At 65.2% G+C, this 55,870-nt stretch carries 55 protein-coding genes (2 of these 55 only partly in view); 17 read left to right on the forward strand and 38 right to left on the reverse strand.

Translation table 11 applies throughout. From position 1 onward, the window contains the following. On the forward strand, positions 1-169 hold the 3' end of the coding sequence (locus E0501_RS01520; protein WP_193555867.1) for a serine hydrolase domain-containing protein. 1,034 nt of this gene lie to the left of the window's left edge; the window shows 169 of its 1,203 coding nt (coding positions 1,035-1,203); its start codon lies off the left edge, out of view; it ends in the stop codon at positions 167-169. Positions 170-452: 283 nt separating this feature from the next. Here E0501_RS01520 and E0501_RS01525 read toward each other — a convergent pair whose 3' ends face one another. Both E0501_RS01525 and metF read right to left on the reverse strand, forming a co-directional pair. Continuing rightward, on the reverse strand, positions 453-944 hold the full coding sequence (locus tag E0501_RS01525; RefSeq protein WP_137699583.1) for a PaaI family thioesterase: 492 nt from the start codon (positions 942-944) through the stop codon (positions 453-455). Between the two features lie 70 nt (positions 945-1,014). Beyond that, a complete protein-coding gene (gene metF, locus E0501_RS01530; RefSeq protein WP_137699584.1) occupies positions 1,015-1,878 on the reverse strand; it encodes a methylenetetrahydrofolate reductase [NAD(P)H] in 864 nt (287 codons plus the stop codon). A gap of 205 nt (positions 1,879-2,083) precedes the next feature. On the opposite strand from metF, the gene E0501_RS01535 reads away from it, so the two are divergent. Beyond that, on the forward strand, positions 2,084-2,989 hold the full coding sequence (locus E0501_RS01535; protein WP_137699585.1) for a LysR family transcriptional regulator: 906 nt from the start codon (positions 2,084-2,086) through the stop codon (positions 2,987-2,989). 63 nt (positions 2,990-3,052) lie between these two features. Then, positions 3,053-3,844 carry an inositol monophosphatase family protein gene (locus E0501_RS01540; protein ID WP_137700810.1) on the forward strand — a complete coding sequence of 264 codons (792 nt, stop codon included), beginning with the start codon at positions 3,053-3,055 and terminating at the stop codon, positions 3,842-3,844. 145 nt (positions 3,845-3,989) lie between these two features. Here the strand turns inward: E0501_RS01540 and E0501_RS01545 are convergent, their stop codons facing one another. The 3 genes from E0501_RS01545 to E0501_RS01555 all read right to left on the reverse strand — a co-directional run bounded on the left by E0501_RS01545 (position 3,990) and on the right by E0501_RS01555 (position 6,345). Then, positions 3,990-4,352 carry a GFA family protein gene (locus E0501_RS01545; protein ID WP_170222767.1) on the reverse strand — a complete coding sequence of 121 codons (363 nt, stop codon included), beginning with the start codon at positions 4,350-4,352 and terminating at the stop codon, positions 3,990-3,992. Positions 4,353-4,357: 5 nt separating this feature from the next. Further along, entirely contained in the window at positions 4,358-5,101 is a 744-nt protein-coding gene (locus E0501_RS01550) for a rhomboid family intramembrane serine protease (RefSeq protein WP_137699587.1), read from the reverse strand. 242 nt (positions 5,102-5,343) lie between these two features. Beyond that, on the reverse strand, positions 5,344-6,345 hold the full coding sequence (locus tag E0501_RS01555) for a DUF2125 domain-containing protein (RefSeq protein ID WP_137699588.1): 1,002 nt from the start codon (positions 6,343-6,345) through the stop codon (positions 5,344-5,346). An 83-nt stretch (positions 6,346-6,428) separates the two neighbouring features. Here E0501_RS01555 and E0501_RS01560 point away from each other — a divergent pair, with 83 nt between their 5' ends. The 8 genes from E0501_RS01560 (at position 6,429) to E0501_RS01595 (ending at position 15,092) form a co-directional block, all read left to right on the forward strand. Further along, positions 6,429-6,953 (forward strand): gamma-glutamylcyclotransferase, encoded by a 525-nt coding sequence (locus tag E0501_RS01560; protein ID WP_137699589.1) that lies wholly within the window; start codon positions 6,429-6,431, stop codon positions 6,951-6,953. Between the two features lie 95 nt (positions 6,954-7,048). Continuing rightward, positions 7,049-8,284, forward strand: a complete 1,236-nt coding sequence (locus E0501_RS01565) for a biopolymer transporter ExbB (protein WP_137699590.1) — start codon at positions 7,049-7,051, stop codon at positions 8,282-8,284. Positions 8,285-8,287: 3 nt separating this feature from the next. Continuing rightward, positions 8,288-10,225: a peptidoglycan -binding protein gene (locus E0501_RS01570; protein ID WP_137699591.1), complete on the forward strand. Its 1,938-nt coding sequence runs from the start codon at positions 8,288-8,290 to the stop codon at positions 10,223-10,225. 211 nt (positions 10,226-10,436) lie between these two features. Continuing rightward, entirely contained in the window at positions 10,437-11,036 is a 600-nt protein-coding gene (locus tag E0501_RS01575; RefSeq protein WP_137699592.1) for an MOSC domain-containing protein, read from the forward strand. A 148-nt stretch (positions 11,037-11,184) separates the two neighbouring features. After that, entirely contained in the window at positions 11,185-12,861 is a 1,677-nt protein-coding gene (locus E0501_RS01580) for a formate--tetrahydrofolate ligase (protein ID WP_137699593.1), read from the forward strand. 28 nt (positions 12,862-12,889) lie between these two features. Next, positions 12,890-13,261 carry a cupin domain-containing protein gene (locus tag E0501_RS01585; protein ID WP_137699594.1) on the forward strand — a complete coding sequence of 124 codons (372 nt, stop codon included), beginning with the start codon at positions 12,890-12,892 and terminating at the stop codon, positions 13,259-13,261. Positions 13,262-13,337: 76 nt separating this feature from the next. Next, positions 13,338-14,240 (forward strand): bifunctional methylenetetrahydrofolate dehydrogenase/methenyltetrahydrofolate cyclohydrolase FolD, encoded by a 903-nt coding sequence (folD, locus tag E0501_RS01590; RefSeq protein WP_137699595.1) that lies wholly within the window; start codon positions 13,338-13,340, stop codon positions 14,238-14,240. Between the two features lie 135 nt (positions 14,241-14,375). Next, the gene (locus E0501_RS01595; protein WP_137699596.1) at positions 14,376-15,092 is read left to right on the forward strand and encodes a LytTR family DNA-binding domain-containing protein; all 717 of its coding nucleotides are present in this window, start codon (positions 14,376-14,378) and stop codon (positions 15,090-15,092) included. Positions 15,093-15,109: 17 nt separating this feature from the next. On the opposite strand, the gene pdeM is transcribed toward E0501_RS01595, so the two are convergent. The 4 genes from pdeM to E0501_RS01615 form a co-directional block, all read right to left on the reverse strand. Then, positions 15,110-15,772, reverse strand: a complete 663-nt coding sequence (pdeM, locus tag E0501_RS01600; protein ID WP_137699597.1) for a ligase-associated DNA damage response endonuclease PdeM — start codon at positions 15,770-15,772, stop codon at positions 15,110-15,112. A 75-nt stretch (positions 15,773-15,847) separates the two neighbouring features. Then, positions 15,848-18,244, reverse strand: coding sequence for a ligase-associated DNA damage response DEXH box helicase (locus tag E0501_RS01605; protein ID WP_137699598.1), 2,397 nt, complete (start codon positions 18,242-18,244; stop codon positions 15,848-15,850). A 174-nt stretch (positions 18,245-18,418) separates the two neighbouring features. Beyond that, entirely contained in the window at positions 18,419-19,852 is a 1,434-nt protein-coding gene (gene cls / locus E0501_RS01610; RefSeq protein ID WP_193555868.1) for a cardiolipin synthase, read from the reverse strand. 124 nt (positions 19,853-19,976) lie between these two features. Beyond that, on the reverse strand, positions 19,977-21,284 hold the full coding sequence (locus E0501_RS01615; RefSeq protein ID WP_137699599.1) for an ATPase: 1,308 nt from the start codon (positions 21,282-21,284) through the stop codon (positions 19,977-19,979). A 145-nt stretch (positions 21,285-21,429) separates the two neighbouring features. On the opposite strand from E0501_RS01615, the gene E0501_RS01620 reads away from it, so the two are divergent. Both E0501_RS01620 and E0501_RS01625 read left to right on the forward strand, forming a co-directional pair. After that, positions 21,430-22,953, forward strand: coding sequence for a hypothetical protein (locus E0501_RS01620; protein ID WP_137699600.1), 1,524 nt, complete (start codon positions 21,430-21,432; stop codon positions 22,951-22,953). 360 nt (positions 22,954-23,313) lie between these two features. Continuing rightward, on the forward strand, positions 23,314-23,574 hold the full coding sequence (locus E0501_RS01625; protein ID WP_137699601.1) for a hypothetical protein: 261 nt from the start codon (positions 23,314-23,316) through the stop codon (positions 23,572-23,574). Positions 23,575-23,633: 59 nt separating this feature from the next. On the opposite strand, the gene E0501_RS01630 is transcribed toward E0501_RS01625, so the two are convergent. The 12 genes from E0501_RS01630 to E0501_RS01680 form a co-directional block, all read right to left on the reverse strand. Further along, positions 23,634-24,128: a prepilin peptidase gene (locus tag E0501_RS01630; RefSeq protein ID WP_137699602.1), complete on the reverse strand. Its 495-nt coding sequence runs from the start codon at positions 24,126-24,128 to the stop codon at positions 23,634-23,636. 5 nt (positions 24,129-24,133) lie between these two features. Continuing rightward, positions 24,134-24,991 carry a tetratricopeptide repeat protein gene (locus tag E0501_RS01635; protein WP_137699603.1) on the reverse strand — a complete coding sequence of 286 codons (858 nt, stop codon included), beginning with the start codon at positions 24,989-24,991 and terminating at the stop codon, positions 24,134-24,136. 41 nt (positions 24,992-25,032) lie between these two features. Beyond that, positions 25,033-25,593 (reverse strand): tetratricopeptide repeat protein, encoded by a 561-nt coding sequence (locus E0501_RS01640; protein WP_137699604.1) that lies wholly within the window; start codon positions 25,591-25,593, stop codon positions 25,033-25,035. Between the two features lie 147 nt (positions 25,594-25,740). After that, positions 25,741-26,715, reverse strand: coding sequence for a type II secretion system F family protein (locus E0501_RS01645; RefSeq protein ID WP_137699605.1), 975 nt, complete (start codon positions 26,713-26,715; stop codon positions 25,741-25,743). Between the two features lie 18 nt (positions 26,716-26,733). Then, entirely contained in the window at positions 26,734-27,702 is a 969-nt protein-coding gene (locus tag E0501_RS01650; RefSeq protein ID WP_137699606.1) for a type II secretion system F family protein, read from the reverse strand. 6 nt (positions 27,703-27,708) lie between these two features. Further along, on the reverse strand, positions 27,709-29,175 hold the full coding sequence (locus tag E0501_RS01655; RefSeq protein WP_137699607.1) for a CpaF family protein: 1,467 nt from the start codon (positions 29,173-29,175) through the stop codon (positions 27,709-27,711). Positions 29,176-29,190: 15 nt separating this feature from the next. Further along, positions 29,191-30,435, reverse strand: coding sequence for an AAA family ATPase (locus E0501_RS01660; protein ID WP_137699608.1), 1,245 nt, complete (start codon positions 30,433-30,435; stop codon positions 29,191-29,193). Positions 30,436-30,745: 310 nt separating this feature from the next. After that, positions 30,746-31,402 (reverse strand): OmpA family protein, encoded by a 657-nt coding sequence (locus tag E0501_RS01665; RefSeq protein ID WP_137699609.1) that lies wholly within the window; start codon positions 31,400-31,402, stop codon positions 30,746-30,748. A 22-nt stretch (positions 31,403-31,424) separates the two neighbouring features. Next, a complete protein-coding gene (locus E0501_RS01670; RefSeq protein WP_137699610.1) occupies positions 31,425-32,852 on the reverse strand; it encodes a type II and III secretion system protein family protein in 1,428 nt (475 codons plus the stop codon). Between the two features lie 222 nt (positions 32,853-33,074). After that, positions 33,075-33,926: a Flp pilus assembly protein CpaB gene (gene cpaB, locus E0501_RS01675; protein ID WP_137699611.1), complete on the reverse strand. Its 852-nt coding sequence runs from the start codon at positions 33,924-33,926 to the stop codon at positions 33,075-33,077. A gap of 285 nt (positions 33,927-34,211) precedes the next feature. After that, positions 34,212-34,388 (reverse strand): Flp family type IVb pilin, encoded by a 177-nt coding sequence (locus tag E0501_RS21250; RefSeq protein ID WP_170222759.1) that lies wholly within the window; start codon positions 34,386-34,388, stop codon positions 34,212-34,214. A gap of 152 nt (positions 34,389-34,540) precedes the next feature. After that, positions 34,541-34,720 carry a hypothetical protein gene (locus E0501_RS01680; RefSeq protein WP_137699612.1) on the reverse strand — a complete coding sequence of 60 codons (180 nt, stop codon included), beginning with the start codon at positions 34,718-34,720 and terminating at the stop codon, positions 34,541-34,543. Between the two features lie 358 nt (positions 34,721-35,078). On the opposite strand from E0501_RS01680, the gene E0501_RS01685 reads away from it, so the two are divergent. Then, on the forward strand, positions 35,079-35,918 hold the full coding sequence (locus E0501_RS01685) for a lytic transglycosylase domain-containing protein (RefSeq protein WP_137699613.1): 840 nt from the start codon (positions 35,079-35,081) through the stop codon (positions 35,916-35,918). Between the two features lie 2 nt (positions 35,919-35,920). Beyond that, positions 35,921-37,087, forward strand: a complete 1,167-nt coding sequence (locus tag E0501_RS01690) for a UbiA family prenyltransferase (RefSeq protein WP_235857724.1) — start codon at positions 35,921-35,923, stop codon at positions 37,085-37,087. A gap of 99 nt (positions 37,088-37,186) precedes the next feature. On the opposite strand, the gene E0501_RS01695 is transcribed toward E0501_RS01690, so the two are convergent. From E0501_RS01695 to E0501_RS01705, 3 genes are read right to left on the reverse strand one after another with little or no spacing between them, the layout of a single operon-like run. Continuing rightward, the gene (locus E0501_RS01695) at positions 37,187-37,924 is read right to left on the reverse strand and encodes an SDR family oxidoreductase (protein WP_137699615.1); all 738 of its coding nucleotides are present in this window, start codon (positions 37,922-37,924) and stop codon (positions 37,187-37,189) included. Between the two features lies 1 nt (position 37,925). After that, complete coding sequence (locus E0501_RS01700; RefSeq protein ID WP_137699616.1) at positions 37,926-39,227, reverse strand: FAD-binding oxidoreductase; 1,302 nt, start codon at positions 39,225-39,227, stop codon at positions 37,926-37,928. Beyond that, positions 39,227-40,204: a lysylphosphatidylglycerol synthase transmembrane domain-containing protein gene (locus tag E0501_RS01705; protein WP_235857725.1), complete on the reverse strand. Its 978-nt coding sequence runs from the start codon at positions 40,202-40,204 to the stop codon at positions 39,227-39,229. The genes E0501_RS01700 and E0501_RS01705 overlap by 1 nt, the downstream gene beginning before the upstream one ends. A gap of 269 nt (positions 40,205-40,473) precedes the next feature. Here E0501_RS01705 and E0501_RS01710 point away from each other — a divergent pair, with 269 nt between their 5' ends. Further along, the gene (locus tag E0501_RS01710; protein WP_137699618.1) at positions 40,474-41,424 is read left to right on the forward strand and encodes a cyclase family protein; all 951 of its coding nucleotides are present in this window, start codon (positions 40,474-40,476) and stop codon (positions 41,422-41,424) included. 68 nt (positions 41,425-41,492) lie between these two features. On the opposite strand, the gene E0501_RS01715 is transcribed toward E0501_RS01710, so the two are convergent. From E0501_RS01715 to topA, 7 genes are all read right to left on the reverse strand, one after another. Beyond that, a complete protein-coding gene (locus E0501_RS01715) occupies positions 41,493-42,119 on the reverse strand; it encodes a CoA transferase subunit B (protein WP_137699619.1) in 627 nt (208 codons plus the stop codon). 4 nt (positions 42,120-42,123) lie between these two features. Next, the gene (locus E0501_RS01720; RefSeq protein WP_137699620.1) at positions 42,124-42,894 is read right to left on the reverse strand and encodes a hypothetical protein; all 771 of its coding nucleotides are present in this window, start codon (positions 42,892-42,894) and stop codon (positions 42,124-42,126) included. After that, entirely contained in the window at positions 42,891-43,964 is a 1,074-nt protein-coding gene (locus E0501_RS01725) for a GSCFA domain-containing protein (protein ID WP_137699621.1), read from the reverse strand. The genes E0501_RS01720 and E0501_RS01725 overlap by 4 nt, the downstream gene beginning before the upstream one ends. A gap of 3 nt (positions 43,965-43,967) precedes the next feature. Beyond that, complete coding sequence (locus tag E0501_RS01730; protein WP_137699622.1) at positions 43,968-44,201, reverse strand: hypothetical protein; 234 nt, start codon at positions 44,199-44,201, stop codon at positions 43,968-43,970. A gap of 9 nt (positions 44,202-44,210) precedes the next feature. Next, positions 44,211-44,909 carry a CoA transferase subunit A gene (locus E0501_RS01735; protein WP_137699623.1) on the reverse strand — a complete coding sequence of 233 codons (699 nt, stop codon included), beginning with the start codon at positions 44,907-44,909 and terminating at the stop codon, positions 44,211-44,213. Positions 44,910-45,029: 120 nt separating this feature from the next. Then, positions 45,030-45,608 carry a L,D-transpeptidase gene (locus E0501_RS01740; RefSeq protein ID WP_137699624.1) on the reverse strand — a complete coding sequence of 193 codons (579 nt, stop codon included), beginning with the start codon at positions 45,606-45,608 and terminating at the stop codon, positions 45,030-45,032. Positions 45,609-45,725: 117 nt separating this feature from the next. Next, entirely contained in the window at positions 45,726-48,242 is a 2,517-nt protein-coding gene (gene topA / locus E0501_RS01745) for a type I DNA topoisomerase (RefSeq protein ID WP_137699625.1), read from the reverse strand. 145 nt (positions 48,243-48,387) lie between these two features. Between topA and E0501_RS01750 the strand changes: the two genes are divergently transcribed. Beyond that, on the forward strand, positions 48,388-48,840 hold the full coding sequence (locus E0501_RS01750) for a hypothetical protein (RefSeq protein WP_137699626.1): 453 nt from the start codon (positions 48,388-48,390) through the stop codon (positions 48,838-48,840). An 11-nt stretch (positions 48,841-48,851) separates the two neighbouring features. On the opposite strand, the gene dprA is transcribed toward E0501_RS01750, so the two are convergent. From dprA to E0501_RS01785, 7 genes are all read right to left on the reverse strand, one after another. Next, positions 48,852-50,018, reverse strand: a complete 1,167-nt coding sequence (gene dprA / locus E0501_RS01755; RefSeq protein WP_137699627.1) for a DNA-processing protein DprA — start codon at positions 50,016-50,018, stop codon at positions 48,852-48,854. A 77-nt stretch (positions 50,019-50,095) separates the two neighbouring features. Next, the gene (locus E0501_RS01760) at positions 50,096-51,511 is read right to left on the reverse strand and encodes an FAD-binding oxidoreductase (protein WP_137699628.1); all 1,416 of its coding nucleotides are present in this window, start codon (positions 51,509-51,511) and stop codon (positions 50,096-50,098) included. Positions 51,512-51,561: 50 nt separating this feature from the next. Continuing rightward, a complete protein-coding gene (locus tag E0501_RS01765; RefSeq protein ID WP_137699629.1) occupies positions 51,562-52,383 on the reverse strand; it encodes an MBL fold metallo-hydrolase in 822 nt (273 codons plus the stop codon). 57 nt (positions 52,384-52,440) lie between these two features. Next, on the reverse strand, positions 52,441-53,028 hold the full coding sequence (locus E0501_RS01770; RefSeq protein ID WP_137699630.1) for a GNAT family N-acetyltransferase: 588 nt from the start codon (positions 53,026-53,028) through the stop codon (positions 52,441-52,443). Further along, entirely contained in the window at positions 53,028-54,293 is a 1,266-nt protein-coding gene (locus E0501_RS01775) for a M16 family metallopeptidase (RefSeq protein ID WP_137699631.1), read from the reverse strand. Before E0501_RS01775 ends, E0501_RS01770 begins: the two co-directional genes overlap by 1 nt. After that, positions 54,290-55,678, reverse strand: a complete 1,389-nt coding sequence (gene thrC / locus E0501_RS01780) for a threonine synthase (protein ID WP_137699632.1) — start codon at positions 55,676-55,678, stop codon at positions 54,290-54,292. Before thrC ends, E0501_RS01775 begins: the two co-directional genes overlap by 4 nt. After that, positions 55,678-55,870, reverse strand: the 3' portion of a protein-coding gene (locus E0501_RS01785; RefSeq protein ID WP_137699633.1) for an SURF1 family protein. The gene runs 479 nt beyond the window's last position; the window shows 193 of its 672 coding nt (coding positions 480-672); the start codon falls outside the window, past its right edge; the stop codon is at positions 55,678-55,680. The genes thrC and E0501_RS01785 overlap by 1 nt, the downstream gene beginning before the upstream one ends.

A 55,870-nucleotide genomic window follows, 5' to 3' on the forward strand; every position in this document is an offset into this window, starting at 1 on the left:
GCCCGGCTCGGAAGGCGATTTCGGATGGGGCGGCATGGCCAGCACCTATTTCTGGACAGACCCGGTGGAGCGGCTGACAGTGGTCTATTTCACCCAGCTCGTGCCATCCTCGTCCTATCCCAGCCGGGTCGAACTCAAGGCGCTGGTCCAGGGCGCGTTGGCGGACTGAACCTCAAAGTGCCCCCTCCGGCGAATGCCCGCCCACCCACCCCGTTCGCCGGAGGGGGCGCGTCGGTTTGCTCATCAGATCGCCGTGCGGACCGACACCGGGGAGTTTGAGTATTTCGACCAAGAAAGAGCTGATCATATGTTCTTTCTTGGCGAAAATACTCATTGGCGCGACCGTGGGGCGGACATGCCGTTAGCAGAAGTGCATTCGAGTGATGGCATGGCCGGGCCGAGGCGTCAGCCGAGGCCCCCCGTGGCGACGCGCGACAGCGCGGCGAAAAACCTCAGCGAAGTTTCATGATGATGCAGGTGGTCGAGCCGGTGGCATAGAGCTTGCCATCCTCGGCGCCGCGGATCTCACCATCTGCGATGCCGGTTGACCGGCCGGCGTGATGCACCGTGCCGATGGCTTCAACCTGCGTGCCGATCGGGATCGGGCGGATGATGTTGATCTTGTATTCCAGCGTCGTGTAGGTGCTGCCTTTCGGCACCTTGGTCTGGATCGCGCAGGCCATGCAGCTGTCGAGGATGGTGCCGTACCAGCCACCATGCACGGTGCCGATCGGGTTCATCACCTTGAATTCGGGCGTGCCGGTGAAGATCACCTTGCCTTCTTCGATATGCGTCGGCCAGAATCCCATGGTCTGGCCGATGGGCGGGCCGGGGAGGCGGCCTTCGGCTATGGCCGTCATGAACTCGAGCCCGGACATCGACAGGATGTCGTCAAGCGTGGCGAGATCGTCGGGATTTTCGGCGTATTTGCGCGGGTCGGCCATGGCATTTCCTCCTGTCGTGGGGAAATGCTAGGGCTGCGTGGCAGGGGCGTCCAGCCGCGCAGGCCCTTGGTTACGCGACGTTTTCCAGCTGAACCCGGGGGGTGACGCCAAGCGCGTGGCAGACATCACGGGTGAGTTCCGGCCGGTTGAGCGTGTAGAAATGCAGGCTGTCGACGCCTTCGTCGATCAGGTCCGAACAGAGCTCGGTGCAGAGCGCGGTGGCCAGCAAGTCTTCGCGCCCGTCCCGTTCGGCCTTCGAGAAGGCGTCGTCAAGCCACGCGGGCACCGAGGCGCCGCAGCGGAAGGCGAAATTACGCGCGCCCTTCCAGTTCTCGATCGGCAGGATGCCGGGTATGATCGGTTTGTCGATCCCCGCTTTCGCGCAGCGATCGCGGAAACGCAGGAAGGTTTCGGCCTCGAAGAAGAACTGGGTGATCGCCTCGGCCGCGCCCGCGTCGAGCTTGGCCTTGAGCCAGTCGATATCGGCCTGGGCGCCCCTGGCCTCGGGGTGGATGTCGGGATAGGCGCCGACACGCAGTGTGAACTTGCCGGTTGCCGACAGGGCTTCGATCAGTTCGACCGAGTTGGCAAAACCCTGCGGGTGCGGTTCGAACCGGCCAGAGCCCTTGGGCGGATCGCCGCGCAGGGCGACGATCTCGGTGACGCCAGCCGCGGCATATTCATTCGCGATTTCAAGGGTTTCCTCGCGCGTGGCATCGACACAGGTCAGGTGCGCGGCCACAGTCAGGCCGGTGGCCTTGTTGATGGTGCGCACGGCATCGCGCGTCAGGTCACGCGTGGTGCCGCCGGCACCATAGGTGACCGAGACGAAACGCGGATCGAGCGGGGCGAGGGCGTGGATCGTATCCCAGAGCCGGAAGGAGCCTTCGAGGTTCTGGGGCGGGAAGAATTCGAGAGAAATTTTCGGGGTCATGGGGAGACTCGCAGATTTTCAGTTGACCCTTTGTGACGAAATGCGAGATATGAAGCAAATTCATAATATTCAAGGTGAACATGAGTTGTGCTCACATTGGATTGTGAAGCGGGTGGATTTTCCTTTCCGACGCGGCAAATGCGTGAGCGCGGGGACTCTGCCCGAAAAAGGTTAACCGACGGAAAGACAGGCGAACGGAAGGCCCATGCATATCGAATTCAGGCATCTGCGCACGATCCGCGCGATCCACCAGGCGGGCGGCCTGGCGCGGGCGGCAGAGCAGCTCAACATCACGCAATCGGCGCTAAGCCACCAGATCAAGGGGATCGAGGACCAGGCGGGGGTGGAGCTGTTCGTGCGCCGCTCGAAACCGCTGCGCCTGTCGGCGGCAGGCCTGCGGCTCTTGCGCACAGCGGAAAAGGTGCTGCCCGAGATCGAGGCGCTGGAGGCCGAGTTCGAAGGGTTGCGTGCGGGCAGCGCAGGGCGGCTGCATATCGCCATCGAGTGCCATGCCTGTTTCGAGTGGTTGTTTCCCGTGCTCGAGCAGTTCCGCAAGGCCTGGGGCGAGGTCGATGTCGATATCCGCCCCGGCCTGGCCTTTGACGCGCTGCCGGCGCTGAGACGCGAGGACGTCGACGTCGTGATCTCTTCGGACCCCGAGGATATTCCGGGCGTCGAGTTTCGCCCGCTTTTCGACTATGAGCCGGTTTTCGTGGCGGCGAAGGGCCATCCGCTGGCGCAGAAGGATTTCATCGAGGCCGAGGATTTCCGCGACGAGACGCTGATCACCTATCCGGTGGAACGCGCGCGCCTGGATGTGTTCTCGGAGTTGTTGACGCCGGCGAAAGTGGAGCCGCGCGGCGTGCGCCAGGTGGAACTGACGGCGGTGATCCTGATGCTGGTGGCCTCTGGCCGTGGCGTGGCGGTCCTGCCCGACTGGGTGGTGCGCGAAGTGCGCTATTCGTCCGATTACGTCACCCGGCCGATCACCGAAAAGGGTTTGACCAAAAGGCTTTATGCCGCCATCCGCAGCGAAGATGGCGATCTGCCCTACATGGCGCATTTCCTGAAACTGGGGCGCGAGATTCCGGTGCGTCTGCAGCGCGGATGAGCCTTGCCCTGCCGGCGCTTGGCGCGTATAGGCGTGGGCCTTGAACAGACCGGAGCGAGCGCCATGCAGGGCAGTGCAAATCTCAACATCATGATAAAGGCCGCGCACAAGGCGGGGCGCAGCCTGCTGAAGGATTTCCGCGAGGTGGAAAACCTGCAGGTGAGCATGAAGGGCCCCGGCGATTTCGTGAGCCGCGCCGACATGCGCGCCGAGGAAATCCTCAAGGAAGAGCTGCGCGGCGCGCGGCCGACCTATGGCTGGCTGGCCGAGGAAAACGGCGGCGAGGATGGCGAGGACCCCACCCGCCGCTGGATCGTCGATCCGCTGGATGGCACCACGAACTTCCTGCACGGGATGCCGCATTGGGCGGTGTCGGTGGCGCTGGAACACAAGGGCCAGGTCGTGGCGGGCGTGATCTATGACCCGGTCAAGAACGAGCTGTTCTTTGCCGAGAAGGGCGAGGGCGCGTGGCTGGGCGACAATCAGCGCCTGCGCGTGTCGGGCCGCCGCCGGATGATCGAATGCGTCTTCGCCACTGGCCTTCCCTTTGGCGGGCGCAGCGATTTGCCCGAAACATTACAAGACCTTGCGCGCCTTCTGCCGACTTGCGCGGGCGTGCGGCGCTGGGGCTCGGCGGCGCTGGATCTCGCCTATGTCGCGGCCGGCCGTTACGATGGATTCTGGGAGCGGCGCCTGAACCCCTGGGACCTGGCGGCAGGCATCCTGATCGTCAAGGAAGCAGGCGGGCTGGTCGAGCCGCTGAACCCCGAGGGCCTTATCCTCGACGACGGCGAAGTGGTCTGCGCCAACGAGCCGGTCTTCGAGGAATTCTCCAAGATCGTTCGCGGCCGCTGAGCCCCACCGCACGGCGGGGTTAACGGCGATTTTTCTGCGAAAATCCGGGGGGTGACATGCGTGCACTGACCGGCTGACATCCGGCTGCCGGGGAAACCGGCAGCCGTTAATCGCAAATTTACTTAACGCTGCGCGCGGTCGCGGCTTATCCCTTGCGGTCGCAGGGATGGTTCACCCCGTCACTCCACGGGACCGGCTCGTGATCGCGGGGATTGCCCCCCTCGATCGTGCCCAGGTTCACGCCGTATTCGTTCGGGTCCGAGCGGCGGCGATGGTGGGTGTAGATGCCGCAGGTCTTGCAGAAGTAATGCCGCGCGGTTTTCGTGCCCCATTGATAGAGCGTGAGGTTGTCGGCGCCGCGGATCACGCGCAGCCGCCCCACCGGCACGGTGATCGCCGCCGCGCCGCGCCGGCGGCAGAACGAGCAATCGCAGCGCCGCGCGCTGGCCAGCCCCTCTGGCGGGTCGATTTCCAGCACGACCGCCCCGCAGTGGCAGCTGGCGCGCATCGCGCTCATCGCCGGCGCCTGCGGATGGTGGGCACGCGCGAGGGATCGTAGCGCGCTTCGGGATGCGGCGGGTGGCCCTCGTTGTGCTGCCAGAACATCGCCCCGCCCCGGGCCAGGAACACCGGCAGGGTCAGCGCGGCGCCGATGACAAAGCCGCCGGCATGCGCCCAGTAAGCCACGCCGCCGGTGGCCGGGTCGGCGGCGATGCCACCGAAAAACTGCATCGCGAACCACACGGCGAGCATCACCCAAGCGGGAATGGTGAAGATGCGGAAGAAGATGATGATTATCAGCAGGATGTCGATCCGCGCCTTGGGAAAGAGCAGCAGATACCCGCCCATCACCCCCGCGATCGCACCCGAGGCTCCCACGGTGGGCACCATCGAATAGGGCGCCATCAGCACATGCGCCAGCCCCGCGCCCACCCCGCAGGTCAGGTAGAAGGCGGCAAAGCCCAGGTGCCCCATCTGGTCTTCGAGATTGTCGCCGAAAATCCACAGGAACAGCATGTTGCCCAGGATATGCATGAACCCGCCATGCAGGAACATCGAGGTCACGAGCGTTTCATAGCCCTGGCCGCTCATTACCCTTGCGGGCAGGATCGCCCATTCGAAGAAGAACATGTTGAGCGCGCGCGGATCGCTGAAGAGCCCGATATAGGAAAGAAACACCGCCACGTTCACCACGATCAGCGCGTAGGTGACATAAGGCGTGCGCCCCGAAGGGTTATGATCGCGGATCGGAAACATGGCTGCACGCTAGCGGCTTTCGACGGGCGGGGAAAGACGCGACAAGGCCCGCGCGGGCAATCCGGGCCTGCCCGCCAAAACAGGAATGCGGATGCGACTCTTTCTTGGCGAAAATACTCAATGTCCCGTCCTTTCGGCTGGCGCGGGGACAAGGGGAATCGCCCGGGCGCCGATGGCTGCGCGGGGCCGAGGCGCCAGCCGAGGCCCCGCCCCGCCGCGACGCGCCTGCGCGGCGCAATGCCTTATCGCAGGCGTAGCCGCGGGGCCGCGCCCAGCGGGATCGGGCCGAGCGCCACCGAGCCATCCGCGAAATCCAGCGGGATATCGAGCGTGTTGGGATTGCCCGAGAGCGCCGAGGCCAGGTCGAGCCCCTGTTCCAGCCGCCCGGCCCAGGTGGCGTTGATCCAGCCCATGCCCTGGGCCAGCGCCAGGATATCGCGCCAGTTCTCGGCCTTGACCGTCAGCCGCCCGCTGGGCCGGCCCGCGGCATCCACGTCCAGCGTCCCGGCCAGTTTCAGTTCCAGCTGGCCCCATTTCGCCTCGGTCAGTTTCAGCTTGATGCGCCGGGGCTGGGGCCGGCCGGTCTCAAGCGCGGACAGGTCCCAGGACCGGTCGAAGGCCACGGTCATGTCGGCGCGCAGGGTTTCCAGCCGGTCGGGCAGCGCCCCGCCGGTACGCAGGCGCAGGCCGCGCGGGCTGGGCGGTGTCACCCCATCGGCATTGATCGCGAAGCGGTATTCCGCCTCGGCACCCGCCACGCGCGAAATGGCGGCCTGAAGCCCATCAAGCGTGGTGATCGCCTCGTCGGGCGGGGTGATGGCCATGGCCTCGGCCGTCAGGTTGGCGCGTTCCAGCGGCAGTTTCGCCTCGGGCGCCATGACCACGCTTGCGCGCATGTCTTCGCTGGCGATCACGTATTTCGCCAGCGGCGTCGAGATCTGCTGCGATTTCGGCCAGACCGCGATGATGTGGTTGGGCTTGTAGCTGAGCGCGAAGATCTGGAAGAACGGCGCCTGCCACGCGAGGCCGGTTTCCGGATCGGCCAGCACGGGCGCGTCGAAGGTGGTATCGACGCGGTTGGGAAAGCCGCGCACGGTGAGCGCCGAGTACTCGGCCTGCCAGCCCTCGGCGCGGCGCGCTTCGAACCAGGTTTCGAACCCGCGGCGCGCGCCGCTGGCGGCGACATACCAGTAGCCGGACCACAAGAGCCCCGCGATGACGACGAAAATCAGAAGGCGTTTCACGGGCCTTCCCCCTTGTTCCCGGACCTGTGCCGTGGTGTTTACAGGGCAGTGGGCACAAGGACCAGATCAACAGGGGCCAGATCATGTGGGTTTTCGGATACGGATCTTTGATGTGGAACCCCGGTTTCGAGCTGGCCGAGCGGCGGCTGGCGCGGCTGATGGGGTACGCGCGCACCTTCTGCATGCGTTCGATCCATCATCGCGGCACGCCCGAGCAGCCGGGGCTGGTGCTGGCGCTGGACCGGGTCGAGAACACCTGGTGCGACGGTATCGCGATGAAGGTGAAGCCCGGGCAGGAGGACGAGGTGCTGGCCTACCTGCGCGAGCGCGAGCTGGTGTCTTCCGCCTATCTGGAGCGCCGGGTGCCGATCATCCTGGGCGGCGGTGGCGAGGTCGAGGCGCTGGCCTATGTCGTCGATCCCGATCATGTCCAGTATTGCGGGGGCCTCGACCTCGAAGAGCAGGCCCGGATCATCGCCCATGCCAGCGGCGGCATGGGCCCCAATGACGAATACCTGCTGAACACGGTCGCGCATCTCGACGAGATCGGCGTGCACGATCCCGATCTGCGCTGGCTGGCGCATCGGGTGCGTATGTATTTCGACTAGGGCCGCCCGGGCGGGAAGCCGCGATATTCCTTGGCTTCACCGGCGCTTGCCCCTATCATCGCGGCCAAAGAAACAACGTGTCAGGAGCTGTCCTCATGGACCAGCCGGACCGCGAGGCCGAGCCGCAGTTTTCCCATCCCGTGCGCCAGATCATGCTGATGCTGATCGTGCTGGGCCTGTCGGGGGTGGGCATCGTCTTTGCCCTCCCGCGGGTGATGCCCGTTTTCGCGGCGAACCCGTATCTCAACGGCTTCATCCTCTTTGTTTTCATCATCGGCCTGCTGGCCTGTTTCTGGCAGGTCTTCCAGCTGAGCCGCTCGGTGCGCTGGATCGTGGCCTTTGCCGGCGGGCGCGCCGAGGCCGAGGGCGTGCGCGCGCCGCAGCTTCTGGCGCCGCTGGCCACGTTGTTGCGCGGGCGCGGGCAGCGGATGCAGATCAATGCCTCCTCGGCGCGGTCGATCCTCGATTCCGTTGCGCAGCGCATCGACGAAGAGCGCGAGATTACCCGCTATATCGTCAACATGCTGATCTTCCTGGGGCTGCTGGGCACGTTCTATGGCCTGGCCACGACCGTGCCGGCGGTGGTCGACACCATCCGCAGCCTGGCCCCGCAGGAGGGCGAAGAGGGCGTTGAGGTCTTCAACCGCCTGATGACCGGGCTGGAAAGCCAGCTGGGCGGCATGGGCGTGGCCTTTGCCAGTTCGCTTCTGGGCCTTGCCGGATCTCTGATCGTTGGCCTGCTGGAGCTGTTTGCGGGACACGGTCAGAACCGGTTCTACCGCGAGCTTGAGGAATGGCTGTCCTCGATCACCCGACTGGGCTTTGCCAGCGGCGATCAGGAGGGCGAGACCGGGGGCGAACACGCGGTTATTGCGGGCCTCGTCGATCACATGGCCGAGCAGATGGAAAGCCTGCAGCAGACGTTCACCCAGTCCGACGTGAGCCGGGCGATGGTGGACGAGAAGCTGGGCCACCTGGCCGACGCGATCGAGCGGATGACCTATCGCATGGGCGACCAGAGCCCGGTGAACAGCGCGCTGATGCGCATTGCCGAGGGCCAGGAGGCGATCCTGCACGAGCTGCGCAATCGCGAACTGCACGAGGGTGGCGGCATCGATGCCGAAAGCCGGATGCGGCTGCGCTCGATCGACGTGCAGATGCTGCGTATCCTCGAAGAGATCAGCGCCGGGCGACAGGAAACCATGACCGAGCTGCGCAACGACATCAACGCGCTGGTCCGGGTCCTGGGAGAGCGCCAGGCGCGACCGGCCAAGGCGCTGAAGCTGGCGCCCGGCCACGCCGTCGACACGACGCCGGACGGGGAGGGCTGAGCCATGGCGCTGTCGCGGCGCACGGGCACGCGGTTCCAGGCCTCGATCTGGCCCGGTTTCGTGGATGCGATGACGGGCCTGTTGCTGGTGCTGATGTTCGTGCTGACCATTTTCATGGTGGTACAGTTCGTGCTGCGCGAAACCATCAGCGGCCAGGAAAGCGAGCTGGATGCACTGAGCTCGGAAGTCGCGGCGCTGGCGCAGGCGCTGGGGCTGGAGCAGCGCCGGTCCGCCGGGTTGCAGGAACGGGTGGGCGAGCTGTCGAGCACGATCGAGACGGCCCGCGAGGAGGCCCAGCGGCAGGCGGCGCTGATCGCGTCGCTTACCGCCGAGCGCGCGTCGCTGAGCGAAGACCTGAGTGCGGCGCAGGGCCGGATCGCCAGTTTCGAGGAGCAGGTGGCGGGCCTTCTGGCCGCGCAGACGGCCGACCGCGAGACGATAGCCGGGCTGGAGGCGCGTCAGAGCGAGCTGATGAGCGAGCAGGAGGCGTTGAACCTGGCGCTGGCGCAGGCGCGGAGCGAGATCGATGCGGGCGCGGAGGCCGCACGGCTGGCGGCGGCGCGGCGCGAGGCGCTGGAGGCGTTGATCGCCGACCTGGAGGCGGACAAGGCCGGGCTGATCGCGGACAAGAGCGCGCTGGAGGCGGCGCGGGCGGAGCTGGAGCAGAAGCTGTCGGAGGAGGAGATCGCCCGGCTGACCGAGGCTGAGGCGGCCAAAGCGCTGCGCGAGCGGTTGAAGAACGCCGATGCCGAACTGACGGCAATGACCATGGCGCTGGAAGAGCAGCGCAAGCGCGCCGAGGAGACGCTGACCCTGCTGGCAGCGGCGGAGACGGCGGGCGAGGACCTCGAGGCGCGGCTGGCCGCGGCCCTGCTGCAAGGCGAAGAAACGCAGGCCGCGCTGGACGCGGCGCAGGCGCGGGCCGAGGCGCTGGGCGCCGAAAGCGGCACGCTGGAGGAGCGGCTGGCGGCAACCGAGGCCGCGTTGAGCGAAGCCGAGGCCGGGCGCGCGGCGCTGGAGGAGCGGTTGGCGGCGGTTCTGGAGGGGCGCGGCGCCCTGGAGCAGACGCAGGCGGAGTTGCGCCGGCAGCTGGCCGCCGCGCTGGCGGCGAAACTGGCCGCCGAACAGAGCGCGGAAGAGCGCCTGACCGATGCCGAGACGCGCGCCGCCCTTCTGGCCGCGGCGCGCGAGCAGTTGAGTGCGCAGGAGGAAATATCGGCCGAGGCGCAGCGCCAGCAGGCGCTGCTGAACCGGCAGGTGGCGGCGCTGCGCACGCAGCTGGGCCAGTTGCAGGCGCTCCTTGACGACTACAAGGACCGCGAGGCGGCCGCCAATGTGCAGCTGCAGTCGCTGGGCCAGGACCTGAACGCCGCGCTGGCGCGTGCGGCCGCCGAAGAACGCAGGCGCAGGCAGCTGGAAGAGGCCGAGGCGCAGCGGCTGGCCGAGGAAAAGGCGCGCCTGGAGGCCGAGAAGCAGGACCTGGAGAGATACCGGTCCGAGTTCTTTGGACGGATGCGCGAGGTGCTGGGCGGGCGCGAGGGCGTGAAGATCGTGGGCGACCGGTTCGTGTTCTCCTCGGAAGTGTTGTTCGCGCCGGGCAGCGCCGACCTGTCGGAACAGGGGCGCGCGCAGATCGCGCGGATCGCCGGACTGCTCACGGAGGTGGCGGCGGACATTCCCGACGGCATCGACTGGGTGATTCAGGTGGACGGGCATACCGATGACACGCCCCTGATCCCGGGCGCGCGTTTTGCCGACAACTGGGAACTGAGCCAGGCGCGGGCTCTGTCGGTGGTGCGCTACATGTCCGAGGGCCTGGGCATCTCGCCCATGCGGCTGTCGGCCAACGGGTTTGGGGAGTTCCAGCCGGTGGCCGAGGGCGACAGCCCGGAAGCGCGGGCGCAGAACCGGCGGATCGAGCTGAAGCTGACGGAACGGTGACACGGTGGCGCATGGCGGCCCGGCGCGCGCCGGATGAGCCGCTTGCGCGATGCCCGGCGTTGGAAGCGAGGGGCGCTGCCCCTCGCGCTCCCCGGGATATTTGCAGCAAGATGAAGGGGCCGGCGGATTTCGTGACCGCGTGACATGAAAGGTGACTTGCGGCGTCCTGCCGGGCCGGGGTAGCCCCAATCCATGACAGGGAGGGTGCGTGATGCCGGCAGTGAAACCGACTGAGCTCTTTGCGGAGGTGACGTGGCTGGGCCGGGTGGCCGATCGCGATGCGGCGCTGGCCGCCGAGCCGCTGGAGGCGGTGGAGCTGGACTGGGGCGGGATTGCCGGCGAGGCGCATGGCGGGGTGACGCGGCCAAGCTGTTCGCGGGTTCTGGACCAGCATCCGCGGGGCACGGAGATCGCCAATGTGCGGCAGGTATCGATCCTGTCGGAGGAAGAGCTGGCCGAGATCGCGCGGGAGATGGGCATCGCGCGGCTGGCGCCGGCGCTTCTGGGGGCGTCGATGGCGCTGCGCGGCCTGCCCGACTTCACCCATTTGCCGCCATCCTCGCGCCTGCAGGCCGCGAGCGGCGCGACACTGGTGATCGACATGGAGAACCGTCCCTGCCAGTTACCGGCGAAAGAGATCGAGGCGGTGCATCCGGGAAAGGGCCGGGCCTTCAAGGCGGCGGCAAAGGACCGGCGCGGGGTGACGGCCTGGGTCGAGCGGCCGGGCGCGGTGAGGTTGGGCGAGCAACTGCGGCTGCACATTCCCGATCAGCCGGTCTGGGCGGGCCTGGAGGCCGCCCGGCGGGGTTGAGAAACTTTCCGATCTGAAACCCGGCTGCGGCAACCCGCCGCAAGCGGGAGCGAAAATGTCGGATTCGCCACGCCATCGCCCGCGGCGCGGGCGTTATACGCGATCTGAACGCAAATCGCCACAGCGCCAGAAGAAGGGTCGCGCCGCCATGAGTTACAAGTCAGATATCGAGATCGCCCGGGAAGCGAAGAAACGCCCGATCCAGGAGATCGGGGCGAAACTGGGCATCGAGGACGAGCACCTGCTGCCCTATGGCCATGACAAGGCCAAGGTCAGCCAGGACTTCATCGACGGCGTCCAGAAGAACAAGAACGGCAAGCTGATCCTTGTCACCGCGATCAACCCGACGCCGGCGGGCGAGGGCAAGACCACCACTACGGTGGGCCTGGGCGACGGGCTGAACCGGATCGGCAAGAAGGCGGCGATCTGCATCCGCGAGGCGAGCCTTGGCCCCTGTTTCGGCATGAAGGGCGGGGCCGCGGGCGGCGGTTATGCCCAGGTGGTGCCGATGGAAGAGATGAACCTTCATTTCACCGGCGATTTTCACGCGATCACCAGTGCGCACAACCTGCTGAGCGCGATGATCGACAACCATATCTACTGGGGCAACGAGCTGGAGATTGACGAGCGCCGGATCACCTGGCGCCGGGTGATGGACATGAACGACCGTGCGCTGCGCGACATGGTGGTGGGCCTGGGCGGTGTTCCGAACGGGTTTGCCCGGCAGACCGGGTTCGACATCACGGTGGCGAGCGAGGTGATGGCGATCCTGTGCCTGGCCAGGAACCTGGCGGACCTGGAGAAGCGGCTGGGCGATATCATCGTGGCCTATACCCGCGACCGCAAACCGATCTATTGCCGGGACATCGGTGCCGAAGGCGCGATGACGGTTCTGTTGAAGGACGCGATGCAGCCGAACCTGGTGCAGACGCTGGAGAACAACCCCGCCTTCGTGCATGGCGGACCGTTCGCCAATATCGCGCATGGCTGCAACTCGGTCATTGCCACGACGACGGCGCTGAAGCTGGCTGATTACGTGGTGACCGAGGCAGGCTTTGGTGCCGACCTGGGCGCCGAGAAGTTCATGAACATCAAGTGCCGCAAGGCGGGGCTTGCGCCCGACGTGGTCGTCCTGGTGGCGACGGTGCGGGCGATGAAGATGAACGGCGGGGTGGCCAAGGCCGACCTGGACCAGGAAAACGTGGCGGCGGTGGCCGAGGGCTGCCCGAACCTGGGGCGGCATATCTCGAACCTGAAAGCGTTCGGCGTGCCGGTCGTGGTGGCGATCAACCATTTCGTCACAGACACCGATGCCGAGATCCAGGCGGTGCGGGATGCCGCGCGCGCGGAGGGTGCCGAGGCGATCGTGTGCAAGCATTGGGCCGAGGGCAGCGCCGGGACGGTGGAACTGGCCGAGCGGGTGGCGCAGCTGGCCGATGCGGGTGCCGCGCAATTCGCGCCGCTTTACCGCGATGACATGGGCCTGTTCGAGAAGATCAAGACCATCGCCACCCGGATCTATCGCGCCGATGACGTACTGGCCGACAAGAAGATCCGCGACCAGCTGCGCCAGTGGGAAGATGCCGGTTTCGGCCATCTGCCGATCTGCATGGCCAAGACGCAGTATTCGTTCTCGACCGATCCTAACCTGCGCGGGGCGCCCACCGGGCACAGCGTGCCGATCCGCGAGGTGCGGCTGAGCGCGGGGGCGGGCTTTGTCGTGGTGATCTGCGGCGAGATCATGACCATGCCGGGCCTGCCGCGCAAACCCGCGGCGCTTGAGATCGGGTTGAATGACATGGGCTATGTCGAGGGGCTATTCTGATCCGTGACCAGAACACGGAGGAACGCAGATGAGCACCGAGAAAACCCTGTTTCACCTGGATGATCCCGCGGGCGGTATCCCGCGGGTCCTGGCCGAGGGGCTGACCACGACCGTATTTCCCGGCGACCAGGCGATGCTGTCGGTGGTGCGCCTGGCGCCCAACGCCGAAGGCACGCGCCACAGCCACCCCGAGGAGCAGTGGGGTGTGCTGCTGGAGGGATCGGCCGCGCGCTACCAGGGGGACGAGGTGTTCGAGGTAGGCCCCGGGCATTTCTGGCGCACGCCGGGCGGGGTGGAGCACACGGTGAAGGCCGGGCCCGAGGGCGCGGTGATCCTCGATGTTTTTGCACCGGTGCGCGAGGCCTATCTGAAACCCGGCGAGGGATTTGGCGAGAGTTGATGTTGAAGCGCCGGGGGCCAGCGCGTATGCCGGCCCCGCGGCAAGGGCGCATGGGCCCGGATCGGAAGGAAGGCAAATGACGGCGGAAGTGATCGACGGCAAGGCATTCGCGGCAACGGTTCGCGAGAAGGTGGCAGGCCACGTGGCGCGGCTGAAGGAAGAGCACGGGATCACCCCGGGCCTGGCCGTGGTGCTGGTGGGCGAAGACCCGGCAAGCCAGGTCTATGTCCGCTCGAAGGGCAAGCAGACCGTCGAGACGGGGATGAACTCGTACGAGCACAAGCTGGATGCTGACACGGGTGAGGCCGAGCTGCTGGCGCTGATCGACCAGCTGAACAACGATCCGGCGGTGCATGGCATCCTGGTGCAGCTGCCGCTGCCGGGGCATCTGAACGAGGACCTGGTGATCAACGCGATCGCGCCGGAAAAGGACGTGGACGGGTTTCACATCTCCAATGTCGGCCTGCTGGCCACCGGTCAGAAGGCGATGGTGCCCTGCACGCCGCTGGGCTGCCTGATGATGCTGCGGGACCATCACGGCAACCTGTCGGGCATGAACGCGGTGGTGATCGGACGCAGCAACATCGTGGGCAAGCCGATGGCGCAACTGTTGCTGCGCGACAGCTGCACTGTGACGATTGCGCATTCGCGCACCAGGGACATCGAAGAGGTCTGCCGCCGCGCCGATATCGTGGTGGCCGCGGTGGGCCGGCCGGAGATGGTGACCGGAGACTGGATCAAGCCCGGCGCAACGGTGATCGACGTGGGCATCAACCGGATCGACGCACCTGAAAAGGGCGAGGGCAAAACCCGGCTGGTGGGCGATTGCCATTTCGACAGCTGTGCCGCGGTGGCGGGCGCCATCACGCCGGTGCCGGGAGGCGTGGGGCCGATGACTATTGCCTGCCTTCTGGCCAACACGGTGACCGCCTGTTGCCGCGCTCATGGCCTTGCCGAACCCGAAGGCCTGACCGCCTGATCACGTGACCGGGGCGCTGCGCCGCGCGGGATGCGGGGTTGCATGCAGTCTTGAGCATGCGTTAACCATTGCCCGCACGCTGAGCGGATTGCTGCGTGAAGGGGACAACGGTACAGGTTTGGCTTTGTGACAGCCTTGTTTTCGAAAGTATTTTCGCCGGTCAGTCTGGCGTTGTGGCTGGTGATTACGGCGGTTGCGGCGGTGACGGGTCCGTTTGGGACCTATCAGAAACTCGACCTGCCGGAACGCGCGTTGTACTGGGCGGTTCTGGTGGGCGTTGCTATTGTCTTGGGCCGGACGATCCGTCACGCGATCGACCTGGTGCTGTGTGAAAGGCCCGCATGGTTGTCCGAGGCGCTGACCGTTTCGCTGATCGTGCCAGCGATGACCGTGGCCGTGATCGCGATCTCGCCGCAAATGCCCGGGATGGTGCATGCGCCGGTGCCATCGGCAGGGACAGTGGCGGGATATGTCCTGACAATTGCCTGCATCGTGATCCTGTTTCGCCGTTCGGTGCATATCGAACCCAGGCGCGAGGATGAGTGCGAAGAGGCGCCACGGCTGGCCGAGCGGTTGCCCGAGGCGATGCGGGGCAAGATCCTGCGGCTCACGGGCCAGGATCATCATGTCGAGGTGGTCACCACGCGGGGCACGACGACGCTGCGCATTCGGCTGACCGACGCGATGCGGGAAATGGAGCCGGTCGAAGGCTATTGCACGCACCGTTCGCATTGGGTGACGCGCGGTGCAATCGACCATGTCGAGCGCGAGAGCTCGGCGAAGCTGTGGATCGTGCTGATCAATGGCGATCGGGTTCCGGTCAGCCGCAAATACCGCCCCGAACTGGAATAGGCGGGCATCATCGAAAGCTAGCGCTGCATCGGGACGGGCCTGGGCGACGGGCCGGTGAGGATCGCCAGTGCCTCGGGGCGCATGAGGGTGGCCAGCGCGGCATCATGGCTGCGCAACCCGCCGGTGTAGGTGCCGAAGGCGGGCAGGATCACCCGATCGCCGTCAACAAGGAACGCGGGCCGCGAGATCGCGCGCCCGCGTGCGCTGATCCGAACCTTGGGGTGGTAATGGCCCGACACCTCGCCCGACTGGCCGGGCTGGGCAATGTGGCGGAAGCAGAGCGCGTCGATCGGTAATTCGGCAAGGTGCGTGCCGCCCAGGTCGATCGGGCCGGGATCGTGGTTGCCCTCGATCCAGACCCAGCGGCGGCCGGCCTGAAGCCGGGTGATCCAGAGCTTTTCATCCTCGCTGAGCGCCAGTGCTGCGGCGCGGTCGTCGAAACTGTCGCCGAGGCAGATGACGGTTTGCGCGCCGGTGGCGACAAGCTCGGCATCGAGGCGTTCGAGCGTGTCGCGGGTTTCATAGGGTGGCAGGGTGGCACCCCCGCGGCGCGCCATGCGTTCGGATTTGCCCAGGTGCAGGTCGGAGACGCACAGAAGGTTCTGTGCGGGCCAGTGGAGCGCGCCGGAACCGCGCGCCTGAAGCTGGGCGCCGGCGAGGGTGAAAGGATGGGCGTTCATGTTACGTTCTTGGCGCGTCGCGCAGGGTTATTCAAGAGCAATTCGGTCGCGCGAATTTTCTGCGAAAATTCGAAATCAGTTGAGGCCCGCCGCCTGCATCAGGCGCTCGGTCTCCTCGGCGAGGAGGCGTTCTTCGGCGGCACCCTGCACGGGAACCTTGCCCGCTTCGAGCAGCAGCGGCGCGGCAAGGGGGGTGACATGGGGCGTGCGCAGCGTGTCTATCCGGCCCCCAACGCGGGCGGCCAGCTCCTCGATCCGGGCGAAATCGACAAGGCCGCGCATCGCCTCGTCACGGGTGACGCGCATCAACAGGTGGTCGGGTTCGTATTTCAGGAGCGTGTCATAGAGGATGTCGGAGGAAAACGTGGCCTGCCGCCCGGTTTTCCGGGCGCCGGGCGTGTTGCGCTCGATCAGGCCGGCGATGGTGGCGACCGCGCGGAAGGTGCGTTTCATCACCGCGTTGCCAGCGAGCCAGCCCTCGAGCCCGTCGCGCAAGGCATTGATTTCAAAGAGCGGTGCGGCATCGGTGACCGGATCGAGCCCCCAGATCAGCGTCGCGTAATCGGTCGAGACGAAGCCCAGAGGGGCGAGGCCCGTCTCCTCCATCCGCTTGGTCAGCAGGAGGCCCAGCGTCTGCTGGGCGTTGCGCCCGGCAAAGCCGTAGACGCAGAGATGTTCGCGCCCGTCATGCGGAAAGCTTTCAACCAGCAGGCGGCCGGTTTCAGGCAGGCGGGACATTTGCCGCTGAAGGTGCAGCCAGTCGCTTGTGTGGGCGGGCAACTCGGGCCAGTCGTCCTGGCGGAACATGCGCAGGATGCGTTGGGAGAGCTGGGTGGAGGTGGCGAATTTGGTGCCGGAAAACACGGCGATCTTCGGCTTGCGGGCGGCGTGAGGCGAGACCTCGACCGTAAGCTCGCGCAGGCCTTCGTAACGCACGATGCGCCCGCCGATGAGGAAGGTATCGCCGGGGGTGAGCGAGGCGGCGAAGGCCTCTTCGACCTCGCCCAGCGGTTTGCCGCGGCCGCGCAGGCGCACCTTCATCAGGTCGGCATCCTGGATGGTGCCGATATTCATGCGGATGCGCGACGCCGCACGGGGATCGCGCAGCTGCCAGAGCCCGTCGCGTTGCATCAGCCGCTGCCAGCGGTCATAGGCGCGGAAGGCATAACCACCGGTGGCGACGAATTCGAGGCAGGCGTCGAATTCTTGGCGCGTCAGTGCGGCGTAAGGCCCGGCGGTGATGGTTTCGGAAAAGAGTTGATCGGCGGTTAACGGACCGGCGCAGGCGGAAATCAGGATGTGCTGGCACAGCACGTCGAGAGGGCCGGGCCCGCGCGGCGCGCCATCGAGATCGTTTTCGCGGGCAGCTTCGAGCGCGGCGCGGCATTCGACCACCTCGAACCGGTTGGCGGGCACCAGAAGCGCCTTCGAGGGCGCATTATAGCGGTGGTTCGCGCGCCCGATCCGCTGGATCAGGCGCTTGACGTTCTTCGGCGCGCCGACCTGGATGACGAGATCGACATCGCCCCAGTCGAGACCCAGATCGAGACTGCCGGTGCAGACGATGGCGCGCAGGTCGCCCGCGGCCATCGCGGCCTCGACCTTTTCGCGGCTCTCGCGGGCGAGGGAGCCGTGATGGATGCCGATTGGCAGGCTGTCTTCGTTGGCAAGCCACAGATTATGAAAGAAAATTTCAGCCTGCGCGCGGGTGTTGTGAAAGATCAGCGTGGTGCGATGCTGGCGCACCTGGTCGAGCACGGCGGGGATGGCGTAGGCGGCACCACCACCCGACCAGGGCGGTGCTTCGGCGGTTTCCAGCATGTCGATCTGTGGGGCGGGGCCGGGATCGGCCATGAGGATCTTGCAGGGATCGGGGTGGCGGGCGAGGAGGGTGGCGATTTCGGCCGGGTTGTCGACGGTGGCGGAGAGGCCGACGCGGCGCAGGCCGGGGGCCAGGGTTTGCAGGCGCGAGAGCGCGAGGAAGAGCTGATCGCCGCGTTTCGATTCGGCGAGCGCGTGGATTTCATCGACGATAACCCGTTGTAATCCGGCAAAGATCTTCGGCGCATCGGGATAGGAGATCAGCAGCGCGAGCGATTCCGGCGTGGTCAGCAGGATATGCGGGGGATCGGCGCGCTGGGCCTTTTTGCGGGTCTGGCTGGTGTCGCCCGAGCGGTCGTCGATGCGGATGGGCAGGCCCATCTCTTCGACCGGGGTGCGCAGGTTGCGCTTGATGTCGGCGGCGAGCGCCTTCAGTGGAGAAATGTATAATGTATGCAGGCCCTTATGCGTGCCATCGGCAAGCTCGGCGAGCGTCGGCAGGAAGCCCGCGAGCGTCTTGCCACCGCCGGTGGGGGCAATGAGAAGCGTGGCCGGATCGGCGGCGCGGGCCAGCATGTCGCGCTGATGGGGATGGATGGACCATCCGCGCGCGTCGAACCAGCCGGCAATGGGGGCGGGCAGGGGCTGCATGCCCTTTATGTAGAGAAGCCTGGCCCACCGTGCGAGGGGGTTAACGCCCTGAGGGCCGCCGAAAAGAGGGGGGTGATACGCGTGCACCGCCCGGCTGCCATCCGGCTGCCGGGGAATTCTTGCGAAAGGGTTAAGTGCAGAGGTTAACCCAGCGTGCGGTGCCGTGCCCGGGGGTCAGAGAATGGGGCCGAGGGTTTCGACCACGTTGTTCCAGGCCCGCCGCCGTGCGGGCCAGGCGAACACCTCTTCGAGGGTGACTTCCTGCGACTGGGCGAGATGCTCAAGTTGCCGGGCGCGGACCTGGGCGGTGATCCCGGGGTCGGCGATCAGCAGGTCGTTTTCGAAATTCAGGTCGAAGCTGCGCATGTCGAGGTTCGATGAGCCGAGAAAGGTGATCTCGCCGTCGGCGGTGAGCGTCTTGGCATGCAGGAGGCCGGGGCCGTGTTCGAAGATGCGGACCCCGGCCTTGAGCAGAAGAATGTAGTTGCCCCGGCTGGCGGCCTGCACGATGCGGCTGTCGTTACGCCGGGGCAGCACCAGCGACACCTGCACCCCGCGGCGGGCCGCCGATTTGAGCGCTTGTTGCAGCGGGATGTCGGGCACGAAATAGGGCGTGGTCAGCACCAGCTCGGAGCGGGCGCGTTCGAAGAGCGAGCAGAACATCTGGGTCGAGCTGTCGGCGCGTTCGAGCGGGCCGGTGCCGCGGGCCTGGGCGATGAACCCGCCGGAGACGGGTGCGGCCTGGGCCGGGAACTCGCCGGGCTCACCCGGGCCGAAAAGGCACCAGTCGGAGGCGAAGATTTGCCGGATCTGGTTCACCACCGGGCCCTGGACGCGCAGCATGATGTCGATCCAGGGGCCGAAGCGGGCCTTGGGGCTGAACTCGGGGTCGGCGCAGTTCTGGCTACCGACCCAAGCGATGCGGCCGTCGATCAGGGTGATCTTGCGGTGGTTGCGCAGGTCGAAGCGCGTGACGATCGGCAGGCCGACGATGGTTTCGGGGGGCAGGGCGATGCGGGTTTCGACCCCTGCCGCGGCCATTTCGCGCCATAGGGCCGAGCGGATCAGGTGCCGCGAGCCCATGTGATCGGCCATCACGCGGCAGCGCACGCCGCGCCTGGCCGCGCGGATCAGGGCATGGGCGGTGTCGGTGCCGGTGCGATCGGTCAGCCAGATGTAGTAGAGCAGTTCGACACTGTCCCGGGCGGCGTCGATATCGGCGATGATGCCGGCGCGGGCCGAGGCGGCATCGGGGGCGAGCGTGGCGCTGTTTCCGCCGACCGGGGAAAAGCCGTTGATCGAAGTGCCGTAGCGGAACAGCTTGGCATCTTCGGGAGCGAGTTGATCGTAGGCCGAGGAGCCGGGCGCCGAGGCCAGGGCGGCGGCGTCGCGGGACAGGGACGTGTGGCGGGCACGCAGGTGGCGGCTGAGCCGTTTTTCCCCGATCAGAAGATAGGTTGCGAAGCCGCCGACGGGGATGGACAGGATGACGATGAACCAGGCCAGCCGCGCGGGGCTGGAGATTCTTTCGCGCAGGGTGAGACGGGTTGTGGCCGCGGCCAGGATGGCAAGGTGCAAGGCGGTTGTCAGGATCAGGTAATAGGTCAACGTGCCCTCCGTCTTTGCATCAGGCAAAGAGTAGTGCGCATGCCCGCGAACAAAAAGCGCCCGTTTCGGCGAAACGGACGCTTTGCGGTGTGGAGAAAGGTGCGGCCGGGCCGCATTCCCACGCTTATTTCACGATCTTCTCGTCCTTGACGAACATGTTCGCCCAGGCGCGGTCGATCAGGTCTTTCGACATCTTGTAGGGGATGCCTTCGAAATCGCAGATCGCGATCATCTGGTCGATCAGGAACACCGGCTGGTAGTTCGCGTAGATGTTGTTGATCGTCGGATACTTGACCTTGAGCAGGTGGATGAGGGCATCCTGGTCCAGCTCCATCCCCTTCTTGCGCGCGACCAGCGCGAAGATCTTGAGGAAGTTTTCCTGGTTGGGGCCGTCGATCTTGATCTTGAAGAAGATCCGGCGCAGCGCGGCCTGGTCGAAGATCTCGTTCGGGTGGAAGTTGGTCGAGAAGATCACCAGCGTGTCGAAGGGCACCTCGAATTTCTCGCCCGATTGCAGGGCGAGGATGTCCTTCGACTCTTCGAGCGGCACGATCCAGCGGTTGACGAGCGCCTGCGGCGGTTCGGCCTGGCGGCCAAGGTCGTCGACGATGAAGATGCCGCCGGTGGATTTGAGCTGAAGCGGGGCCTGGTAGGTGCGCGCGGTGGGATTGTAGACCAGATCGAGCATCGAGAGCGACAGTTCGCCCCCGGTGATCACGGTGGGCCGGTCGCATTTCACATAGCGGGTATCGAAATTCGCGCGGCGGCGCAGGCTGTTGGGGTCGTCGTGGTCCTCCTCGGCCTTGGAATGCACGATCGGGTCGTAGACGGTGATGACCTGGCCGGAATACTCGATCGCGCGGGGCACGTAGACCTTGTCGCCCATGGCATCGCGGATGCCGTTGGAGATCGAGGACTTACCGTTGCCCGGCGGGCCATACATGAGGATCGAGCGGCCCGAACTTACGGCGGGCCCGAGATTGTCGATCAGCGCGTCCGGCAGCACGAGATGGCCCATGGCATCGGTCAGTTGCTGGCGGGTGATCTGGATGTTGCGGATCGACTGGCGCTTGACCTGCTCGCGGTAGACATCGAGCGGCACCGGCATGGCGCCGAAATATTCGGATTGCGACAGGGCATCGAGCGCGCGGGCCTTGCCGGCATCGGTGAGTTGGTAGCCCATTTCGCCGCCGTTGTTGGCATTGAGCGTGCCGGTCGCCTCGAGCAGGCGTTGTTCGCGGGCCATGTCGACGAGATCCTGGGTGATCTGGCGGGGCAGGCAAACGGCCTTGGCAATTTCACTGACCTCGCTGACGTTCTTGCGGAACATCGTCTTGATCAGGATGTCGCGCATCATCACCACGGGCAGTTGCATCTGCTCGAGCGATTTGGGCGGCGGCGGTGCCATCACGGCGGTGGGCTGCATGTTCATTTGTCTGGCCTGTGTCTGCTCTTGTCATGCGGTATTCTGGGCTGCACGGGCCTGCGCGCAGGTCGCCCGCCGCCCGAACAAAATTCGTGCAATATGCAATCTGCCTTCATAAAGTGCCGAAAAAATGATGGGGCGAGCGAAGAACATGGCAAATCCGGGGAAAGTTCTGGGCACGCTTCTTGCCGTGTTGGCGGCGGTGACGGGTTTGGCGGCCACATATGGTGGCCTGATGTTCGCCAAACACGAAATGGACATGCTCCACCTGATTGACATCGTGTTGCGCCGGGTCGACGGGCAATTGCCACATTTCGACTTCATGACACCGCTGGGAATCTGGGCGTTCGAGCCTTTCGTGATGCTTCACTGGGCCGGTCTGGAGCTGGGCGCGGCGCTGGTCTGGGGCCAGGTGATGGTGGCGGCGCTGTTGCTTCTGCCGGTCTGGTGGGTGGGGATCAGCCGGATGAACACCGGTCTGGCGATCGCCTTTGGCGTGATCGTGCTGCTGCTGGCGGTGGCGATGGTGCATGGCGAGACCGATGTGAAACCGTCGCTGTCGATGCACTACAACCGGTGGGCCTGGGCGGTGGCGTTCCTGCCGCTGGCGCTGGTGGCGTTGCCGGCGCGGCGGGACAATCCGGTGCTGGACGGGCTGGTGATCGGGGCGGCGATGGCGGTGCTGGCGCTGCTGAAGGTCACCTATTTCGCGGCATTTGCGCCGGCGGTGGTGCTGGGCCTGGTGCTGCGCGGGCAGATGCGCGCGCTGGGCATCGCGGTGGTGGCCGGGCTGGTGATTGCCGGGGCGATGACGCTGGCCTACGGTTTCGGGTTCTGGGGCGCCTACCTCGGTGACCTGCTGACGGTGGCGGGATCGGAGGTGCGGCCGTCGCCCGGGGCGGGCTGGGCGCGGGTGGCGCTGTCGCCCGACTATGCCGCGGGCACGCTTCTGGCGGTGGCGAGCGTGCTGCTGCTGCGGACCCGGGCCAAGGCCGATCCGGTGGGCATCATCCTTTTCGTGATGCTGCCGGGCGCGATCTACGTGACCTTTCAGAATTATGGCAACGATCCCTATTGGCTGCTCTTGTGGGGGATCGTCCTTCTGGCGCAGCCGCGGGGCGAGGAGGTGGGCTGGTCCACGCAGGCGGTGGGCGGCCTGCTGGCGCTGGCGCTGATCGCGCCGGTGGCGCTGAACGTGTTCTACAGCCCCGTTCGGCAGGCGACCCTGCCGGCAAGCGTATTCATCCCGGTGTTCCCGGGGCAGGCGGGGCGCGAGGACGTGCTGGCCGTCGAGGCGCGGGTGGAGCGCGAGCAGGTGCGGATGCCGGCCTATGGCACCGAAGGCGATTGCGAACTGTCCGGTGGCGCGATCGGCTGGATGCGCGGGCTGGTGGACGAGGTGGATGCCGGCGGGTTCGCCGGGGAGAAGGTGTTCGTCGCAGATATTTTCAACGCGTTCTGGCTGTTTGGCGCCTATGCGCCGCTGAAGGGGGGCGCGCCGTGGTACTATGACGGGCTGCCCGGGTTCGACGAGGCGAGCATCGTGGTGGTGCCGCGCTGTCCCACCGATGCCGAAGCCAATGCGCGGATCGTCGAGATGATCGCGGCGCAGGGCGTGCAGATGGTGCCCGCGCACGAGGGCGAGCGGATGGTGGTTTACCGCCTGGCGCGGTGAACGCGGCATTTTTCGGGGCGATTTTCTGTAACACCGATCACGCTGGCCAGCTTTTTCGGGCCTCGCTACCAGGCCTGCGACGGCCGAGGTGATCACGATTTGCGTAACGCGGCGGGAACACCCGCGTGAAGCGTGAGTTATGTTTCCAAACTGTCTTTTAGATGTGATATAAGTTATTGATAATAAATGTTTAATCGGCATTTCTCAGCCCAGGAGCAAAAATGCTCCGGGACCTCGCGATTCTGCACGAACCGGTGAGTGCACGTGTTTTGAAAAGCCTCGGGGCGAGGCGCATCTTGGTTGCAGATCACACAGGATCGCAACAGCAACCAAGACCAGCCTCGTTAAAGGAGAAAGACCATGAAAACCGCAATCACCGCCATCGCCACCACCCTTGCCCTGGCCACTGGCGCCGCCGCCATGGTGGGCCCTTATGAGCGCGCCGTATCGCAGAACGCGTCGGGCCCGCTCTTTACCGAGGGCACGGCCGACTATGTGCCGGCACCCCGGTCGTCGAGCCCGGAAGCCGAGTGGACGTATGGGGACGAGAAGAAGATTACTGTCTTTTCGACCAAGGGCAGCAACACCAAGGCCGACCATTTCGGCGTGAACGGGCGCTGAGCCCGGCATCACAGGCAGAACGGCGCCCGGGGGACGCCCCGGGCGTTTTGCCTTTGGGATCAGGCGCCGAAGAAGATGCCGAGGCCGATATAGAGCGCCAGCGTCGAGCCGAGGCTGAGCCCCATCGGGAAATCCCACCCGCGTGACCAGCTTTCCCATTCCGGCGCAAGGCGGCGCAGCGGCGTGTGCTTGGCCAAGCGGTGGGTGGCGAAGGCTGCGAGAAGGTTTGCAGCGAAGAGCGCGAGCAGAAGCCGGAAATCGCCGAGCATGATGAAGGGGGCGGCGGCGGCGGCGAATTTCGCATCACCTGCGCCGACCATGCCCGCGGCATTGATGAAGATGCCGATGCCGAGCACGATCAGAAGCTGTGCGAGCTGCCACAGGTAGACCTGCCAAGGCATCAGGAAAAGCCCGAGCACGAGAAAGACGGCGGCCAGCGCGATGACCGCCTTGTTGGGGATGCGCATGGCCTTCATGTCGGACCAGGCCACCCAGAAGCAGATGGGCCAGATGAAAGGCGCGAACCAGAGCGCGGACTGGGCCGTGATCTGCATCTGCGTCAGTTGGTGACGTTCGATTCCAGCGCGCGCAGGCTGCGCACGGCGGCCTCGAAATGCTGGGGATGGGTGTCGATCGCTTCGCGCAGAAGGCCCTTGCCGATCTCGACATCGCCTTGCTTGATCGCCGAAAGGCCCAGCGTATGCAAGAGCTGGGCGCGTTCGGTCTGATCCATCGGGATGACCGGCAGGTTGTAGTTGCGCTGGGCGCCACGGGCCAGGACCATGTTGTTCTTGGCGGTGAACAGCGTCTTGTCCTGGGTGATGGCTTCGCCGAAGAGCCGCTCGGCCTCGGAGAAATCGCCGCGGGTCAGCTTGGAATAGCCCCAGTTGTTGAGCACGCCACCCGGCCGGGTGGTGAGGCCAACGGCGATTTCATAGAAGCTGTCGGCCTTTTTCCATTCCTTGTTGGAATCGGCCACCATAGCTTCGAGGCGGTAGCGTTTGAAGGTTTCATGGGTGGGCGGCACCGAGTCGAGCGCGGTTTCGGCGCGTTTCCATTCGCCCGCGCGGATCAGCGCATCGGCCAGGTCGACGCGATCGTCGTCGGTGGCGCCGTCCATCTTGACCAGTTTTTCGTAGGCGGTGACCGCCTCGGTCGGGCGCTTGGCGCGAACCAGCGACTGGCCCAGCCCGCGCTGCAGGTCGGCCCGGTCGGGCTGTTCAGAGGTGGCGCGCTTGAAATAGGTTACGGCCTCGTTCGGGTCGGCCACCGTGAGCATGATGTCGTTCAGGTTGCTTTCGTCGACCACGTTGACGTTTTGAAGCGCGCGATCGACATCGCCGTTTGTGGTTTTGTCACACGCGGAGAGAAGAACCGCGCCCGACAGGCACAGGGTAAGAATCTTGTACTGGCGCATGTTGCCTGCGTCCTTTTACTGCCTCAGCCTCGTTTTTCTTTTCATGGTATCTGGCGGATCAGGAAATCACTGCTGCCACGCCGTACCAATTTGTATTCTTGTTCTTGGTTTTCATCATAGTCCGGATTTTCGATTTTTGCGAGTGCTAACCGCAAATTATCGCGGATTGAGTCACTTTGGCCATTGTCGAGCGCATAGGCGCGCCGGAAAACGTGCGCCGCTTCGGGATATTCGCGTTTTTCAAGCAACACCACGCCCAGGTTGTTCCAGATTTCCGGGATCGCGCCATCTTCCTTGATCGCGCGGCGCAGCAGCGTTTCCGACTGGCCGAGCCGTCCCAGCCCGAGATTTGCGGTGCCGAGCGCGGAGAGCACATCAACGGTCAGGCCGTGTTCGCCCGCGGCGCGGGTGAAGGCTTCGAGGGCAAGCTCGTATTCACCGGCCTGCATCAGGCGATGACCGACGACGAGCCCGTCAACGGCTTCGGCGCCGGGCTTGATGCCGGGCGCGAACGGGTCGTCGCCCCGCGGGCCGAGGCCCGGGCCGCAAGCCGCCAGCGTCAGCGCGCCGGCAAGACCGAAGATGAAGGTTCGTCTGCTCATGTCCCCGCGTGAACGGCGATTGTTTTCCAGCTGTTTACGACAAGCGGAGGTGGATTTTAAGAGAATTCGCGCCGGCCCGGGCGTTCTGGGCCCGGACCGGCGCGTTCTTGCATCACCTTGGCCCCGGGCGACCGGGGCCAGGCGGGATCAGTTCGACATGTTGCCCAGCTGGGTGATGCCGTGGACCGACGGGCCGACAAGGATGATGAGCAGCGGCGGCACGGTGAGGAGCATCGTTGCCAGCGTCATCTTGGTGGGCAGCTTGTTGGCCGCTTCCTCCGCGCGCATCACGCGCTTGTCGCGCATTTCACCGGCATAGACCCGCAGCGCATCGGAAATCGGCGTACCGAAGGTTTGCGACTGCACCAGAACGGTCACGAAGCTGGCCACGTCCTGCACGCCGGCGCGTTCGGAAAGGTCGTTGAGCACGGCGGATTTGTCCTTACCGGCCTTCATTTCATGCGCGACGATCTCGAACTCGTCCGACAGGGCGGGGTAGGAGGCGCGGATTTCGCGGGCCACGCGGATGATCGCCTGGTCCATCGACTGGCCGGCCTCGACGCAGACGAGCATCATGTCGAGCGCGTCGGGAAAGCCGTTGGTGATCTCTTCCTGGCGGGCCTTCTGGCGCTTCTCGACCCAGTACTTGGGCAGCATATAGCCCGCGGCGCCGGGGCCGAGGATATACATCAGCGTTTGCTGGGTGTTGGTTTCACCGCCGGACTTGAAGGCGATGAAATAGATCACGCCGAAGATCAGGAACAGGATCCCAAGAGCGAACTGCGCGAAGTGGAAATAGCGCACGGCGTCGCGGTCGCGATAGCCGGCCTGCAGCAGTTTGAGCTTGATGCCGGCGAGCTCTTCCTCGGACTTGGGTTCGAGGAAGGCGGCGTATTTCTCGAGCTTGTCGTTGCGCTGCTTGGCGCGCAGCTTGTCCTGGATCGCGGCCGCGTTCTTCTTGGAGGAGCGCTGTGATTTCTTGAGCTTGTCGAGCGGATCTTCTTCCTTGTGGAGGAAGATCGGCAGGGTCAGCACGATCATAACCACACCCAACAGGCCCACCGCCATCAGAGGCCCCATCGGTCCGAGGAGATCTACCAGCATATCATTGATCTTTTGCATCACGGATACTCCCGGGGGTTACACTTTGATATTGGTCAGCCAGCGCATGACGATCAGGTTGAGCGTCAGGAAACCGGCAACGAACAGACAGGCGGGGATGAAGTAGGGGTGATCCATCACCTCGTCGTAGTAATGCGGGTCCATCACGTTGATCGCGATGAGGGCGAACACCGGGAAACCCGACAGGAACTTGCCCGACCACTGTGCTTCGGCGGTGATCGCCTTGACCCGGCGGAACAGTCGGAAGCGCGAGCGGATCACCTGCGCGAGGCCGGCAAGGATCTCGGCCAGGTTACCGCCTGACTGCTGCTGGATCGACACGGCCACGGCGAGGAAGCGCAAATCCTGCAGCTCGATCCGTTCGGCCATGTCCTTCAGCGCCTCGCCCATGTCGCGGCCATAGGCGGATTCGTCAGCGATGATGCCGAATTCCGAGGCCAGCGGATCCTTGATCTCTTTCGAGACGATCTGGATGGCCGAGGAGAACGGGTGGCCGACGCGCAAGCTGCGCACCATCAGTTCCACCGCATCGGGAAGCTGTTCCTCGATCATGGACATGCGCTTCTTGGCCTTCGAGTTGACCCAGAAATAGATGCCGCCCACGCCCATCACCACCGACATCACGGCGCGCACGGGCAGAGAGGTTTCGGTACCCACGGTCAGGCCCATGAAGGCGACGCCCGACAGGCCCAGCATGATCATGATCAGCTGCCGGGGCGAGAACGCGATCGCGGCCTTCTGCGCCTTGGAGGCGAGCAGCGAATAGAGCGGAATTTTCCGCGACTTCATGTGCTGGCTCATCTCCTTGCGGAGCTTCTCCATCACCTCTTCGCGGTTGGCGCCCTTCTCGAGCATGTCGAGCCGGCGATTGACGCGGTTGTTGAGGGAGATCGACTTGCCAAAGACCGTGAGATACAGGCCTTCGACCAGTACAAGCACGCCAATGAAGATCAGCCCGTAGATAATCGGTTCTGCGCTGATGAACATGACCGTTTACTCCGCTGCCAGGGTGGGTTCAAAGATCGAGGGCGGCAGATCGTAGCCCCACAGGCGGAAGCGTTCGGAGAAGTGCGAACGCACGCCGGTGGCGGTGAAATGGCCGATGATCTTGTTATCGGGCGTAAGGCCGACGCGCTGGAAGCGGAACACTTCCTGCATGGAAATCACGTCGCCTTCCATCCCGGTGATCTCGGTGATCGAGGTCATGCGACGCGAGCCGTCCTGGAGGCGCGAGGCCTGCACGATGAGGTTCACGGCCGATGCGATCTGCGAGCGGACCGCCTTGAGCGGCATTTCGATGCCGGCCATGGCGATCATGTTTTCCAGACGGCTGATACCGTCGCGCGCGTTGTTGGCGTGGATCGTGGTCATCGAGCCGTCGTGGCCGGTGTTCATGGCCTGCAGCATGTCGATCACTTCCTCGCCGCGCGTTTCGCCGACGATGATGCGGTCGGGACGCATCCGCAGGGCGTTCTTCAGACAGTCGCGGGGGGAAACCTCGCCTTTGCCTTCGACGTTGGGCGGACGGCTTTCCATCCGGCCCACATGGGTCTGTTGCAGCTGAAGTTCCGCCGTGTCCTCGATTGTCAGGATGCGTTCGGAGTTGTCGATGAACGAGCTGAGCGCGTTGAGCGTGGTGGTTTTACCGGAACCGGTACCACCCGAAACGATGACGTTCAGCCGGCAGGCCACGGCGGCCTGGAGATAGGCGGCCATTTCCTCGGAAAACGCGCCGAAGCGCACGAGGTCGTCGATCCCGAGCTTGTCCTTCTTGAATTTACGAATGGAGACCAGCGAGCCGTCGACTGCGATGGGCGGCACCATGGCGTTGAAACGCGAGCCGTCCTGGAGACGGGCGTCAACATAGGGGTTCGATTCATCGACGCGCCGGCCCACGGCCGAGACGATCTTGTCGATGATCCGCATCAGGTGCTTTTCATCCTTGAAGGTGATGTCGGTCAGTTCGAGCTTGCCGGAGCGTTCCACGAAGATCTGCTGCGGACCGTTGACCAGGATATCGTTGACCGAGTCATCCTGCAGAAGCGTTTCGAGCGGGCCAAGGCCCTTCACTTCGAAATAGAGCTCCTTGTTGAGCTGGGCGCGGTCCTCGCGGTTGAGGACAACGGCCTTCTGGTTCAGGACCTCGTTGGTGATCTCGTTGATCTCGGAGCGCAGGTCCTGCTCGGTCGCGGTGTCGAGCGCGGCGAGGTTGAGGTTTTCCAGCAGCTCGCGGTGCAGTTCGAGCTTGAGCTCGGCCATGCGTTCCTTGCGCTTCTGGTCCTTGTCGGCCGTGGCCGAGCGGGCGGCAACCTGTTGAGCCGGTTTGCGCATCGACGCCGGAGGCGGCGCGCTGGCGGCTTCGCCCTCGGGCTTTTTCCGGGGGAGTTCAGTGACCTTGCCTTCGGCGGGCTGGTTGCCCTTGGCCGGGGCTGCGTCGTTCTTCTTGTAGCGCGAAAACATCCCTGTTTACCCTCCTCAGGCGGCCTCGGCCTCGTCCTGCCCCAGTTCGTGGAGCGAAGTGGCCAGTTTTGCGATTTCCTTGCGCAGCGGGTTCTTGGCCGCGGCATTGGCCAGCGGCAGGCCGTGGTCGGCCCCCTGCGTGACCGGCTTGCCGCCATCGGGCAGCTGCAGTTCGATCGAAATGTCGAGGCTTTCGCTGAGCCGCTTGACCCGGCTCTTGCCGTTCAGATCGGTGAATTTCGGCGCGCGATTGAGCACGTAGCGCAGTTTCTCGACCGGCAGTTCCTCGGCCTGGAGGGCGCGTTTCACGCGCAGGGTGTTCTGGGCCGAACGCATGTCCATTTCCAGCAGGCTGAAATAGATGTGCGATTCGCTCAGCACCGCCTCGGTCCACTGCACCAGCGTCGAGGGCATGTCGACGATGACATAGTCGAAATGGCTGCGCGCCAGTTTCAGCACCCGGTTCACATCCTCGGAGGAGATGAGATCGAGCGGGAGCATCTCGGTCGGTGCGGTGAGCACCGAGAGTTTTTCCTCGTAGCCGACGAGCGCCTGTTTGAACACGTCGTCATCCATGCCTTCGGTATCGGACCACAGTTCATAGACGGCTTCGCGGCGGGGCAGGTCGAGATAGGTTGCGACCGAGCCGAACTGAAGGTCGAAATCGAGCAGGCAGACCTTGGGCGGATCGTTCTTGTCCACGGTGGCCAGTTCCCAGGCCAGGTTGACGGCCAGCGTCGTGGCGCCGGTGCCGCCGGCCAGGCCGTGCACGGCGAGAATCACGCCATCGCGGTTGCCCGGGCCGGAGCCGCCGACCGGCGCGGCCTGGATGACCACGGGTTCGGGCACCTCGGGTTCGTTCAGGCGTTCGATGGCGGCCTGCAATTCGTTTTCGGGAAGCGGGTAGGGCACGAATTCGTCGGCGCCCTGGCGGAGCAGCTGGTGCAGCGCAGCGGGGCTGACATCCTCTGCGATCAGGATGACCTTGATGCCCTTGGCCTTCGCGGCCTCGATGATTTCGCCCAGCATGACGAGTTTCTCCTCGTCGCTTTCGTCGATGGCGATGGCCACGAATTCGAGCGCCTCGGCCTCGGGCTGGTTGAAGAATGCCTTGGCTTCGGCGAAGCCGAGATCGCCCCACTGCTCACCGAGGGCCGTTTCCATATCTTCTATGAGAAGATCGAAATTCTGCACATCACGGCTGATGGTGCAGGCCAGCAGCGGGCTGAGATCCGATTGCAGCGTCTCGTTACTCGTCATTGCCTCTTGTCCTTTTGCTGTCAGGTCCGTGGGGCCGGGCTGCTCGGCCCGTCTGTCTGCCCCGGTGAACCCGGCCCTGATTCCTCATGGGGCACGGTCTTCCGATTGGGGACAATTTCATCGGCAAGTGGGGCAACATTAGGGCCAAAAGATCGTAATTGTGCGGTATATTAAGACGATCCCGGGGCCGGGGCGTGGATCGTTTCCATCGCTGAAGGCGCCGATTTTCTGCGCGCAAGTATCTGGAAATATTAACAAAAGAAAACGGGCGCCCAATCGGACGCCCGTTTTCGTGTTTCCTGTCGCCGACTTATTCGGTGGTCTGGAAGTCCGAGCCGGAGATGCCCGTGAGCGTCGTCCGCGGCACACCGCTGGCGATGTATTCGCGGTAGATGACCTCGGCGTATTTGCCGTCCAGAACCGACGGGTGGTTGCGCACGAAACCCGTCACTTCCGTCACGGTGCGGCGGTTGCGGCGTTCGCGGCCCTCGGTCACGATCAGCGGCTGGGTTTCCCCGTAGCTGGCCACGGCTTCGAGCCGCGAGCGCGAGATGCCCTGGCTGGCCAGGAAACTGACCACCGCCTTGGCGCGGCGCAGGCCCAGGGACTTGTTATAGGCGTTCGAGCCGACGAGATCGGTGTGGCCGTAGACCCGGAAGCGGATTTCTGGGAACTGGCGGATCCATTGCGCTTGCTGGCGCAGCACGTCGCGCGCGCCAGGATCGAGAACCGCCGAATCGAAGGCAAAGTTCACTGTCGACGGCACTTCCTGCGCGAAGCGGCTGGCAAGGCTGTAGACGTAGCTTTTCTCGCCCGACATGATCTGCGTGTTGTTCATCGTGGCGTTGCCGAAGTAGCCGCTATCGATGTTTGCCCCGGCTTCGCGGAAGAAACTTTGTCCGCCGGGGGTGTTTACCGCGCATCCGGCCAGGGCCAGAAGGGCGATCGGTGCAATGATCTGTTTCATTTTATAGTGCCCCCGTATTGTCTCAGTCCATCACGTAGCCGTAGGACCCGTTGAAATCCTGCTTGGCGACCTCGCCGGCGGCGCCGCGCGTCGGGCGGCGGCCATCACGGACCACCTTGCCATTCAGGAACAGGTCTTTTTCGGTCGGCGGTTTCACCCGGTCGGTGGGCAACGCCAGCGCCTCGCCCCGGGTGGGGGTGACGAGATGCGCCGTAACGATGATGACAAGTTCGGATTGCTCGCGCTTGTAGGAGGCGGAGCGGAACAGGGCGCCGAGAACCGGCACATCGCCGAGCCAGGGAACCTGGCCGTTGACGTCCTGGAAATCATCCTGGAGGAGACCGGCAATGGCGAAGCTTTCACCGTCGCGCATCTCGACCGTGGTCGAGGTTTCGCGGCGGCGGAAGGCGTCGATCGAGAAGTTGTTGAACGTCGCGGCGTTGGTCGGGTCGATCGAGCTGACCGCGGCCTCGAGTTCGAGGTTGATCAGGTCGCCGTCGACCACGCGCGGGGTGAAGTTGAGCTCGACCCCGAACGGTTTGAATTCGATGGTGATGGCGCCGTTGTCCTGTGCGACCGGGATGGGATACTCGCCACCAGCCAGGAATTTGGCCTCCTGCCCGGAAAGGGCGGTGAGGTTCGGCTCGGCCAGGGTGCGGACAACGCCTTTGCTTTCAAGGGCTTCCAGCAGAACGCCAACTTCGACCGCGCCGGCATTGAAGCCGAAGACCATGGCGCCGTTGTTCTCGGACACCGAGGGGATGTTACCCCCGAGCGAGGTGGCGACGCCGCCGGAGTTGTTGTTGGTGTTGGTGCCGCCGTTCACGCCGAGGCCGCCACCGAACATGTTGCCGTTCAGCGCCAGCGAAGTGGAGAGCGACTTCGACACGGTGCGCTGCATCTCGGCGAAGCGGACCTTGAGCATGACCTGCTGCACGCCGCCCACGCTCATCAGGTTGGAAACGCGTTCGGGCGCGTAGCGTTCGGCCAGATCCAGCGCGCGCTGGAGTCTCTGCGCCGAGGAAACGGTGCCCGAGAGCACGATGCCGTCATTGGCGGTGCGCACCTCGATCTTTTCGCCCGGCAGGATCTGGCGCAGGCGTTCCTTGAATTCGCTGACATCGGCCGAGACATGCACATCGACATTGGTGATGAGCTGGCCGTTGGCGTCGAGAATGGTCAGCGTGGTCAGGCCCGGCGCCTTGCCCAGCACATAGATCGTGCGATCGCTGAGCGAGGAGATGTCGGCGATCGACGGGTTGGCGATGCTGAGTTCCGCGAAGGGAACGTCGCTTTCGACCACGATTGCGCGGTTCATCGGAACCTTGAGGTTCGACGATGTGCCGCGTTTCACCACGGTTAGGGTTTCCGCCATTGCCACGTCGGGCACGGGCGCGAAGCCGATGGTCAGACCCAATAGGGCCGCTGTGAGAAATCTGCTCTTTTTCATAGTGACCTGCCTCTCCGATCACGCCTCATTTTCCGGGTCTTTTTGCCCGCATTTTGCGTGACCATGCGTTATTTTTGCTTTTCATGCAAGAATCAAAGGCTTCTGCGACCTTTTTTATGTGGATAACCGGCAACAGAGTCACGTTGCCGGGCCTTCAAGGCGAGACGGGGGCGCCGTGACGCCCCCGTCCAAATTTCGTTTTCCGGACATCCCGTGCGCCAATCAATTGGTGCAGGGGATCGGAATTTCGACCACCTCGGCACCGCGGCGGGTGCGGATGGTGCATTCTCTCTTTTCGATCACTTCCTCGACCACCGGCGCATCGGCAAGGCCCAGAAGCTCTTTCTGGTTCATTTCGACGGGGCCGTCTTCGGCCGACTCGCTGGGGTTGCCGACGAGCGTGAGCGACAGGCGGCCGGTGGATTGCGCCTGGTTGATGCGCAGCGCCTGGTTGCGGTTCACGGCCACGGTGACGGTGCGGGCGACATTGGCCTGGGCCACGTCGACATTCGCCGACTGGTCAATCGCGATCACGCGCAGGCCGGTCTCGATCAGGCGGGTCACCTCCTGCGAGCTTTGCTGGGTGCGGATCTCGCCGTTCCAGTAGACATCGACGAAGTTGCCGGGGCGCAGGAAGCCCGAAACGCCCGACGCGACATCGACCTTGATGGACGCGGCGCTCTGGCCGGAATGCAGCAGCGAGGTGATGCCGGCGGTTTCGCCTGGCTTGGTCAGCTTAACCGATGTCAGCGCCTCGTTCGGTTCGATCGCGCGCAGCATCATGCGTGGGCGATCATTGTCGGGAAACAGGGCCGCCTCTTCATAGAAGACGCCTTCGGGCTGAAGATGGATCGGCCACTTGACCTTGCGAACATCTTCAGGCTTGAGCACCTCACCATATTTCATGGGGCGATTTGCCACGTAGAGCTCGACCATGTCGACCATTCCGCCATTGGCGGCCCGCTGACGGGCAAGCTCGTTTTCGTAGGCGGCGAACTGGCTCTTGGTCATGTAGACCGCAAACCCGGCAAGGCCGAGCCCTGCAATCAGCACGAGTCCAAATACGGCGCGCATGATTATCCCTTTCGTTTCATTGGTGGCACCCGCGAGAGGCGGGCCTGCGATGGACGGTATCGCAGAAAGTCATCCCTTCTTGTTGCATCGAAATGTGACCAGAAAAGGGAGAAGGCATGGAGCTTCGACGGCAACCGGTGCCAGGCAGAGGCAGCTGGTGCAGGGCGTGTTCGATGCGGGAAGTCGAGAAGCGGAAAGCCCGGCTTTTCAGTCGGGCGCGGGCAGCAGCGATGTGGCCCGACATTCTGTCAGGGAATTTCAAGTCGGGTAATTTCAGGCGGCAGGTCAGAACTGCCAGTTGGTCATGTAGTCAGCGGTATCCGAGGACAGATCATTGGTGCTGCTTTCCATCATGCCGTAACCGGCCGACAGAAGCGTGACGACCAGGGCGCTGAGAACAACCCAGTCAACCGACACCGCACCGTCTTCCTTGGTGGCGAAGCGTTCGAACAATGCTTTCATGTCATGCTCTCCTGCTGGAGCGATCCGGACCAAGAGGCCGGGTCATAGCGTGGACCATTTTTGCAACGCTGTGCGGGGCGGTCCGGTTTCCCTGAAAAGGGCCGCACCCATTCGGGCACGGCCCCCTTGTTCGACGTCAAGTCGACCGAAACTTAGTTCGGTGCTTGGCTGCCCATGTAGGTCGCGGTCGAAGCGGTCAGGCCGGTGGCGCCCGATTCGATCGACGAGTAGGCTGCAACGGCCAGCCCCACAACGGCTGCGGTCAGCACAACCCAGTCAACCGTAACGGCGCCGTCTTCGTCTTTGCGGAAGTTTTTGATAAATTTGATCATGGTTCGTCCCTCCAAAGGATCAGTTCAGTTTCACACCTGTCTGGCAGTTCATCGGACCGTCTCTCTCATTGGCCCGTTGCCGTCTTGGTATGACCGTATATGGCCACCGGATTCGGGCAGGAATTGGGCACGAATTTAGCTTTTCAGGTGTATTTCGGTGTTGATCGTCAATTTTCACGCAAGTCATTGAAAACGCTTGTTTAAAAGCATGAAAAAGCGGTAAACGTGCGTTTTTTCGGGCCTCGGGCGTGGCAAATGTGGCATATTTCCCGGCGATTTGGCCGCCCGAACTGGCCAGATTCAGGGTTTTCTGCGATAAATCCATTAACGATAAAACGAGGCAGGACAGATCGCAGACATGCGACGCGCTATCAGCACGGCGGCCGCGGCCCTGATTGCAGGGCTGTGCGCGCATTCCCCGGCGACGGCCGAGCCGCCGCCTTTTCCGGAATTCACGTTCAAGCGGGTAAAGCCGCCCAAGTCGGGCGGCGGCAAACGCATCACCATTCAGATCAGCCCCGAGGATCAGCAGCGCGCCAAGCCCGCGGCAGTGCCGAAGCCCGACTCCAAGGCGGCGGCCAATGCGGTGAGCGGGCGTTACGCCTGGTTCTGGGAGGGTATCTCGCCCGAGTTGGAGAAGAGCGGCCCGGGGCGCCTGGAAGAGGCGCTCATCCGGATCGCCAACCCGCCGGGCGGCGCCGGTGGCGTAACGTCGCCGCGCCTGCAGGGGCTTCAGGATATCGCGCGCCTGCGCGGGGCCGACATCCTGCGCGCGACCGTGGGCACCGAGGTGTCGCCGGCGCTGGTGCTGGCGGTGATCGCGGTGGAATCGGGCGGACGGGCCGACGTGGTGAGCCATGCCGGGGCGCAGGGGCTGATGCAGCTGATGCCGGCCACCGCCGAGCGGTTCGGGGTGAGCGATGCCGGCGTGCCGGGTGACAATATCCGCGGCGGAGTGAGGTTTCTGGATTTCCTGATGAAGGAATTCGACCGCGACCCGATCCTGGTGCTGGCCGGATATAACGCGGGCGAGAACGCGGTGAAGACCCACAAGGGCGTGCCGCCCTTCGCCGAGACCCGCGATTACGTGCCCAAGGTACTGGCCGCGTTCAAGACCGCGCGCGGGCTGTGCCTGACGCCGCCGGAACTGGTGACGGATGGCTGCGTGTTCAATGTCGATGTGAACAAGGGCGGGTGACGGTGAAAGACGAGCCCCTGGTATTGCGGCTGGCGGGGGGATTCCTGCGCACCGATCCGGCGCTGGAGCGGCGCCTGGCCGGGATTACAGGCGACGGCACGCTGCGCGCCGAGTTGTTGCCGGTATCGGGCGAGGCACAGGCCCGCGTGGAGGCCGCACGGGCCGAGGGGCGGGCGGTTTACCTGGCGGGCGATGCCGCGCTGGCGGGGGAACTGGCGGCGCTGCACGGCCTCGATGGGGTGCAGGCGGGCCCGGGCGAACGTGTGCGGCAGAGCTGGCGCCTGCGCGACCTGATACGCGCGCTGAGGCCGCATCAATGGGTCAAGAACGTGCTTCTGCTGCTGCCGCTTCTGGCCTCGCACCGGTTCGAATGGGCGGCGCTGATGCAGGTGGCGCTGGGTATGGTGGCGTTTTCGGCCGCGGCCTCGTCGATCTATGTGGTCAATGACCTGCTGGACCTGGAGGCCGACCGGCTGCATCCGAAGAAATGCAAACGCCCCTTTGCGAGCGGCGCGGTGCCGTTGCGGGTGGGCATGGCGCTGTTTTTCCTGCTGGCGGCGGTTGCACTGGGGCTGGGCGCGGTGCTGGGCGGCACCTTTCTGGCGATCACGGTGTTCTACGTGGCGCTGTCGCTGGTCTATTCCTTCCGCCTGAAGCGGGCGCGCTGGGTGGATATCGGCGCGCTGGCCTCGCTTTACACGGTGCGGGTGGTCGCGGGGGCGGCGGCGGTGGACGTGACGACGTCGGCCTATATGATCGTTTTCGTCTTTCCGGTCTTCATCACGCTGGGCGCCGTCAAGCGGCTGACCGAGCTGACGCTGGCCAAATCCGACGAACGCCTGCCCGGGCGCGGTTATGGCCGGCCCGATCGCGGCGCGCTGCTCAACCTGAGCGTGGCGGGGATGGTGGCGGCGCTGGTGATCTTCTTTCTTTATACGCTGTCGGCGCAGGCGCAGATGCTTTACCCCGACCGGGTATTCCTGTGGATCGCGATGCTGCCGCTGGCCGGGTGGCTTTTCCGCATGGTGCGGCTGGGGTTCTACGGCAAGCAGGATTACGACCCGATCGTCTTTGCCCTGCGCGACAAGCGGGGGCTGGGCCTGATCATGATTACCCTGTCGCTGATGTTCTATGCCGCGGGTCTGTGGGCCGAGTGGTTCGGATTTTGACGCGGGCGTGGATGGGGGCGCTGCTCCCAAGGCGCAAAACGCGATGCATTTTGCGCCACCCCCGGGATATTTGGGGCAAGATGAAGGATCAGGGCGGTCCTAGATCGACAGTTTCTTGAAGATCGGTTCGGGGATCGAGCGGATGATCGTCATGATGTAGCGCCAGAAGAACGGCGTGTAGATCACGTTCTTCTTCTTTTCCACCGCCCGCAGGATGTCGGCGGCGACCTTTTCGGGGGGCGCGACGAGGAACATGCCCTCGATCCCCCAGGTCATCGCGGTATCGGTGAAGCCGGGTTTGACGGTGACGACATGGCCGCCCGCGCGGGTGAGCCGGTTGCGCAGCCCGGAAAGATAGGTGTGAAAGCCCGCCTTGGCGCTGCCATAGACATAATTGCCCAGGCGACCGCGATCGCCCGCGACCGAGCCCACGCCCACCACGGTGCCGCCGCCGCGCTGTTCCATCAGCGGCGCCAGCATTTGCAGGAAGCGGGCGGGGCCGGTGAAACTGTCGGTGATGGTGCCGTCGACCAGCGCGGGATCGGCATCGATATCGGCCTGGTCGGGCATGGAGCCGACGAAGACGGCGGCGTTGAGCATCCCCTCCTGATCGGCGAGCCGGTCGAGGATGGGGGCGAAGCTTTCGGGGGCGCGAGCATCGAATTTCACGGCCTCGGCCAGGGACGCGCCGCGCGCGGTGCAATCGGCGGCCTGGCGCCTGAGGTCGTCCATGTCGCGCCCGGCGAGGAACACGGCATGGCCGTCTTCGGCCAGCTTGCGGGACAGGGCGCGCGCCATCGAGGAGGTGGCGCCGAGGATGATCCAGGTTTCTTGCATGTCAGGCACTCCTCAGGTTCAGGCGGCGCACGAGATCGGTTTCGAGCTGGCGGTCGGGATCGGCCTTGCGGGCGGTTTCAACCCATTTCGCATGATCGGGGTACATGGCGCGGATCATGTCGCCATCGGCGAGCGAATCCTTGGCCAGGTAGACGCGGCCGCCGGCCGCGGCCGTGCGCTGCCCCAGGTCACGGATCAGCGCGGTGGCCTTGTCGCGGTTGGGGAAGTCGACGGCGAGGGTGACCCCCTCCATCGGGAAGGACATGAGCCCGGCACGCTCGGGGCCGAGGCGTTTCAGGACGGCGAGCGGCGAGGCCAGCCCGCTTTCGGCGATGGTCTGCACCATGCCGCGCAGCGTGGCGGTTTCGCTGTGGGGCAGGACGCATTGGAACTGGTGGAAGCCGCGCTTGCCGTAAAGCTTGTTCCAGTCCTGCACCCGATCGAGCGGAAAGAAGAAATCGGCGATCGAGCGGACGCGGGTGCGGCCGGATTCCGGGATGCGGGCGAAGTAGCGGGCGTTGAACGCCTTGACCACGGGTTTCGACAGGGTGAAGCGCGGGGCATCGACCGGCACCGATTTGGAACGGCCCTCTTTCGGGGCGGGATCGAGGCTGTGATCGGCCTCTTCCACGATGCCGCGGCCCAGCGTGGCGCCGCGCGCCGTGGCATCGAGCCAGCCGACGGTATAGGGCGCCTGGGAGGCTTCGAGCAGGGCGAGATGCTCGTCAAGATCGCCGGCGCGGCTTTCGCGCACCTTCATCGAGAGGCCGGGGCAGGGCGCCAGTTGCAGCGTCGCCGAGAGGATGAGGCCGGTCTGGCCCAACCCGCCCAGCGTCGCGCGAAAGAGGCCGGGATTGTTTTTCGGCGTGACGGTCTTGGCCTTGCCGGCGTGGATCATGCGGATGGCGGTGACATGGGCGCCGAAGCTGCCCGCGTTGTGGTGGTTCTTGCCGTGCACGTCCATGGCGATGCAGCCGCCGACGGTGGCGAAACCGGTACCGGGCATCACCGCCGGGATCCAGCCGCGCGGGGCGAAGAGGCGGGCCAGTTCGCCGATGGGCATGCCGGCCTCGACCTCGGCCCTGCCGGTTTCGGGATCGAAGGAAATGATCCGGTCGAGCCGGGTCATGTCGATGGCGCGGCCATCGGAATTCAGGCAGGCATCGCCATAGGAGCGGCGCGCGCCGATCGCCGGGGTCGGTGGCAGATCCTTAAGCGACGAGATACGTTCGGGGCGGGCGAGATCACCCTCGGCCACAAGGGCGCGGCCCCAGCCGCTGTAACGGTCGGATTTCCAGCGCATCATGCGCCTCCTTTCGATTTCTTTTCCGCGTGGGGGAAAACGGCAAAGCCGATGGCGATGGCGAACCACAGCGTGGTCAGGCGGATGACGGCGGTGGCGGCAATGGCGGCATCGGCGCCGACGCCTTCGACCATCAGCAGCGCTACCATCGCGGCCTCGGCCCCGCCGAGCCCGCCGGGCGCGCCGGTGAGGCCACCGGCAAGGGTAGAGAAGACAAAGATCATCACTGCCGTCCAGAAGCCGATATCGGCGCCCATCCACACAAGCAGCAGGTGGAAGGCATAGCCTTCGGCCAGCCAGCCGATGAGACCGAGGCCGGCGGCGAGCGACAGAGTTTGCGGGTGCGAGAACGCGCGCAGGGACTGGGCGGCGCGGCGGACGCGGGCGATGAGCCGGGGAAAGAGGCCGGTGGCACGGTAGAAGCCGGTGGCCAGCGTATGCAGGAGCGTGGGCCGTGTCACGATGATGGCGGAGACGAAGGCCAGCACGGCGACGGGCGCGGCCAGCGTTATGCCGCCCGCGGCCAGCGCCAGCGAGACGCCGAGGATGATGGCCATGGCGGCGAGATCCGAGGCGCGGTCGATCAGCACGAGCGGGGCGGTGCGTTCGAACGTCCAGCCGGTTTCGCGCCTGATCCAGCGCATGCGAATAAGCTCGCCTACGCGGCCCGGGGTGACCGACATGGCGAACCCGCCGAGGAAATGGCGGATGTTCTGGCCCAGTGTCGTTGGCAGGCCGAGCCGCCGGGCAAAGGCGTGCCAGCGCAGGCCGCGGAAGAGATAATTCACCAGGCTGAGCGCGAGTAACACGCCCAGCTGACCGGCGCCGAGCTTGCCCAGCTGGGCCATGGTTTCGGCCCAGCCGGTGGCGGCGGCGGCACTGACCAGCCCGGCGATGACAAGCGCGACAAGCCCGCCGAACAGGGCGAGATCGCGCCAGCGGCGCGGGGGCGTGGGGGCTGGATTTACGCTGCTCATTGTCATTTTGCCCCGATTTAGCGACGGATTGGGGCGAGATTATGAATTTGTTGCGAAACCGGAAACAAAAATGCGGCCTGCGTTGGTGAGGGCCGTGACGTGGCAGCATTTCGCTGAAGGCGGGAACTGACGTTGCGGCCTTTTCGCGAAAATTGAGCGATTCCGTGTTAGGGTGCGTCATGCGGTCGCAGCTGGTTCAGCTGCGGGCGCGAAAACCACGGAATGGCGGGTGGACCCGGAATGTGGCCGCCCGCCCAAGGGAGGTAAACATGAAACGAAGTGCATTTGTCGCCGGCGTGGCCGGTCTTGTCGCGTTGCTGGGCACCAGCGTCGGGGCGCAGGATTGCGATCATTCGAAATGGGGGGAAGGTGATGAGCTGGGATCGGCCAACCTGGTGACGCCCGAGAGGACGCTGGCCGCTGCGAAGCTGATCAAGCAGGGCAAGTCGATGCCGCTGGGCATCGTGATCGACTCGAGCACGCCGGCCTTCGCGCCGCGCTCGCTGAACCTGCAGGTGGTGCAGCCGAACCAGCAGGGCGGCCAGAAGCTGACCCAGTTCGGATATCCGGGCAACTATAACGATGACATCCTGCAGACCTGGGTGGGCATCGGCAGCCAGATCGACGGGTTGGGGCACCTGGGCGAAAAGGGGTATTACTATAATTGCCATGATGAGAAGGAAATCTCGGCCATCACCGGGCTGACAAAGCTGGGTGTGCACAACATCCCGCCACTGGTGGGCCGCGCGGTGATCCTGGACATGGCCAAGCATGCCGGTAAGGATTTCCTGGTTGCGGGGGACCATTTCGGCGAAGATGAGATCAAGGCCGCCGCCGAGGCGCAGGGCGTGAGTATCGGCGAGGGCGATATCGTGCTCTTCCACACCGGCTGGACCGAGAACATGCTGGAGGCCGAGCCGCAGGCCTGGGTGTCGGGCGAGCCGGGCATCAGCGTGAGCGGGTCACGCTACCTGGCCAGCCTGGGGGTGATGGCGGTGGGCGCCGATACTTGGGGGATCGAGCCGATTCCGCCGGCACCGGGGGACGGGGCGTTTTATGGCCACGTGGTGCTGCTCAAGGAAAACGGCATCTATATCCTGGAGACGATGAACACCGGGCCGGTGCTGCGCGAAGGGGTGAACGAGTTCATGTTCGTGTTGGGCCAGGCGCGTATCCGCGGCACGGTGCAGATGATCATCAACCCGGTGGCGCTTTACTGATCGCGGCCGGTCCGAAAACGGAAAGGGCGCCCGTTTGAGGCGCCCTTTTTCATGCCGGACGGGCCGGTTCAGACGATGTTGGCCTCGGTGGCGGCGATCACCTCTTCGCGGGTGACGCCAGGGGCCAGTTCGACGATGTGCAGGCCCTTGTGTTCCACTTCCATCACCGCGAGGTTGGTGATGATCATGTCCACGACGCCCTTGCCGGTCAGCGGCAGGGTGCATTCCTTCAGGACCTTGGTTTCACCGGCCTTGTTGGTGTGGTCCATGACCACGATCACGCGGCCGACGCCGGCGACAAGATCCATCGCGCCGCCCATGCCCTTGACCAGTTTGCCCGGGATCATCCAGTTGGCGAGATCGCCGTCCTGGCTGACCTCCATCGCGCCGAGGATCGCCATGGCGATCTTGCCGCCGCGGATCATGCCGAAGCTGGTGGCGCTGTCGAAATAGGAGGTGTGCGGCAGTTCGGTGATCGTCTGCTTGCCAGCGTTGATCAGGTCCGGGTCCTCGTCGCCCTCGACGGGGAAGGGGCCCATGCCGAGCATGCCGTTTTCCGATTGCAGGGTCACGTGTACGCCTTCGGGGATGTAGTTACTGACCAGCGTCGGGATGCCGATGCCGAGATTCACGTACATGCCGTCTTCAAGCTCTTGCGCGGCGCGCGCGGCCATTTGGTTGCGGTCCCAGGGCATGGTTCTAGCTCTCCTTCTTGGACTTGCGGCCGGTTGTGTCGAAAAGTTCCGGCCAAGTTTCTGCAAACGCCCGGAAATGTTCAAGGGCGTATTCCGGGGTCATGTGGATGTGATCCGCAGGACCCGGTGTTTTTTCGCGCGGCAGCGCCGCGGTGCGGGCCAGGCGGCGCGGGGTGAAGACGGCGCTGTCGCGCAGGTGATCGGGCTGGGGCACGATCCGGCAGGGCAGCTCGCGCGCCACGCGGGCCAGGGCATCATGCCAGAGCGGGAAGATCCGTGCGGCCTCGGGGTGGGCGGCAAGCGAGGCCATTTTCGAACTGCCCGCTTCGGCCAGATCGGTGACCAGAGGCTGCGGCGCATAGGCGAAGCGGCCATCGTCGCGGAAATATTTCATCAGCCGCCGCGCGGCCAAGTTAACGGCATTGCCGAGATAGGCGGCAAATAGCGCGGGCGAAATGTTGCGGGATTTGCCGGTGTCCGCCCAGCCCAGTACATCGGCCGCAGCCAGAAGGGCATTGAGCCCGATCATGCCGAAGGGCTGACCCACCACGAGGATGCCGTCCTGCGCGGAAAGGTCGATCTCGGTGGGCAGGGCGGTGTTGTGTTCGCCCACGGCCGCCAGAAGCCCGGTTTCATCATGGCGCGCCGATTTGAGATCGTGCCGGGGAAAGACGAAGAAGGACAGATCGAGCCCCGGGAAGGCCGCCTCGATCGCGGTGCGGGCCTCGACATAGGCGCCGACATGGGAATTGCCGATGATCGCCAGTTTCGTCATTTGCGAAACGCCTCGAGCAGAATTTCCTCGCAGGCGATTTCCTCGGCTGTCTTGGCGCTGTCGACATGGTAATTGGCCGGGGCGGTCATGGGCGCGTCGGCGCCGGCATGGGCCATGGCGAAGACGCCCAGCACGGTTTCCACGCCGTCGGGATGCGGATCGCGGCCGTTGCGGGCGAAATAGGGCCCGCCGGCAGCAGAGGTGGTGATGATTTCGTAGGCCGGGAAATAGTCGAAATCGGGGTCGGTGGCCTGCAATTCGCCACAGGCGGCGCGCAGCACGGATTTGGAATAGCTGGTCGCGCTGCCGACATGGCCGCCGCTGGCCGTGGCGGTAAGCGGCACGGGCGATACGGTGAGCAGGATGCGCGCAGCAAGGCCGTGGGCGCGCAACAGGTCGCGGGTGGCGCGCAGATCGGCCAGAACCTCGGCTTGGGTGAAGTTGTGGAACCGCACGGTTTCGGGATCGTACCGGCCGGCGACGGTGCCGGGCGCGGTGGGCAGGGCAAGGCCCGTGGCGGTGTCGATCCAGCATTCGGTAAGGCCGAGGGTGAAGACGACTAGCTGCGCCTGTTGCAGCACGTCGCGCAGCGCGGCGAGATGATCGGCGCGGGCCGTTTCCACCAGGTCGGGGGTGTCGAGCCCGTCGGGCTCGACCCCGGGGCGCAGCGCGTCGAAGAAACGGCCGTCACGCTCCCAGACAAGGGCGGGGCGGGGGCTGTCGGAGAGCGCGTCCTCGACCAGCTGGCGCAGCTGGCGGGCGGTGTAGATATTGCCGTAGCGCGCCGAGTAGACATCGTAACCGAATTCGCGTGCGAGGTTTGCGCCCACCAGATCAGCCATGCCTTCGCCCTGCAGCACGTGCCAGCCCGCGCGCGAGAGCGCGCGGTGCATGTGCTGGGCAAAGCAACTGCCCGCCGTCATCAGCGGGGTCTGCGGCGTGATCGTGAACTTGGGCGCATAAAGCGCCGCCACGGTCTCTTCGTCGGGCGTGCGCATGGCCGAGCGCCAGAACGCCGCCGCCGGCAGATCCTGATAGGGCGAGCGCCGGTCTGTCGGGCGCCGGGGCATCGCCTAGCCGTCTTTCTCTTCGAGCGTTTTGGCGATGCGGCGCAGCGAGGCGGCGTTGAGCTCCGCCGCTTCGAGCTGGATCATTGCCGTGGCCATGTGAACTGTCAGCGAGGACAGCTCTTTCGAGGCTTCGATGCCGAAGGTGTCGAGCACCATGCGCTTGGCGCGGTGCACGTAATCGGCGGTGCGGCGTTCGATCAGGTCGGCGCGGCGGCTGAGCGTTTCTTCGCGGTCCATCGCGGGCCCCTATGCCGCGGGGCGCGTGGTGCGCTGCTCGATCCGCTTTTCATGCTCGCCCTGGATCAGCCGGTGGACATAGATGCCCGGCAGGTGGATGTGATCGGGATCAAGCTCGCCGGGCTCGACGATTTCCTCGACCTCCATCACGCAGATCCGGCCGCAGGTGGCGGCCGGCGGGTTGAAGTTGCGCGCGGCCTTGCGGAAGATCGCGTTGCCGGTGGTATCGGCCTTCCACGCCTTGACGATCGACAGGTCGGCGAAAAGGCCCTCTTCGAGGATGTAGGTCTCGCCGTTGAAATCCTTGTGTTCCTTGCCTTCAGCGATCACCGTGCCGACGCCCGTCTTGGTGTAGAAGCCGGGGATGCCTGCGCCGCCGGCGCGCATGCGCTCGGCCAGCGTGCCCTGCGGGTTGAATTCCAGCTCCAGTTCGCCCGAGAGATATTGGCGCATGAATTCCGCGTTTTCGCCCACGTAGGACGAGATCATCTTCTTCACCTGGCGGGTCTGCAGCAGGATGCCGATGCCGAAATCATCGACGCCCGCGTTGTTCGAGGCAAAGGTCAGGTCTTTGACGCCGCTGTCCTTGATGGCGTCGAGCAGCAGCTCGGGGATGCCACAGAGACCGAAGCCGCCCGCGGCGATCAGCATCCCGTCATGAAGGATGCCATCCAGTGCCTCGGCGGCAGATCCATAGACTTTATTCATGAAACGCTCCCATTCGATGATCGCGGTCAGATGTGACGCCCTGCCGCAGGGAAGTCAACCGGCGAGGCGTGTGCCGGACCAGCGGAGAACGTTTTTCACGGCCGCGCACCGGCCGGCGCGTCAGATCAGGCGGACCTGGGTGCCGACCGGGCAGATCTCGAACAGTTGGGCGATGTTTTCATTGTAAAGCCCGATGCAGCCATCCGAGGACCGCCGCCCGATCTTGCGGGTGTCATGGGTGCCGTGGATGATATAGGCGGGCCAGCCGAGATACATCGCGTGGGTGCCAAGCGGGTTTTCCGGGCCGGGGCCGATGGGCTTCCAATCGGGAAAGCGTTCAAGCTGGCTGGGTGTCGGGGTCCAGGAGGGGCCGACTTTCTTGCGCACGATTTCGGTGTAGCCGCGTTTCGTCAGCTCGTCGGTCTTGGGGACCGAGGTGGGGAAGATGCGGTAATCGCTGCCGTCGCCCGACCAGAAATGCAAAGCGCGCGATGTCGTGTCGGCCACGATGGTGGCCTTGCCCAGCGTATCGAAATGATCGCGCCAGTCCTGCGTGCGGAAGCTTGAGATGTTGTGGCGGGTCACCTCGACATTCGCGTCGGCCTCGGTAACCGCTTCGGCGCGCAGGATCGAGGGGGCGCAGAGCGCGAGACCGCCGAGGCCGAGAAGACGGCGGCGCGAGAGGGGGGAGGATGGCATGGGAAAGGCCCTTGGTTGCGAGATGTTCCGCGCACCATGCTGCAAGTGCAGCGAAGGCGCCAATCACATGTTCATGAGTTGGCATGTGATCGGCGGCGACGCGCCACCCTTGCGGGCTCAGCTTTTCTTGCGGCGCGTGGTCTTGCCCTTTTTCGCGGCTTTCACGTTGATCAGTTCGACCGCCATGTCCATCGTCACCGCCTGTGGGTCGGTGTCCTTGGGCAGGGTGGCGTTGACCTTTTCCCACTTCACGTAGGGGCCATAACGGCCATCCATCACGTTCACGGGTCCGCCCTGCTCGGGATGCTCGCCCAGTTCCTTCAACGGTTTGGCCGCCGCGCTGCGGCCGCGGCCCGGATTGGCGCGTTTCTCGGCCAGAAGCTCGACTGCGCGGTTCATGCCGATCTCGAACACGTCGTTGGGATCCTTGAGGTTGGCATAGACCGGTTTGGCCTCGTCGGGCAGCTGGTGGGCGACGTAGGGCCCGTAGCGGCCGAAATTGGCGGTGATCATGCCACCTTCGGGATGTTCGCCCACTTCGCGGGGCAGGCTGAGCAGGGTCAGGGCCTTTTCGAGGTCCATGTCATCCTTCGACCAGCCCTTGGGCAGCGATGCGCGCGGCGGTTTCTTGTTTTCCGGCGTGGGTTCGCCGCGCTGGACATAGGGGCCGAAGCGGCCGGATTTGAGCCAGATCTCGTCGCCCGCATCCTCGCCCAGGAGCCGCTCGTCGCCCTCGGCGCCTTCGCCGGCGATCGGGCGGGTATAGGTGCATTCGGGATAGTTGCCGCAACCGACGAACCCGCCGGTGCGCGAAGTTTTCAGGTGCAGCCGCCCGGTGCCGCATTTCGGGCAGACACGCGGATCGGAGCCGTCTTCGCGCGGCGGGTAGAGCTGATCCGAGAGCGCCTCGTCGAGCACGTCGAGCACCTCGGTGATGCGCAACTCGGAGGTTTCGGCGATAGCGGCCGAGAAATCCTGCCAGAAGCGGTTGAGCACGTTCTTGTAATCCCGGTTGCCGGCCGAGACATCGTCGAGCTCTTCCTCGAGATGGGCGGTGAATTCATAGCCCACGTATTTGCGGAAGAAGTTGAGCAGGAAGACGGTGACGATCCGGCCCTTGTCCTCGGGGATGAGCCGGCCCTTGTCCTTGCGGACATATTCGCGGTCCTGGATCGTGGTGACGATGCTGGCATAGGTCGAAGGGCGCCCGATGCCCAGTTCTTCCATCTTCTTGACCAGCGTCGCCTCGGTGTAACGCGGCGGCGGCTGGGTGAAATGCTGTTCGGGGGTGACGCTGCGCTTGTCGGCCTTTTCGCCTTCCATCACCTGCGGCAGGCGTTTGTCGTCCTCGTCGACGACCTGGTCGTCGCGGCCTTCCTCGTAGACGCGCAGGAAACCGTCGAACAGCACCACCTGGCCCGTGGCGCGCAGTTCGACCTGGCCGTCGCGGCTGCCGATATCCACGGTGGTGCGTTCCAGCCGTGCGCTTTCCATCTGGCAGGCCAGCGTGCGTTTCCAGATCAGATCGTAGAGCTTGCGCTGATCGGCATCCCTGAGCTTCAGCGCCTCGGCATCGGCCTCCATGTTGGTGGGGCGGATGCATTCATGCGCTTCCTGCGCGTTCTTGGCCTTGTTCTTGTACATGCGCGGGCTGGAGGGCACGTATTCGGCGCCGTAGCGCGTGCCGATCGCGTCACGCGCGGCCTGCACCGCCTCGGGCGCCATGTCGATGCCATCGGTCCGCATGTAGGTGATATGCCCGGCCTCGTAGAGGCGCTGGGCGGCGCTCATCGTCTGGCGGGCGCCCATGCCGAACTTGCGGCTGGCCTCCTGCTGGAGCGTCGATGTCATGAAGGGCGGCGAGGGGTTGCGGCTGGCGGGCTTGGCCTCGACCGACTTTACCGTCAGGTCGCGGGAGTTGATCGCCTGCACCGCCAGTTCGGCCTGGGTTTCATTCTCGATGTCGTAGCGGTCGAGCTTCTTGCCGGCCAGAACGGTCAGCCGCGCCTCGTATTCCTGGCCGCGCGGGGTACCGAGGAGCGCCTTGACGCTCCAGTATTCGCGCGCCCTGAAGGCCTCGATCTCCATCTCGCGCTCGACGATGAGACGCAGGCAGACCGATTGCACCCGGCCGGCGCTGCGCGCGCCGGGCAGTTTGCGCCAGAGCACGGGGCTGAGATTGAAGCCCACCAGGTAATCGAGCGCGCGGCGCGCCAGGTAGGCGTCAACCAGCGGCTGGTCGATGTCGCGGGGGTTTTTCATCGCCTCGGTCACGGCGGATTTGGTGATCGCGTTGAACACGACACGCGAGACCGGCGTGTCCTTCTTCAGCGCCTTGCGCTTGCGCAGCGCCTCTTCGAGGTGCCAGCTGATCGCCTCGCCCTCGCGGTCGGGGTCGGTGGCGAGGATCAGCGCGTTGTCGTCTTTGAGCGCATCGGCGATGGCCTTGACGTGTTTGCGGCTGTCGGCGCCCACTTCCCATTTCATGTCGAAATCATGTTCGGGATCGACCGAGCCATCCTTTGGCGGCAGATCGCGCACGTGGCCATAGGACGCCAGCACGGTGTAATCCTTGCCAAGATACTTGTTGATGGTCTTGGCCTTGGCGGGGGATTCCACAACGACAACTGGCATTGATTTCCTTTCGACTCGTCCGCGCCTCTCTGGCGGCGGAACATGGGCGGGGGATGGGGGGATTGTCAATGCGGCGTGAACCGCCCCATGATGGGCCCGCCCCCGATGCCCTTTAGGGCATGTTTTTTCTACGCAGGAGACGTTCATGCGGATCATCGGTTTCATCCTGGCGCTTCTGGCCGGCAGCGCGGCGCTGGCCGATTACGTTGAGCCGGCGCGCGGCACGGCGACGCGTAAGGCGCTGATGGACGCGGTGCGGCCCCATGCGGAATGGGTACTGGGAAGGCCGGTTGAGTTCGTCGTGCAGGATCTGCGGCTGGCCGAGGGGCAGGGCCTGCCTTTCCCGGTGGCGTTTGCCAGCCTGCGCGCCCAGCGGCCCGGCGGCGGCGCGATCGACATCCGCCAGACACCGGGGTTTGCCCGGGGCGAGATCTATCCTGAGGTGATGGACGGGACCACGCTGCAAGCGCTTTACCGCAAGGTGGGCGATACCTGGGTGGCGGTGCACTGGGCGATCGGGGCCACGGATGTGTGGTATGCCGATCCGGTCTTCTGCATCGACTATTTCGCGGTGCTGCCCGAGATCTGCGCGGGCTGAGGGCCCGCGCCTCAGCTCCCCTTGCCGCCAGCGAGGCTGAGCAGGCCGCCGGCCTGCCGGGCGATGCGGCCATCGAGTTCGAGATCGACCAGCACCGGCGCGACCGCGTTGGCGGGCGCCCTGAGATCGCGGATGAGCTGATCCTCGGCCACGGGCGAGGGGCCGAGACGGTCGAGGATCTGCTGGTGCAGCGCAGCGGTTTCACGTAGGCTGCGCCGTTCCGGCGGGGGTGGCGGGATGTCGGCCGAAAGCGGCATTTCCGCCTGCGCAGGCGGTTCCGGGGCCAGTGGCGCCAGCGCCTCGATCACGTCCTGGGCGTTGCGCACCAGCCGGGCGCCATCGCGGATCAGCATGTTGCAGCCCGAGGCGCGCGCATCGAACGGGTGTCCGGGCACGGCCAGCACCTCGCGCCCCTGGTCGAGCGCGTTGCGCGCGGTGATCAGGCTGCCCGATTTGGCCGCGGCCTCGACAACGACCACTGCCTGGGCGAGCCCGGAAATGATGCGGTTGCGCCGGGGGAAGTGGCGCGCCTGCGGCACTACGCCGATCGGCTGTTCCGAGAGGCGCAGGCCGGTCTTGTCGATCTCGGCAGCCAGCGCGGTGTTTTCCGACGGATAGATCACATCGACGCCCCCGGCCATCACCGCGACGGTGCCATGGGCGAGGCTGGCCTTGTGCGCGGCGGTGTCGATGCCGCGCGCCAGCCCCGAGACAACAACATGGCCCTGCGCGGCCAGGTCCGCGGCCAGGGCCCGGGCCATGCGCCCACCCAGCGACGAGGCGTTGCGTGCGCCGACCATGGCGATCATCGGACGATCGAGAATGTCGGCATCGCCTTTGAGCCACAGGATCGGTGGCGGATCAGGCAGGTCGAGCAGCCGGGCAGGATAGCCGGGCTCACCCAAGCAGAGCATCCGCGCGCCCAGCTTGCGACCCTGGCGCAGTTCGGCCAATGCCACGCCTTCGGGGCAGGGGGCATATTCGGACATGCCGGCGGCGCGGGCGACATCGGGCAGGGCGACCAGCGCGGCAGCGGCATCGCCATGTTCGCCCAGAAGCCGGTAGAAAGTGGCGATCCCCACCCGGCGCGACCGCAGCAAACGGAGCCACAATACCCGATCATCTTCCGTGGTGGGTGGGAGTGGGGGGTGAGTGGAAGGATGAAAACCTTCGGACATCGTGACTCCGCCTGCTTGCGGAATCATCTCTAGCGCACGGATGGTTAACGGGTGGTAAACCGTTGCGGTTTTTCTGCTCAGCCGCGCAGAACGGCACCGGGGTTCATGATCCCGTTGGGATCGAACAGCGCCTTTATCTGGCGCATCATGGCCAGTTTCACCGGGTCGCCGTAGCGTTCCAGATCATCGACTTTGAGCCGTCCGACGCCGTGTTCGGCGCTGAACGAGCCGCCCATTTCATGGGTGATGTCATGCAGGAGGCGCTGCACCTTTTCGCCCATGCCGGGGTAATCCGCGCGGTTGCGCCCGGCGGCCGGGAAGACGTTATAGTGCAGGTTGCCATCGCCCAGGTGACCAAAGCAGTTGGTGCGGAAGTCCCCGAGCGTGGGCAGCGCGGCATCGGCCCGGGTGATGAACTCGGGCACGAGCGACAGCGGCAGCGAGATATCGTGTGAGGAGATCGAGCCGATCCGGCGGTTGCCTTCGGGGAGCTGTTCGCGCACTTCCCAAAGCGCGTCGCGCTGGGCGCCGGACTGGGCGATGGTGCCATCGCTGACGAGGCCGGCCTCGTGTGCCTGGGCAAATAGCGATTCGAGTTCGTCCGAGGGATCGAGGCCGCGCGGCAGGCCCAGTTCGATCAGCACGCACCAGGCGGGATCGGTTTCAAACGGCAGGCGCAGCTCGGGCATCACCTCGCGCAGGAAGCCCAGGCCGGAGCCGTTGATCAGCTCGAACGCGCTGACGGCTTCGCCGACGCGGTCGCGTGCCATGGCCAGCAGATCGAGCGCGGCCTGCGGGCTTTCGACCACGAGCATGGCGGTGCCGGTGGCGGCGGGGATGGGAAAGAGTTTCAACGCCGCGGCGGTGATCACGCCCAACGTGCCCTCGGACCCGATCAGCAGATCGCGCAGGTCATAGCCGGTATTGTCCTTGCGCAGCCGCGAGAGCGTGTTCATCACCCGCCCGTCGGGCAGCACCGCCTCGATTCCGAGGCAAAGTTCGCGCGCATTGCCATAGCGCAGCACGTTCACCCCGCCCGCGTTGGTGGCGAGGTTGCCGCCGATCCGGGCCGAGCCCTTGGCGGCAATGGTGAGCGGAAACAGCCGGTCCTGCGCGGCCGTTGCATCGTGGATGTCCGACAGGATTGCGCCGGCCTCGACGATCGCCACGTTTTCCTGGCGGTAAATGGCGCGGATCGCCGTCATCCGCTCAAGCGAAAGCAGCAGCGGCGCGGGGCCTTCGGGCATGATCTGCGCGCCGACAAGGCCGGTGCCGCCGCCATAGGGCAGGACCGGCACGCGCGCGTCGTTGGCGGTGGCGAGGATGGTCGAAACCTCGGCCGTCGAGGACGGCGCAACGATCAGCCCGGCCTGGCCCTGCCACTTGCCGCGGGGCTCTTCCAGATAACGCGGTTCGACCGCGCGAAAGGCGGATTCGGAGAGCTTCTCGGCTAGGCGGGCGCGAAAGGGTTCGTCGGCGGCATTCAATGTCATGCGCGCAGTGTTACGCAGCCCGCGCCGCGCCGTCGAGATGGAACGTACCGTCAGTCGGGATCGCGCAGGTAGCGCGGAAAGAGTACGTGCACCGTGGGCCGTGCGGGCAGGGTGCGCAGCGAGACCGTGAGACTGGTCTCGCCCTTGTTGACGATGGCGAATTCGTCCTCCATGCCGCGGATGAACGCCTGAAGCGTGAAATCGCCGAACCAGTGCATCGGGATCACCACCGAGGATTTCAGCCGTTTCAGGATCTTGATCATGGTGGGCTGGTCGACCGTCATGCCCCCATCGACGGCGGCCATCACCACGTCGACGCGGCCGAGGGCGGCATATTGCGCCTCGTTCGGTTCGTGGTGCAGGTGGCCCAGATGGCCGATGCAGAGGCCTTCGACCTCGAACACGAAGATCGAGTTGCCGAAGGCTTCGACCCCGCCCATGCCCGAGCGGATATCGGTGGAGACATTGCGCACGATCATGTCACCCAGTTTCAGCGCGTGGTCGATGCCCTTGCCGAACTCCTCGCCCCAGCCTTGCAGCACGTGGGGGATGCGCGGATCGGGGAAGTTCGTCCAGTGGGTTTCATGGGCATGGTTCATGGTGACGACATCGGGCACCAGATCGGTGTTGCCGATGAAGCCGGTATAGTCGGTGACCGCGTTGATGCCCGCGGGCGACTGGATGAGGAAAGACGCATGCGCGATATAGCTGATGCGCACCGAATAATCGGGCAGCGGATCGCGGAAACTGGCCTTGTGGAGGTATTCGATGCCGGGCGTTGCATCGGCGATGGCAACGCAATGGCTGGGCAGGCGGGTTTGGGCCTGCGCGGCGGTCGAGATCAGGCAGAAGGCAAGGATCAGTCGCAGCATGGGGGCAGTTTAGCACGATTGCGGCAAAATCAACTGACGAAGCCGTGAGCTGGACGCTCAGCCCACGTCGGTGCGCCCGCGCCGGTCGCTGCGCAGCGCGGCATATAGGACATGGGTGCGCCAGCGCCCGTTGATCTGAAGATAGCTTTGCGCGACGCCTTCATATTTGAAGCCGGATTTTTCCAGTACACCGCGCGAGGCCGCGTTCTCGGGCAGGCAGGCGGCCTCGATCCGGCTGAGATCCATGCGCTGGAAGGCGTGGTGCACGACGGCTTCGATCGCCTCGCGCATGTAGCCCCGGCGGGCAAAGCTTTCGCCCACCCAGTAGCCCAGCGTACCGGCCTGCGCGGGGCCGCGGCGGATGTTGTCGAGGGTGATTGCCCCCACCAGCGTGTCATCGGCGCGGCGGATCATGAAGAGCGGCAGCGCGCTGTCCGCCCCGATCGACCGCTGCGCCCAGTAGACGCGGTTGGTAAAGGCCCGGCGGCTGAGGTGATCGGGGGCCCAGGCGGGCTCCCACGGCGTCAGGAACGCCTCGGAGGCGCGGCGCAGGCCCGTCCAGGCGTGGAAATCGGCATGAAGCGGCGCGCGCAGCGTGAGCCGGTCGGTATCGATCCGGATCTTCCTGCGCCCGCGCGCCAGCATCAGGCCGCGCGCCTCTGGCGGTCCAGCGCCTCGAGCGTGGGCGCCGACGACACGGGGCCGTAAAGCGCCAGGGTGGCGCCCGCTTCGCCCACCATGCGGCCGGCGAAATCGCGCAGCTTGCTGCGGGTGACGGCGTCGATGCGCTCGACCACTTCTTCTGGCGTGGGCACGCGGCCCCAGATCTGGACCATGCGCGCCATGCGTTCGGCCCGGTTCGACGGGCTTTCCAGCCCCATCAGCAGGCCCGCGCGCATCTGGGCGCGGGCGCGGGCCACTTCCTCTTCGCTCATGTCGTCGGCGGCGCGGCGCATCTCGTCGATGGTGATGCGGGCGAGTTCGGGCAGCTCGTCCCCGCTGGTGCCGGCATAGATCGTCATCAGCCCGGTGTCCGAATAGGCGCCGGTCTGGGCGAAGATCGTGTAGCAAAGCCCGCGCTTTTCGCGGATTTCCTGGAACAGCCGCGAGGACATGCCGCCGCCCATCGCATTGGCGTAGACCTGCGCGGTATAGATCTCGGGATCGCGGTAGTCGGGCGCTTCGAAGGCCAGGGCGAAATGCGCCTGTTCGAGCTGCTTGTCCTGACGTACCTCGCCCCCGGCAAAGCGGGCGGGTTCGAACGGGCCGATCTGCCCGGCGGCCAGGTGACCGAACAGCGCTTCGGCCTGCGCCACCAATGCTGCGTGATCGACATCGCCGGCGGCAGCCAGGATCATGTTGCCGGGCGCGTAATGCTCATCCGTGAAGCGGCGAAGATCTTCGCGCGAAAAGGCGCGCACGCGTTCCGGCGGACCAAGGATGGTGCGGCCGATCGGCTGATCGGGATAGGCGCGTTCCTGCAGCCAGTCGAAGATCACGTCGTCGGGCGTGTCCAGCGCCTGGCCGATTTCCTGCAGGATCACGCCGCGCTCGATGTCGATCTCCTCGGGGGCGAAGACCGGGTTGAGCAGGATGTCGGCGATCACGTCGAGCGCCAGGGCCACATCCTGGCCCAGCACGCGGGCGTAATAGGCGGTGGCCTCGCGCGAGGTATAGGCGTTCATGTAGCCGCCTACGTCCTCGATCGCCTCGGCGATCTCGAGGGTGCTGCGCTTCTCGGTGCCCTTGAAGGCCATGTGTTCGAGGAAATGGGCGATGCCGTTCTGTTCGGCGCGCTCGTTGCGGCCGCCGGCGGTGACCCAGATGCCGATCGAGGCCGATTGCAGGCCAGGCATGCGCTCGGAGACGATGCGGAAGCCGTTTTTCAGGGTGGTGATGTCGACGCTCACGTGCGGCGGCGCTCCTTGATGAGGGTTTCGATTTCCCCGAGGTCGTTCTCGACCCGGGTGACGCGCTCGTCCCGCTCGAACAGGTCGGCCATGCGCGCTGGCAGGGGCGGGCGGATGCCTGTGGCCGCTTCGACCGCGTCGGGGAACTTCGCCGGATGCGCGGTGGCCAGCGTGATCATGGGCGTCGCGGGATCGCGCAGTTCCTCGGCCACTTTGACGCCGACGGCGGAATGCGGGCACAGAAGCTCGCCCGTGGTGGCCGACAGGCGCGCGATGGTGGCGCGGGTCTCATCCTCGGAGCAGCGGCCGCTGTCATAGACCTCGCGCAGCGCCTGCAGCGCGCCCTGGCTCACGTTGAAGCCGCCCTGTTTCAGCTCGTCCATCAGCTGCGCCACCGCGGCGCCGTCGCGGCCATAGGCCTCGAAGAGCGCGCGTTCGAAATTGGAGCTGACCTGGATGTCCATCGAGGGGCTGATCGAGGGGGTCACACCATCGGGCTTGTATTCGGAGGTCGACAGGCACCGGTGCAGGATATCGTTCTGGTTCGTTGCCACCACCAGCCGGTCGATGGGAAGGCCCATGCGCCTGGCCAGGTAGCCTGCAAAGATGTCGCCGAAATTGCCGGTGGGCACGGTGAAGCTGATCTTGCGGTGCGGCGCACCCAGCGACACGGCCGAGGTGAAGTAATAGACCACCTGCGCCAGCACGCGGGCGAAGTTGATCGAGTTGACGCCGGCCAGCCCCACGGCATCGCGGAACTCGAAATGGTTGAACATGTCCTTCACCCGCGCCTGGCAGTCGTCGAAATCGCCGGTAAGAGCGAGGGCGTGCACGTTCGACTCGGATGGCGTGGTCATCTGGCGGCGCTGCACCTCGGATACGCGGCCATGCGGGAACAGGATGAAGACATCGACATTGTCCAGGCCCTTGAACGCCTCGATCGCCGCCGAGCCGGTATCGCCCGATGTGGCGCCGACGATGGTGACACGCTTGCCGTTGCGCTCCAGCGCGGCCTGGAACAGCTGGCCGATGAGCTGCATCGCGAAATCCTTGAACGCGAGCGTGGGGCCGTGGAAGAGCTCGAGCAGGAAGTGGTTGGGCGCAAGCTGCTTGAGCGGGGCGCGGGCGGCATGGCCAAAGCCGTCGTAGGCGCGCGCGATGATGGCGCGAAATTCGTCATCGGTGAAGGTGTCGCCGATGAAGGGGCGCATGATGCGAAAGGCCACCTCTTCGTAGGAAAGCCCGCCGAGCGCGGCGATCTCGTCCGCCGTCAGCGTCGGGATGGTTTCGGGCAGGTAGAGGCCGCCATCGCGCGCGAGGCCTGTCAGCATCGTGTCTTCGAAGTTCAGCGTGGGCGCGGTGCCACGGGTGGAAATGTAGTTCATCATGTCGCTTTCTTCCGGCGGCGGGAGAGGAAGTAGAGGGTCATTACCACCCAAGTTGCCGCCAATCCATACCATGTAAGCAGGTATTCCAGGTGCCGGTTCGGGATGCTGGATGTGTCGGTGGGCAAGGGTGTGATGGTGGCGTCGGGCGGGGTGATGTCGCGGGCGATGATCATCACCTCTTCGGTGCCG

This window comes from Marimonas lutisalis (assembly GCF_005434965.1).
GTDB lineage: Bacteria > Pseudomonadota > Alphaproteobacteria > Rhodobacterales > Rhodobacteraceae > Marimonas_A > Marimonas_A lutisalis.

Bases quoted from the DNA above. Each gene is read 5' to 3' on its own strand.
- E0501_RS01625 (WP_137699601.1), top strand. From the start codon at position 23,314: ATGAAAACCGCAATCACCGCCATCGCCACCACCCTTGCCCTGGCCACT.
- E0501_RS01655 (WP_137699607.1), bottom strand. From the start codon at position 29,175: ATGTTTTCGCGCTACAAGAAGAACGACGCAGCCCCGGCCAAGGGCAAC.
- E0501_RS01565 (WP_137699590.1), top strand. From the start codon at position 7,049: ATGGACCAGCCGGACCGCGAGGCCGAGCCGCAGTTTTCCCATCCCGTG.
- thrC (WP_137699632.1), bottom strand. From the start codon at position 55,678: ATGAACTACATTTCCACCCGTGGCACCGCGCCCACGCTGAACTTCGAA.
- pdeM (WP_137699597.1), bottom strand. From the start codon at position 15,772: ATGAACGCCCATCCTTTCACCCTCGCCGGCGCCCAGCTTCAGGCGCGC.
- E0501_RS01615 (WP_137699599.1), bottom strand. From the start codon at position 21,284: ATGAACATGCAGCCCACCGCCGTGATGGCACCGCCGCCGCCCAAATCG.
- E0501_RS01740 (WP_137699624.1), bottom strand. From the start codon at position 45,608: ATGCCATCCTCCCCCCTCTCGCGCCGCCGTCTTCTCGGCCTCGGCGGT.
- E0501_RS01645 (WP_137699605.1), bottom strand. From the start codon at position 26,715: ATGCAAAAGATCAATGATATGCTGGTAGATCTCCTCGGACCGATGGGG.
- folD (WP_137699595.1), top strand. From the start codon at position 13,338: ATGACGGCGGAAGTGATCGACGGCAAGGCATTCGCGGCAACGGTTCGC.
- E0501_RS01620 (WP_137699600.1), top strand. From the start codon at position 21,430: ATGGCAAATCCGGGGAAAGTTCTGGGCACGCTTCTTGCCGTGTTGGCG.
- E0501_RS01730 (WP_137699622.1), bottom strand. From the start codon at position 44,201: ATGGACCGCGAAGAAACGCTCAGCCGCCGCGCCGACCTGATCGAACGC.
- topA (WP_137699625.1), bottom strand. From the start codon at position 48,242: ATGCCAGTTGTCGTTGTGGAATCCCCCGCCAAGGCCAAGACCATCAAC.
- E0501_RS01765 (WP_137699629.1), bottom strand. From the start codon at position 52,383: ATGCTGCGACTGATCCTTGCCTTCTGCCTGATCTCGACCGCCGCGCAG.
- E0501_RS01650 (WP_137699606.1), bottom strand. From the start codon at position 27,702: ATGTTCATCAGCGCAGAACCGATTATCTACGGGCTGATCTTCATTGGC.
- E0501_RS01685 (WP_137699613.1), top strand. From the start codon at position 35,079: ATGCGACGCGCTATCAGCACGGCGGCCGCGGCCCTGATTGCAGGGCTG.
- E0501_RS01715 (WP_137699619.1), bottom strand. From the start codon at position 42,119: ATGCCCTGGGACCGCAACCAAATGGCCGCGCGCGCCGCGCAAGAGCTT.
- E0501_RS01770 (WP_137699630.1), bottom strand. From the start codon at position 53,028: ATGCTGGCGCGCGGGCGCAGGAAGATCCGGATCGATACCGACCGGCTC.
- E0501_RS01735 (WP_137699623.1), bottom strand. From the start codon at position 44,909: ATGAATAAAGTCTATGGATCTGCCGCCGAGGCACTGGATGGCATCCTT.
- E0501_RS01575 (WP_137699592.1), top strand. From the start codon at position 10,437: ATGCCGGCAGTGAAACCGACTGAGCTCTTTGCGGAGGTGACGTGGCTG.
- E0501_RS01640 (WP_137699604.1), bottom strand. From the start codon at position 25,593: ATGAGCAGACGAACCTTCATCTTCGGTCTTGCCGGCGCGCTGACGCTG.
- E0501_RS01725 (WP_137699621.1), bottom strand. From the start codon at position 43,964: ATGCCCCGGCGCCCGACAGACCGGCGCTCGCCCTATCAGGATCTGCCG.
- E0501_RS01750 (WP_137699626.1), top strand. From the start codon at position 48,388: ATGCGGATCATCGGTTTCATCCTGGCGCTTCTGGCCGGCAGCGCGGCG.
- metF (WP_137699584.1), bottom strand. From the start codon at position 1,878: ATGACCCCGAAAATTTCTCTCGAATTCTTCCCGCCCCAGAACCTCGAA.
- cpaB (WP_137699611.1), bottom strand. From the start codon at position 33,926: ATGCGCGCCGTATTTGGACTCGTGCTGATTGCAGGGCTCGGCCTTGCC.
- E0501_RS01670 (WP_137699610.1), bottom strand. From the start codon at position 32,852: ATGAAAAAGAGCAGATTTCTCACAGCGGCCCTATTGGGTCTGACCATC.
- E0501_RS01570 (WP_137699591.1), top strand. From the start codon at position 8,288: ATGGCGCTGTCGCGGCGCACGGGCACGCGGTTCCAGGCCTCGATCTGG.
- E0501_RS01605 (WP_137699598.1), bottom strand. From the start codon at position 18,244: ATGCAGCCCCTGCCCGCCCCCATTGCCGGCTGGTTCGACGCGCGCGGA.
- E0501_RS01560 (WP_137699589.1), top strand. From the start codon at position 6,429: ATGTGGGTTTTCGGATACGGATCTTTGATGTGGAACCCCGGTTTCGAG.
- E0501_RS01720 (WP_137699620.1), bottom strand. From the start codon at position 42,894: ATGACGAAACTGGCGATCATCGGCAATTCCCATGTCGGCGCCTATGTC.
- E0501_RS01760 (WP_137699628.1), bottom strand. From the start codon at position 51,511: ATGACATTGAATGCCGCCGACGAACCCTTTCGCGCCCGCCTAGCCGAG.
- E0501_RS01710 (WP_137699618.1), top strand. From the start codon at position 40,474: ATGAAACGAAGTGCATTTGTCGCCGGCGTGGCCGGTCTTGTCGCGTTG.
- E0501_RS01660 (WP_137699608.1), bottom strand. From the start codon at position 30,435: ATGACGAGTAACGAGACGCTGCAATCGGATCTCAGCCCGCTGCTGGCC.
- dprA (WP_137699627.1), bottom strand. From the start codon at position 50,018: ATGTCCGAAGGTTTTCATCCTTCCACTCACCCCCCACTCCCACCCACC.
- E0501_RS01580 (WP_137699593.1), top strand. From the start codon at position 11,185: ATGAGTTACAAGTCAGATATCGAGATCGCCCGGGAAGCGAAGAAACGC.
- E0501_RS01630 (WP_137699602.1), bottom strand. From the start codon at position 24,128: ATGCAGATCACGGCCCAGTCCGCGCTCTGGTTCGCGCCTTTCATCTGG.
- E0501_RS01585 (WP_137699594.1), top strand. From the start codon at position 12,890: ATGAGCACCGAGAAAACCCTGTTTCACCTGGATGATCCCGCGGGCGGT.
- E0501_RS01680 (WP_137699612.1), bottom strand. From the start codon at position 34,720: ATGATCAAATTTATCAAAAACTTCCGCAAAGACGAAGACGGCGCCGTT.
- E0501_RS01550 (WP_137699587.1), bottom strand. From the start codon at position 5,101: ATGTTTCCGATCCGCGATCATAACCCTTCGGGGCGCACGCCTTATGTC.
- E0501_RS01705 (WP_235857725.1), bottom strand. From the start codon at position 40,204: ATGAGCAGCGTAAATCCAGCCCCCACGCCCCCGCGCCGCTGGCGCGAT.
- E0501_RS01540 (WP_137700810.1), top strand. From the start codon at position 3,053: ATGCAGGGCAGTGCAAATCTCAACATCATGATAAAGGCCGCGCACAAG.
- E0501_RS01525 (WP_137699583.1), bottom strand. From the start codon at position 944: ATGGCCGACCCGCGCAAATACGCCGAAAATCCCGACGATCTCGCCACG.
- E0501_RS01695 (WP_137699615.1), bottom strand. From the start codon at position 37,924: ATGCAAGAAACCTGGATCATCCTCGGCGCCACCTCCTCGATGGCGCGC.
- E0501_RS01700 (WP_137699616.1), bottom strand. From the start codon at position 39,227: ATGCGCTGGAAATCCGACCGTTACAGCGGCTGGGGCCGCGCCCTTGTG.
- E0501_RS01545 (WP_170222767.1), bottom strand. From the start codon at position 4,352: ATGCGCGCCAGCTGCCACTGCGGGGCGGTCGTGCTGGAAATCGACCCG.
- E0501_RS21250 (WP_170222759.1), bottom strand. From the start codon at position 34,388: ATGAAAGCATTGTTCGAACGCTTCGCCACCAAGGAAGACGGTGCGGTG.
- E0501_RS01535 (WP_137699585.1), top strand. From the start codon at position 2,084: ATGCATATCGAATTCAGGCATCTGCGCACGATCCGCGCGATCCACCAG.
- E0501_RS01635 (WP_137699603.1), bottom strand. From the start codon at position 24,991: ATGCGCCAGTACAAGATTCTTACCCTGTGCCTGTCGGGCGCGGTTCTT.
- E0501_RS01665 (WP_137699609.1), bottom strand. From the start codon at position 31,402: ATGAAACAGATCATTGCACCGATCGCCCTTCTGGCCCTGGCCGGATGC.